The organism is Bacillus sp. LLTC93 (genome assembly GCF_002993125.1).
In the GTDB taxonomy this organism is placed as follows: Bacteria; Bacillota; Bacilli; order Bacillales; family Bacillaceae; genus Bacillus; species Bacillus zhangzhouensis.
Map to the genome: position 1 here is coordinate 1 of NZ_PVME01000008.1, position 57,671 is coordinate 57,671.

Consider the following 57,671-nt stretch of genomic DNA (forward strand, 5'->3'; position numbering starts at 1 on the left):
CTTAAAAAATTAGCAAACTGGACATGGAAAGAACCATGTCCAGCGTAAGACACCAGATAGATTTTATCGAAATAAGTGAAAACCCCACTTTTACTTGAAGTAAAGGTGGGGTTTGTCTACGGTCTGAGAACTGCCTAATGGCAGTTCTTTTTTTAGTTTCGCAATCTTGATACGATATTCTCTTGTGACAGTTCTTTCTTCATGCGTTTTGTGATAATGTAGCGCACAAACCATTTATTCAGTAGAACCAAGACAAGAAGAAGTCCAACTGCTGTACCGCCAATCCATAAAATGATCTCTCCTGGTAATTGACCGAGCAAGAAAGCACCCAAGACGGCAATGAATAGTAACGCTACAATATACACTTTTAGGTTCATCTTATCTATACTGCGGTAGAATTGCTTGATCATATCCTTTGGTGACATCCCATTTAAATACAGGGACAACAAATCACGGTTCAAAATGCTAATCAGTGTATGCATCTGACCTCGATAAATAAAAGCAATCACCACAAATAAAATGATCTGAAATACGACAAGCAACAAAAATGACAATTTTGAATTAGCGACTAATTTCTCTAGCCCTTGCGCTTGGTAGTATACAAAAACATCCTCTTCATCAAACATCCGATCAAACTGGTTCACAAACTCATAAATATCTTCGGTTTTATTTAAATTAACAATGAGTGTTCTAACGCCATCGTAGTTCTCACCAATCTTAATTTGACTACTCATTTTTTTGTACAGATCTGGTGATAGGTAACTGTAATCTTTTAAGAAATAGTTCCCTTCACCTTTATAGTACTCAATATTCGCTTCTAATGGTTCCACTTCACCATCATATGCTTTGATTTTTTTACCTTTGAACCTTTCTGGAAGCAAGATGGTGTTTTCTTTTAGATCACCCTCATAACTCACAGCCTCTTTTGTTGTCGGATTGAATGATAGAGCTGATAATATATCCGTTTCTCCATCTGCTTCAATAGATAACGAGACGTCATATTCGTAGACAATGTCTTTGACATTCGGCATACGCTTAATTTTATCTGTATCGTACTCGTACTCACCGGTTTTCGAATACCCATTAATTAAAACCATTGAAAGGCGCTCGTTAGTCAATACGTTTTTGTAAATATTATCAGCAGAAATCAGGATAGTAAATATAGAGAAAAAGATCAACATCAGCAAAACAAAATTCAAAACAGCCAATTTTCTCAGGGTCGATCGATGTTTCTTTTTTAAATAGTCAAAGACGAATAATGTTTTCATATGGATTGGTTCCTTTTATTCAAGTCTTCAAAACGAAGAACGACATCAGCTTGTTGCACAACGGTATCAGAGTGTGTAACGACTAAAATTGTCTTCGTTTTCTTCAAATCAGATAACATACCAAGCATCATCTGAATGTTATCTTTATCAAGGTTATTTGTTGGTTCGTCTAATAGAATCAGTGAATAATTAAACAGCATGATTTTCAAAAAAGCCGCGCGCTGCCTTTCTCCACCTGAAAGGTTACTAACTGTTACATCAAGTTTCTCGCTCATTTTGAGCTTCTTAGCCTGTTCTGCTAATCTTTCATTTGAGATTTCTTGTTCATTAATTAACGAGATGACATCCAAATTCTCTCTCACAGTTAAAGACTCAATCAAGTTCAAATCTTGAAAGAAATAGGCGATTTTTTTGCGGTATTCATCAATCTGTTCTTGATTTGTAAAATCAATGGACTGATTGAACAACGTCATTTTCCCAGTACTCGGTTTTTGAATCAATGCAATAATGTTAATAAATGTCGTCTTTCCACTACCACTTTCCCCATGAAGGGCATAAAGGCCAGAGCCTTGAATATGTAAAGACAAATCTTTTAATATGGTTTCATTCCCATATCGAAAGCCAAGGTTGTCGATCTTTAGAATCGACGTATCTCCTTTATTATCTAAGTTCACTAGCCATCTCAATCCCCTCTAACAAATTAAGTGTGTGATTACCATAAACACCTAATTCGAAATCGTAACTTCCTTTAGATGTGCAATAACCTAAGCCACAATGAGAGGCTTTAATTTTTTTCTTAATTTGATTTTTTGGCACATCAAGGTTATAGCGTAATAAAAGATCCGTATATAAATTGAGAATAATGTAATGATTATCTCCATGATATGAAATAACTTCATTAAACATATCTACCAATTTATTCTTATCTTCTTGATTTATGTCTACAATATCATATTTCATAAGTGTTGTTAATAAATCATCCGAATCGCTCCACTTCACAATACTCTTATCGGCTTTTTCCCCTTTAAGTTTAAAACAATAGTACATTTCACTACTGTTCTCTATGTTTTGACATGTGCCATCAGGAATCGATGTTTCGTCAAACGGCAAACCTAATTCACTCGTGATTTGCTTTGCGAAAAACTGATTTTGATAACTGCTTAATTGATGTTCGTCTTCAAGTAAACCTTCGTATCGATTAGTTAAAATCTGTCTATATTCTTCTGCTTGGTCAAGATCAGCACTAGAAAAAATGTTTGACATTAAATAAAGATTCCTTAAAGAATCTAATGAGTAAAATAATGAAGGAAAAGGCATATAATTTGAAGGAATGTTAAAAGTAAGCCCGCTCTCTTTTTGATGATTCATATCCTGTAATAACTGAATGATTTGAAAGTGGAACCAATATGTAATTTCATCTCTAAACAAAATGGTTTTTTGGTTATCTTCATTAAAATAAATCTTCGTTAAATGTTTCACATTTGGTTCTATCTCTAACATATTCGCCAATATAAGTGATGCGTAAAGAATAATAGGCTCGTCATAATCAAAAAGAGATAAACTTGTATATTGTTCCAAGTTAGATTGAATCTCTTTTTCTAAAAAGGTAGGTACCTTATGATGAAAATATGATGTCAATATCAGATAATAATGGTACTCTATTTTATCTTGCGGAGACGGCTTTTCCAATTTGGAGAAAGTTTCATTGACTAGTTTAACACCGTTAGAATCCTTTATTTTAATAAATACATCATATAATAAGAAAAGGTTTAAATAGGAATCCATACCGGTGATATCTTTCTTTGAAAATTGATTTTTATTCACACTGTGAGAAAGTGCCACCTTACAGAAAAATTGATTTTTTTCTTCCCTACATTCTACTTGTTTACGATCGTGACCACGATTTTTTTGGTAAAGTGCTAGCGTGTTTTGAATTAATTCGGATGGTTGCTCTTGTTGGCTGTTGACCTCAAAGACTTGACCTCCTGACTCACTCTTCATATAAGAGTGGATAGTACGTAAAAAATCTTTGTTATAAATCTTTCGTTGCATAGATATTTTTTCATTTTGACTACATCCCGTTACAATCAAGATCATTGAGACTATAAATATTAGTATTCTATACATGATGTATTCTCCTAATATTAATTGAAATAAGTGCGGAATAACTGAATCAATAGACTTTTAGATTTTAGCTGTAGCTGTGTAAGTTCTGCTGCTATTTTGATCTACTTCAGTTGTCGTATACATACCAAGATAAATAGCTAATCCACCTGCACAAACGTTACCTGAAGTAGTGTAAATTTTACCTTTCGTTGACTTACTATAAGACTTACTTGAAGCACTTCCTGTAGCTCCCGTTCCTGGAGCAGAAACACTTCCACCAACAGTGTAGAAACTGACATCGTGGTGAAGTTTCTTAAAGCCTGTACGTGTTGTTTGACTTTGAGCTTTAAATTTGCCGCAACCTTTAAGATCAGACCAATATGGTAAATCCGCTTTAGCCGTTACCTTAGAAATTGTTTTTACTGCTCTATAAGCTTGAGCATCTTGAACATAAAATAATGATGATGCAACTACAAAAATAATAGCTAGATATAAAAATTTGAATTTAGACATATTTTCCCCCGATTTCTCGATACAGTTATTCCGCAATCGGGATAATTATCCTATATTACCAAATTTATATCAACTACTATCGATCGACACATTACGACAATTCTCAAAAGTATTTAATATAATTGATATGTATTTGTTATATTGCAAAAAAACCACTCATGGCATTGAGTGGTTTTTTTGACCTTAATTTTTTATGCGTCTAAATGCTCACCATTCGTGGCAATCACTTGTTTATACCAATCGAAGCTTTTCTTTTTCTTTCTATCTAATGTACCGTTTCCTTCATTATCACGGTCGACATAAATGAAACCGTAGCGCTTTTTCATTTCAGCAGTTGATGCACTAATAAGGTCAATTGGACCCCAGCTTGTATAACCCATCAGATCTACTCCGTCTGCGATGGCTTCTCTCGCCTCTAGCAAATGGCTTCTGAGGTAATCAATTCGGTAATCGTCTTGAATGGACCCGTCTTCTTCTACTTGATCGACAGCTCCCAGTCCATTTTCTACGATAAACAATGGTTTTTGGTAGCGGTCATATAGCTGGTTTAGTGTTGTACGAAGTCCTTTTGGATCAATTTGCCAGCCCCAATCACTTGCTTCTAGATAAGGGTTTTTCACGCCTTCGAATAGGTTACCACCAGTAACTTGTCCAAGAACCTCTGGATCTGTACTTGTCACAAAGCTCATATAATAACTGAAGCCAATATAGTCCACTGTATGGTTTCTTAGGATGTCTTCATCACCATCTTGGATCTCAATATGAATTCCATTTTCGCGGAAGTATCGTTTCATGTAACCTGGGTAGTAGCCTCTTGCCTGTACATCTGAGAAGAACAATGTTTTACGGTCCTGATCAATCGCAGCAAACATATCTTCTGGTCTTGAGCTATACGGATATGTGGTCATCGCTGCAATCATACAGCCGATTTTCGCATCAGGAATGATTTCGTGTCCTGCTTTGACAGCTAAAGCACTTGCAACAAATTGGTGATGCGCTGCTTGATATTGAATGCTTTTCTCGTCATCACCCTCTTCAAATACAAGTCCGCCGCCAGTGAAAGGTGCATGTAACACGACGTTGATTTCATTAAAGGTCATCCAATATTTCACTTTGTCTTTATAGCGAGTAAACAACGTTTTCGCATATGTTTCATACAGATCGACAAGCTTACGGTTTCTCCAACCGCCGTAGTTTTTCACAAGTGCAAGCGGCATTTCATAATGAGAAATCGTGACAACTGGTTCAATTCCATGCTTATGGAGTTCATCAAATACTCTGTCATAAAAAGCAAGACCTGCTTCATTTGGTTCAGCATCATCGCCATTTGGGAAAATACGCGGCCAAGAAATGGATAGTCTGAAGCATTTGAATCCCATTTCTGCAAAGAGTGCAATATCTTCTTTATAGCGATGGTAGAAGTCAATCGCATCATGATATAAGTTCAAGTCTTTCATTGATTCATCGAATGGATGCATAATACCGTGCGGTGATACATCAGCTGTCGATAAGCCTTTTCCATCTTTATTATAAGCACCTTCAATTTGGTTGCCCGCAACAGCGCCGCCCCATAAGAAACCTTTAGGAAATGTTTTTTCTAACTTGTTCATGTTGAATGCCCTCCTCGTTTTCTTCTACACTGACTGTGAGCAGTGTCTCTTGTACTGAAATCGTGCCTTCTGTTTTCGCATCAACTTGTGCAAAATCGTTTGTGTTGGTCACAATAATTGGTGTGGTGACATCATAGCCTTCTTGCTGAATGCCCTCGATATCAAATTCAACGAGCACATCTCCTGCTTGAACAAGATCACCTGACTCTACATGACTTGTAAAATGCTTTCCGCCGAGCTTCACCGTATCAATTCCAACATGGATGAGGAGCTCAGTGCCTTGGTCACTCTTTAAGCCAATGGCATGTTTCGTTTGAAAAATGGTTTCAACCTTGCCATTGAATGGTGCTACTACACGTCCAACTGTTGGGACAATGGCTGTACCTTTACCCATGATTTCATTTGAGAATGTTGCATCATTTACTTGATTTAGCGGCTTTAGTTGTCCTTCAAGCGGGCTTTGTACCACTTCATTTTGAAGTGCTGCTGTGTCTTTCTTTTCTTCTGGTTTGTCTGCTTTTGTATCATCTTTCACTGGTACATCTTTGAATCCTAGGACAAGTGTCATGATGGTTGCTACAACAAAACCGATGACCAATCCAATGATGGAGTAGACAAATGTTGGACCAATGAATGTTGGGAGACCCGGGAGACCTGCTGATCCAGATATCACATATGATTTTACTTTAAAGATCGACATGAACACGCCGCCTGCTGCTGCACCAATGAGGGCTGCAAGGAACGGTTTTTTCAATCGCATGTTCACACCATACATAGCAGGTTCAGTAATACCCATTAATGCAGTGATACTTGTAGACATCGCCAATGATTTGAATGTTTTGTTTTTTGATCTTAAGAAGACACCGAATGCTGCGCCTGCTTGTGCCATATTCGCTACAAACATCATTGGAAGAATGAAGTCAAAACCGTTTAACGTAATATTGTTGATCATGATTGGAAGTAGTGCATAGTGCATACCCGTAATGATCAATGGTGACATGAAGCCGCCGATCAAGAATCCAGCCAAAATACCTGCATGTTTGAACAATAAATCAATTCCACCTGAAAGGCCATTTCCGATAATCCCACCAAGCGGTCCTACCGCGATGAGCATAATTGGTACAACGACGAGAAGTGTGACCGTTGGAACAAGGATGATCTTTAATGATTTCGGGCTGTATTTTTCTGCGAATCTTTCAACATATGAGCCGAGCCAGATAGTAAGTAAAATTGGAATGACCGATGAAGAGTACACAACGGCCACCACTGGTAAGCCTAGAAATTCTGTATTTCCTGCGCCTAGTAAAGCCGTTAACTGCGGGTGCAGTGCGGCGGCTGCAATGGCAGCGGCGATATACTGATTTGTGCCAATTTTTTTGGCGACGCTTACAGCAAGCAGAATCGGTAAGAAGTAAAAGGCTCCGTCGCCGATAGCTGTTAAAATTGCATATGTGCTGCTTTTATCCGATATCCACTGGAACGTCAGCATGAGTGCCAATATCCCTTTGATCATACCGGCTCCAGCGATGGCTGGAAGAATCGGTGTGAAGACACCAGAGATAAAATCGAAAAGCTTTGAAATCACATTTTGTTTTGAAGCCTCTTCTGTACCGCCTGACTTTACATCTGTTGACAGGCCTGAGTCAGCAATCATCGCTTGATAGACATTTGAAACATCATTGCCAATAATGACATGATATTGACCCCCGCTTTGATTCACACCCATGACCCCGTCTGTTGATTGCAGCTTCTCTTTATCCGCTTTGCCTTCATCGTATAAGTTGAAGCGAAGTCTTGTCATACAATGCGTGACTTGCTTAACATTCTTTTCACCGCCGACAAGCTCTAGAACTTCTTTTGCTGTTTGTTTGTGGTTCATTGTATTACCCTCCAATCGTTGATTACATCTTGATATAGAAAAAACCTAAACATCCATTAATGTCCGAAAAATAGCGATTCAGACATTAATCGATATTTAGGTTTTGCCTGCTTGACCAGTAACAATCCTTCATAGCGATTGATCATTATTTAATTTTATATGTCTTTAGATATAAAAAAACCTAAATCACGCCTTATCAAAGATAGGGACAATGATTTAGGTTTTGCCTGCTTGACCAGTAACAATCCTAAAAGATTGTGGGTTATTTAGTTTATAGTTATAAATTATCATGTTAATTTAGTGATGTCAACGCTTTCTTTTTAAATTTATTTTCTTTTTATCACTCTGTCGATATGCAAAGTTAAGTATAACATCTCATCTTCTATGAGACTTCGGTTGTATTCTTTTTGAACATAATCATTAATTTTTTCGGCGCATTGGAAAGCTGCTGTGTTTTTTTCTTTTACCACTTCATACAGAAATTCATTTTGATTTTCCATTTGTGTTTCGTTAAACAGACGCTGCCCAAAAAACTTTAAATGAGTGACAAAACGGAAATAGTTTAATGATTCCTCGTCTAAATCAATTTGAAAGTGATACTTGACGATATTTAAAATATCTTGAATGAGTTTGGTAATTTGAATCACGTTCGGCATTTCCTCATTGAGTTCTGCATTGACAATGTGCATCGCAATAAAACCGGCTTCATCCTCAGGAAGATGGATGTTAAGCTTGTCCTGTATGATCCGAACCGCTTCTACACCGCACATGAACTCATCTTTGTACAACCGTTTAATTTCCCAGAGCAAAGCATTTTTGATGTCCATTCCTTTTTGATGACGTTCGATGGCAAAGGTGATATGATCCGTCAACGTCACATAGATGCTGTCATTTAAATTTTTGTTCAGGGTCGTTCTCGCATGATCAATAATCGCCTCACACACTTGCATATACTCGATTGGAATATCATAAAGCAGGGTTTTAAATTTTTCTGATATATCTTTATTTTGAATGGAAAATACTTTTTCGATACGTTCTTCGTCAATCGGGTCTCCGCTTTTCTTTTGAAACGCGATCCCTCTGCCCATAATGACCAGCTCATGCTGCTCGTCATCATACGCACTGACCACATTATTATTGATTACTTTCGAAATGATCAATTGATACCCCCCAGTACATTCCGCTTTTTCGAGCATTTATTGTTGATTGATATGTCATTTTATTATTATTATCAAAAAAGAGGACTTTAAGATGATTTTACATTTTTTTTTGATACGGTCAACTAGAAAGAATGACATATTACCTCTCAAACATGACGAAATAGGGACAAAAAGTCTAAAAACATACACAAAAACACTCTATAAAGAGTGTTTAAAGAGTGTTTTTTACAAAATCAGGAGCAATCCCAATTATAGACGACATTCTCGAAATTTTTTCGTTTGAGGTCTTCTGGTTTGATAAAAAAGTTGGCGATCCCGCAATCTCCCCACAACATATCCACTTCATCATCTGAGTCGATTTGTAATAACAGAACGGTATGTTCCTGGTCTTCGTAGGTACGCGGGTCCTCTTGTGTAAAGCCTGGATACCCACCCAATTTGTGACCAAAACCACTCTCTGTCTCATAAAATTCATCTAGCAAGGCATCCGCTTCATCTCCATCAATACCTTCTACACCTTCGAATAGGTCCCAGCTTTGTTTGCCTGTGACTTTTTCAAATCGAAAATCTCCTACACTGATCGTTTCGCTTGATAATTCACCTGTTATCGCGCCTTCTTTCGTCACAGGAAAATAAAAATCATCTGGAATTTTCACAAAAGAAAAATCAGTTAATAACTCTTCTTCTGCTAAAAAAGGTTCTTCAATGAATTTAATCCGAAAATCTTTTTGCTCTGTTTTATGGTCAATATTCATCCCATAAAGATCATCATGAACAGAAATAAAAATTTGCAGAAGTCCTGTTTCTGGATAATCTTTCAGCTTCGGCAGCTGTCCAAAATTAACTTGTGCCAAAAGCTTCATAGGATGTCCTTCACCGTCAACTGGATATTCGTCGTTTTTTGGGAAGTAAGGGTCCCCTGCTATTTTGCTGTCGTATGGTCCTGTTTTTCCTTGTTTCATCTGTAATTGAATCATTGGTTTTTCAGTTTGATCTAACAATGTTCGGTAAGGTGCGAGTATTTCTTGCAGCTTCGCTGATTGTGTCACGATGGTCTTCCTCCTTATGAATAGGTCTAATGACCAAGCTAGTCTCTCTTTTTCTATCATACAGAAGTGTACCCTGCCTGTCAGCGATCAATCGGTCAATATCCTAACAAGTTCCTCACCTTAAAACGTTAAAAAAACCTCCTATTCAGCTGGAGGTTTTGATCAGAATTTTTTATTTCACTTGATAGTTAACTAAGTCGTCTGCCAATGCTTTCATCGTTTCATTAGTTTCGTGAAGTCCTTCAATAATTTTAGTAAAAGTGCCTACAAGCTCTGCTTGATGCTCAGAGGAAGCCACGATTTGTGCAATTTCTTCTTCCATTCCTTTAATAGATCCCTGTACATCTTTTAGCGCTGTTTCAATATCAGTCGTCGCTTGCTTCGCATGAGTGGATAGCTTCCTCACTTCTGTTGCGACCACTCCAAAGCCTGCACCCGCTTCACCTACTCTTGCAGCTTCTATTGATGCGTTGAGTCCGAGTAAGTTCGTTTGATCAGAGATACCTTTGATGAGATTGGACACTTGATTGATTTTAGAGGAATTTTCGACAGTGGTTTTCGTATTTTGCAGTATTTGTTCACTTGTCGCTTGTAGTTCCTCTGAATGTGCGGCAACTTGCTGTACCATCGCGACTAGTTTTTCAGATGCTTGGTTGCTCTCTGTCATGATGTGATCTAATCGATGTTGATTGGTTTGGTCATATGCAACACAAAAGGCAGCGACAACCTGACCATTCTCATCTGTAATCGGGACGGCTACGATATCCATTGGAATCCCGTACACCTCTTTCGGGATTTGAATAAATGATGGCTCTCTCCCATTTTTCAGCATCGCAAAGTTTTGAAATCCATTAGCCACTGTATCACCAGCTTTAAACCCTAAGTCAATGTTCCCATGTTGCTGATAATAAAGAACCTTCTCTTTCCCTAAAACAGAAAAGGTTAGTTGCTCTCTCATAGCTAGTCCAATGATTGGTAAAGCGTCTATTATGTTATCAATTCTCTGTGACATTCGCTCACGTTCATCCTCTCTTTTTCTCAGTACATCCTCTTTATCGGTTCTTTATATGATCTATTACAGCCTGCAATGTGTACTAATATCAATCAAATGACCTAAGACATATAAAACACCCACATTCTATCAAGAGAATGTGGGTGTTTTTAAAAAAAGAAAATGCACACGAAGACACTGATACCTATGAAAAAAAGGTACATGTAGTCAATCCAAGATGTGCTGATGACATGATAATACGTTCGCTCCCTCGTCCCTGTGAAGCCTCTTGCTTCCATCGCAATCGCTAGGCGTTCAGATTTTCGTACGCCCTGCGTGAAAAGGGGAAGTGCATAACGTATAAAGGCTTTCCAGCTGTTTTTTTGCTTGTAGCCCCTGATTTTATGCGCAGCCTTCATTTGCTTTAATTCACTCTGAAACAACGGGATAAATCGGAAGCCGGCAAGCATCCCATACGCCCATTTAGGTGACATTCGGCATTGATGTATTAAGCTCATCATAAAGGCTGTCAAATCTGTTGTAGAGGTAAAAAGAAGACCAAAGGTCACAAAGCCAAGCATTCTGAAAGATATGGTGAGGCCATTTCTTAAACTCTCCTCTGTGACATGAAACCACGCCCACTTCCAAACAGTATGATCCCCCTTGCCGAAGGCCGCCATCATCCAAAACACGAGAATAAAAAAGATCAGATAAGGGACCAATCTTGTGATAAGATACTTGATATTCCAACCGCCTAGGACAAGCCCGATACCAAGAGCAAACAGCCAGATGATGAAGGTTGTTTTGGGATCGGGAATCGCCATAAGACAACACATTGCAAGAAGATGAGCGAGTAATTTCATGACTGGATTCACAGTGGATAGAAAGGAGTGATTACTTTGCAATCGTCAGCACGTCCTTTCTTTCAGCCACATAGCGATAATGCAAAGGCACTCTCAGCTGATAGGAATCAACGAGTTTCTGATTTGAAAATAAATCATAAGGCGTGCCATCATACACATGCTCCCCTTGGTGAAAAAGCAGCACCTGATCTGCGCATTTATCGACGAGCTCCATATCATGTGTGACCATCATAATGGTAGTGCCTTGGCGTTGCCGCTCTTTCAAACGTCTGATTAATTCCTTCGCCGTTTTTTCGTCCTGTCCAAAAGTCGGTTCATCTAACAGTAATACATCCTGATCAAAAAGAAGCATTGTGGCGACACTTAATCTTCTTTTTTGCCCTAAACTTAAGGTGAAAGGATGCGCTTCCGCATGCTTCTCTAAGCCGAACTCTTCCAATAGCTGATACGTTTTTTCTTGTACCACTGATTCTGGCCAATTTCGCTGTCTTCCGCCAAATGCGATTTCATCAAACACCGTGTCTTGTATAAATTGTAGCTCTGGATTTTGAAAAACAAAGCCTGCTTTTTCATATAGTAATCGGTCAGACCACTTTTTGAGATGTTTTTCTTTTAAGAAAATATGGCCTTTTTTGATTGGCTCTAATCGGATCAAATGTTTAAGACATGTACTTTTTCCGCTTCCATTTTCCCCGATGATCGCCACCCAATCTCCTGTTTTTATATCCAACTGCAGGTCATTCATAATCCTTTTTTTTCCGTAGCTTAATTGAAGATCATCTGTGCGAATGATTGTCTCTCGATCGATTGATGACACCTTCTCACGCCGCTCTTTTCTTGCTTCAAAGGTTTGCATAAGTGTTTGACTCAGTGGGTGAAATGGATCTTGAATGATAGTGGACCATTTCTCGGGAAATATTTTTGGGCGCCAAATTCCTGCCTCTTTCATTTCTCCCTCATATGCTGTCATCACCTCTTTCGGAGATCCATCTGCTAAGATGCTGCCTTGATCATCTAATAAAATAACCCGATCCATCCATTCGATGACACCGTCTAGCACATGCTCCACAAAAATCATGGTTTGATGTTGATCAGCTGCAAGCTGCTGAAGCAGCTGAAATATCTCCATTCTGCCTGCTGGATCAAGCTGTGCAGTCGGTTCATCAAAGAACAGAACATCCGGCTCTAACGCTAGTAAGCAAGCAAGCGCCAATCGCTGCTTCATGCCGCCTGATAATGTGTGAATATCTGTATTCGGATCGACATCCAGTTGTACTTTTTGCATGAGATGCTGAATGATGTCATCCATCTCTTCACGAGGGACAGAACGGTTCTCTAAGCTAAATGCAATTTCTTCATTGACCCGGTGCATACAAAACTGGGAATCAGGGTCTTGAAACATAACACCTGTATGTCTTTGTAACATCACTTCTCCCTGCACGTCAGCTTCCATATGTTCTGGAATGATACCAGAAAGCACCGAAATGAGCGTGGATTTTCCGCTTCCGCTTGGTCCTAAAATAAGCACCTTTTCTCCCTTTTGAATAGAAAGAGATACTTGATGCAGAACAGGCTTAGGCTGTTCATAAAAACGGACAGTGAGGTTACTGCACGCGAGAAATGAATCCATGCTGTTCACCTTTGTTTCGTTTTTCTTTCATGATGGCATATTGATTCAGTACACCGGTCTTGGATAATGCATCCACTACAACTTTCGCTAAGCATCCCCCAAGTATCATACCGCTGATGATTTGAGTCACAAGTGTCATGAGTAAAACTTGAGGCGTATAATAACCAAATCCATTGGCAACCAGGCTATATGCCATCGCTCCTACAGCTGCAAAGGCACCAGACAGCATAAGTGTCCACATGCGATATCGTTTATAACCAAAAAGAGCGAAGGCGATTTCTGCCCCAAGTCCTTGGCATACACCAATCAGCAGAGCTGAAAGACCGAAGTGGCTGCCTGTCAGTAATTCCACGGCGGCTGCGGCTGTTTCTGCAATGAGGGCAGCTCCGGGCTTTTGGATGATATAAGCGACGATTGGACTGGCAATCACCCAAATCCCAAACATGATATTGCCTCCTGCTGGACCAACAAGTGCTGTAATCGGTAAATAAAGAGTGGACCACCCTAAATAGATCACACCGCACGCTACAGATAGGATCACAGCAAGGACGACTTCTTTCATCTTCCACGTCATGATGAATGCACCTCCAGCTTGACTGGCCACTCTTCCAAAGTGAACGCCATTTCCCAGAATTTGTACTCAAGCTGACAGCTTAAGAAGAAGTGCTGTTTCATTTTTTCTTTTTCTTTCTCACTTGCTCCTTCCGCCCACTGATCAAGCCTTTTGCAAAGCTCAACTGTAACTGAGTCAGTTAACCCGCCATAAAATGTGATCCACTCATAAAATGGATGCGCCGGGTCAGGCTGCACATCTGAAAGCATTCGTTTGCCTATTTCCCAATATGTCCAAGGGCAAGGTAGCAAAACAGCAATAATTTCTCCAAGCGTGCCTTCCTGTGCGACTTGCAGCATGTGATGAATATAGTGGTGAGCACTCGGAGCCAATGTAGCACCTTGTAGCTCATCATATGCTACACCTGCCACTCGGCAAAGGTTTTGATGAGGATGTGTCTCACTATCTAGTACAAACGCGATCTGCTGATGGAAAAAGGCAATATCCTCTCTATCTGTACATCTACTAATCGCTGCCGCATAAATTTTAATGAATGCATTTAAGTATTCTGCATCTTGTTTGACGTAATGGATGATCTGTTCCTTTTCAAGCTTTCCTGCTGCCAGCCCTCTGACAAACGGATGCTGATAAATGGCTTCAAATAATGGTTCTGCTTCTTTCCTTAATTGCGTTGAAAATGTCATAAAAAAAGCCTCCTCTTCTTCAGTTGAATAAATGAAAAAGCCACCCCAAATGGAGCGGCCTTCTTATCGATTCAATCATGAATAAGACAAGGTCCAGCTCCACTTCCCTCCGCTAGTACGAACTAGATCAGGTTCAAAGGGTCCAAGATTTCCTCTTGTCTCAGTCATACATGACTCCCCTAGTGGACTTTTGTCATTTAATTATCTTTACTGTACACATGTGGCGATTTGATGTCAACCGCCTTTCTTAATTCAATGTATTAATCGTTGGCAGCTTCTCGATTCCTGCAGCATAGTAGAAATTAAGAACACTGAAGAAATCAATCGGCTGTCCTGTTTTTAAATCAACGGCTAAAATATGATCGCCGTAATTTGTCAAATCATCAAGGTCTAAGCGTCTTGGTGTTGTCTTCCCAAGCGTATCAACAAAGCTACTATGGTAGTATTGTCCGCTTGCATACGATGATTGATGGTACATAAACAATGTCTCCACATCTAAGTAGACGAGAATGGCCTCAGATGAACTCGCATAAGGAGCAGAGTACGATACTGGTGCCGAAATACTTTTCACTTTCACACTTTCAACAGAATGGGTTCTCTGTTCATATTTTCCATCATATGAGAAATAAAACACACGCTCCCATTTATAATCGGCGGTCTTCGATTGTTTGTTATACACTTTTGTACCATTTGCGAAAACATCCCCATTGGCATACGCAGCGACAAAGTATTGCAAGGTTGATGACAAGGATTCAGCACCTGTGAAATTGGGTGGGTTTTTTGCATTCACCTGTAATGTATATGAGTCTCCGAAGTCTCCACCGCTTGTGATTCCAAACGCATAATCACCCGCTGGTAAATTGCTTACCCCAAGCAGACTGCCTGCCGGTTGAATAAGATCCGTTGGATAAGCTTGTCCTGCTTCAAAATCAACAACAAATAATTGAACGAAATAATCAGCATTTTGAGAGGTAATCCGGCTGATGAGTGCCTGAGGTGAAGACGTGCTTAAAAACCATAAATCAACTGGATCCTCCTCTGATAAGACAGCCGATTGATTGATTGCTAGTCCATCGATGGAACGGACAGCAGACGTTCGTAGCTTTCCATCTTTAGCTGCTTTTCGTTTGATACTGATTCCATTTTTCTTATCTACTTTAAATGATTTTTTCACTTGCTTCTGTTGAATAGCGGTTCCTTTATCCTGCTTCAAAAATGACTCTTGCACTTGCTGGATGGCTTTTTCCGACAATGGCGACACTTTTCCATCTGACTTTGGTGCGTCTTCTGCTTTTAATGCTGGTGAAAATAAACCTGCTGTCACTAGTAAAACAGACAGCAAAGCTACGGTGATTTTTACGTAAAATGCTCTCACAGGAACATCCCCTTTTCCCTAATTTGGGTTTTTTACCCTGTGATCATTTTACCATTTTTCCAATACTTGTTTTGGTCTTTTTCAGGAAATTTTTATAACAAAAAAACCAGCCGTATGAGTCACGACTGGATTTTTGACGATTTATGCAATGGTTTTGACAAATAAGCGTGCTGTTTCTGCACTTGATCCTGGGTTTTGTCCAGTAATGATTTGTCCATCTACAACAGCAAATGGCGCAAAGGCATCTCCTTTTTCAAACACTGCTCCTTGCTCACGAAGCTTTGTTTCCAATAAAAATGGAACCTTTGATGTCAGCTGAACGGCATCCTCTTCCTCGTTCGTGAACCCTGTTATTTTTTTGCCTTCGATAAATGATTTTCCATCTCGATCATTCACATCAACAAATGCTGAAACGCCGTGGCAAACAGCTCCGACAGCACCATTTTTTTCTGAAATTGCTAAGATCGCATCGGCTACCAGTTGATTGGATGCAAAGTCGATCATTGGGCCATGTCCTCCCGCAAAGAAGATCCCATCATAGTCAGCTGGATTCACATCTGTTAGCGCCTTTGTATCTTGAAGTAATTCATACACATCCTGATATTGCGCTGGAACACCTTCAGGAATTGAATTTTTATCTATTGGTACAGTTCCACCTTGAATGGAGACAATTTGTACATCTAGTTCATTTTCTTTAAAGATGTGAAAAGGCTCCGCCAATTCTTCTAGCCATAGGCCTGTTGGGTGTCCGTTCATTTCCGGGCTACTTGTCGATACTAATAAAACTTTCTTACTCAATTTGATCATCCTTTCGATTCTTCATGTGGTCATTTTATATTTTGCACAATTAAATATCAAGCAATTAGACTTCAATGCAACTCTTTATGGTATACCCGATTTTCTAAAAAATATGGCATCACTTCAAATCTAATCATTATGTCACATTCTATCGGTAGGGAATTTCATGTAAAATTGTCATTGAGTGATATAATATGAGGAAAGATTGACAGACCTCTCGTGCTGGAGGGGACTTTTTAAAGGAGTGGAAAAGAGATGAAAACCTATTCGATTGTGATGATCATCATCACGCTCTGTATCATATTGGCGGTCTTCTTGATGAACCTAACAGGGGTCATGTACGGAAAAATCATTTTGGCTGTTGCCGTTGCTCTTTGTTTGACATCCATTATTCGTTTGATGGGTCTTCGAAAAAGATAAAAGCTGCCCTTTTATCGGGGCAGCTTTATTTAAGATTACATAGCCAGCATAAGCGCAATTAATGCGAGCAAGGCTGGTATTCCTTGTTTGATGATAATGGATTTATTGGATGTCACACCGCCAAATACTGCTGCGATGATCACACAAAGAATGAAAAATAGCTGAATCATATAACCAACGGTATTTGATCCGAGAATGAGCCCCCAAACGAGACCTGCAGCTAGAAACCCGTTATAAAGCCCTTGATTGGCAAACATCACTTTCACATTTGGATCTTTTTGTAAGTGTTCAGGCAGTCGGAAAGATCTTTTAGCCATCTTTGATTCCATAAAAAACATTTCTAATAACATGATGACAATGTGTTCTAACGCGACAATTCCTACTAAAATCATTGCTAAAATATTCAATTTAGTTAATTCCTTTCTGATAGACGATCACGAATCTCTATTTTGTCCGTGTATAAATCAAAGTCTTGTATTAATTCTAGCGCTTCAGTAAACCGACTTTGTGGAATGTCTCTCATTTTCCTTACACCGAATTCCTTTTTAATAAAAGCCATGATGGTATTGATATGAAGCTTACCGTGGCCATCATACTCCAAATGGCTGCAAAAAGTCTGCATCGTCCCTCGAATCACCTTTAATTGCTTGTCAGTGACACAACTCATTGGTAACGCTCATCCTTTCCTGTTTTTTAACAGCTAAAAAGAACCGTGAATGAAAGAAAAACCTTCCAGTCTCTATTATATAATGGTTTCATTCGGATATCAAAATAAAAAAGAACAGACATTCGATCAAAAAACGATCATATGATAAAAATCCTTGTCTCAACACATCAAAAAGCCGGATTCAATGGTAGAATCCGGCTTTCTGTTTAGTTACTTTTAGAAATTAATACCTTTCCAACAGAACGATCCTTACTTTGTCCAACGACTTTAAAGGATAGACCATATGTCGGCACATCGCGTCCTGCGTCTGGGTTATTTGGATTCACATAATTCTTTTGATCACTAAATGTACGAGTCGGACGAATATAGCGATCTTCCAAGGTTAAGCCTGTTGTCGCTGTATAATCAATATTCAGCTTCGTACTTGGATTCAAAGAAAATGCTGCATCATGTACTTGGAATCCTGTGGCCGCAACAGAGCCGTCACTCCATTTTAATACTTGCTGATCCGCATCTACGACACCAAGGAAGCCGTTTCCTGGGTGCTTCCCTACCCAGTTATCACTATAAGATTGATCGACATACCACACGACCAAACCGTTATTATAGCTCATCAGACTTGCCCCACGTTTGATATGCTTTAAGCCTTTATCGACATCAGCATAAGAGCGCCACTCTAGTAAATAGTATTGCGCTGCATATTGTTTTCCGTTAGATTGAGAGAATCCATTGAAGGTAAAAGTGGACGTTCCCTCAGCATCATCAGACCATACCTTCGTTCCATCTGCTGTTACGTTTAGATCATCTACGAACAAGCCTGGTAGCGAATAGCCTGCATCGGTTGTGTATCGGAATTGCAGATCGATTTTCTTCCCTGCATAATCAGAAAGATCAAAGGTTGCATCTACCCAGCCGTCTGATTTTCCGTCGATGCCATTGCCTTCGTTAGCACCTGCTTCATTTCGATCATTCGTGATGTTACCAGCAATGGTTTTCCATTGATCGGTCCCAGTCTCACGAACTTCTACATACGCATAATCATAATCTTCTTCGATATCGTACCATGTTTTAAATGTAAGCTCTGCTTTGCTTCCTTTTGACAAATCAATACCTGTTGTCGTCATGGTTGCATTCAAATTGTCACCCGTCCCACTGAAGTACGCGTATTTTCCTTGAGCAGGCTTTGTGACCACAATCTCTTTATCTGGTAAATCGACTCGAACAGCATCATGGTTGGTTCCTTTTGTTGCTGCTTCATCAATTAATACTGTTTTGCTTTTCTTTAATGCTTTACCATCAATGGTTTGTCCTGAAAGCCAGTTGCCACCATGCAGGTTTTGAAGCATTTCTTTTGCATATGGACTAAAGCCTGTTGGTTCCGTACCAGGTACTTTACCTGCCCAGCTCCCACTTGACATGATAGACCAGTAAGAAACGGGCTCTCCTTTACCTGTGTATTGTGTATCGTACTCATCAGGAAGACCAAGATCATGCCCGAATTCATGTGTGAAAACGCCTGCTGCGCCATCTTCAGGCTCAATGGTGTAATCTAATGCGCCTAATTTTCCGTCTTGACCCGCTTCAGATTCAGTATTCGGAATTTCAAATACATCACCAAGTGACCAGCGGTGCGACCAAATGGCGTCAGAGCCTAGCTGTCCGCCGCCTGCTTCTTCACCTACGCCAGCGTGAACGACCATGAGATGGTCAATGATGCCGTCTGGCTCGTTATAAACGCCGTCTCCATCAATATCATAGCGGTCCCATTGATCATATTCACCGAGGTCAATATTCGGATCTTTTGCGGCTGCTTCAAGGGCTTCTTTCACCAATTCACGCGGTTTACCGTCACTGCCTGATTCGTCTGGTACGTTTCCACCGTAATAAGCTGCTTCATGCTTAGCTGTATACCATCCTGCAACTGTTCCACTGATTGTGTAACTACCGCCGGACTGCTTTTCATAATATTGTTTCATGGATACTTTGCGTTTACCATCTGGACCGATGTAGCCATTTTTTCCGAAAAGCATATCTTGATAGTGCTGTTGATCGTACTTGTCATAGTACATATCAGTCTCTTCTTTTTTAATACTATTATGCTTATAATCTTTAAAATCTACTAATAAAACCAACACTTTATCATTGCGAACGTCGCCTTTATACTTTTCCTTTGTGACTGGCTTTACTTGATTGCCTTCTTTTCCTTTATGCTGCTTCAACTTTTTCTTTTTGGCTAGTTTGTTATGTACTTCTTGTTTGTATTCTTTTAGGAATTCAGGCTCTTCTGTTAAGGTGCTGGCACTTTGTTTCATGGCAGCTTCTTCTTTTTTCTTTAAATAGTTCTTTAATGCTTTTTGGGTTTCTGCTTCATTGGCATTCTTTTTGATCTTTCCTTGTTTTTTCAAGGCTTTGATGAGACGGTCTTCATTCACAACACTTGCATCGAATGGAATACCTGAATAATGACCGCCGTCTGAGGACGTTGACTTTTCTGTGTTGTGGGCAGATAGAGGGGTGCTGAAAGCTGTCAATGTGCCTAAACCGAGGACAGCTGTTAGTGCTATGCTCGTCCATTTCCCTTTTTTCATATTGGTTCCTCCCTAATTTGGTAATAAATAATATCTAATTCTAGCATATTCCAATATACTTAAGTCGAAAAACATTTTATTTTCAGAAATTTTGTGGAAAATGCACAATACGGGAATGAAATGGCCGAAACCAGGTGTCGAAAATAAAAGAATCCAGGGCGATGAACGGGGGTCTGACACCCGTTTTTGATACAGGGATCAAAACACCTTAATGAAACAGCCCGTTGCCAAAACTCTTTCGGTGACTTTCTAATTTCAAACTGGAGTCGAAGGTTTCAATCGAGGCATTATCAGCGGGCATACCCTTATGGGACATGCTTATGATCATGCCTTTTTCCTTAATATCGTTTTGATCAGCATATGAAGTGAGATTGCTCCTTGAACACTATGAAGGATGCAGCCTCCTGACAATTGCCTGTATAGCTGATTCAAAGTATCTAGAACAGGAGAAACGTCTTGTTTATCAACAATCGTTTAAGTGACTAAACCTTTTATGGTGGGTAGATAAAGCATTTTTTGACCAAATAACAAATACGTAATATCAGTCACTCATTTTAATGGCTTTGTCGTAGAAGAATCCCGTTTCAATTGATTTTCTGCATGTAAAACGGATCGTTAAAAAGGCATATTAGGGTGAATTGTGTTGAAACTCTCATATTTATTTCTATTGACATCAACCAAAAGGTGTAACTATAATGGTTACATCTCATCTATGTGTAACCGGGTTCGTTACATCTTTTTTTAGGCTATCCAGCATGATTCAACTATTCACTTTGTTTCGGGGAGGTTAATGATTGAACAATATCCAATGAATTCGCTAAAGAAATATTTATTTATGTATTGGCTACACTCATACATAAGACCTGTGTTTTTAGTCATTAATAACATATAGGGTCTTCGTAAAAAATGAAAAAGGAGAATCATCTAATGTTTAAATTAAAATCAGTCATAGGATTTACTTTAGGTCTTTGTTTCGTGTTATTGCTAAGCGCATGTGCTAGCAATGAAGATACAAAAAATACAGCAACCGATAACAAAAACACAGCGGACAAACAAGCTGTAAATCTTAAAATCACACCGTTCAACCCTGGTGATAAAGGAGTTTTTGCTGTCACTTCTAGCTTGATTGAAGGACCGAAAGAAGTCATTCTTGTCGATGCCCAATTTGAAAAGGATAATGCAGAGAAGTTAGTAAAAATGATTCGCGATACAGGAAAGAAACTGACAACTGTTTATGTCAGTCATAAAGACCCAGATTATTACTTTGGTCTCTCTGCTATTCGTGAAGCATTCCCTGATGTGAAAATTGTGGCAACGCCTGAAACTGTGAAGGGGATTAAAAAAACGATTCAGGCCAAAAATGATTACTGGAATCCAATATTGAAGAAAAATGCACCAACAGCACAGATTATTCCAGATGTTTTAAAGGGAGATAAACTGACAGTTGATGGAAAAAACATCAACATCATTGGACTTGACGGACCAGATCCATCTCACACTTTTCTATGGGTTCCATCAAAAAAGACAGTTCTAGGTGGAGTACCTGTTTATGAGAATGAATATGTTTGGACAGCAGACAATCAATCTCAAAAAAGTCGTGATCAATGGCGTGAAATTCTAAATCATATTCTTGATCTGAAGCCAGAACGTGTGATTCCAGGTCATTATCTAGGTAAGAGTGCTGAAGATACATCAGCAGTTGTGTTTACCCGTGATTATATTGCAAAATTTGAAGCAGCAGCTAAGAAGGCAGACAATTCCGCTCAATTGATTGCTGAAATGAAGAAAGAGTATCCGAACTTTACGAACACTGGAGACTTAGAATTGAGTGCTAAAGTCATGAAAGGCGAACAACAGTGGCCGTGATATCATTAATATGATTGACCATTCAGTGTGTTCTCATTTTAGATGGGAGCACTCTGAATGATTAGATGAAATATTTTGCCTTGATTATTTCACCTCCTAAATTGATTTCATCTTCACTTCAATTGAATAACTAACTCTTGAACCCATAGAAAAACACCTTCAAATTGATTTCAGGTACTCTATACCTAATTTTCAACTTAAAGGTGTTTTTTATTTGTCTCACTTTATAGGGTCCAGTCCTGAACGCCTAGGGTGTTTATTGTTATTCTATGAAAGCTGCTCACCATGAAATGCAACTACATCAAGTGGAGCGGCTAAAAATTCTTTTGCCTTCGCTACGAAAGCTTGGAAATGTGCACTTGCATTATGGCTCTGAACCGCTGCTTCATCTTTCCACACTTCCACCATTAAAAAGGTATTTTCTTTTTCCGTATCCTTGAACAGTTTGTAGGATACGTTGCCTTCTTCAGCCTGTGAAGCTTTCATTAATCCGTTGATTTCTTCTAAAAATACGTTTTCTTTTTCTGGATGAATGGTCATCCCTGCATGAATAATAATCATGTGATCGTCTCCTTTTTAAAAGATATTATTTCCACTCTGCAATACGATCGATCGGTAAGCGGTAAGATGCATAGCCTTCGTCAACCGCTTTCCCAATGGATAGAAGCATCACTGGTACATAACGTTCTTTATCCCAGCCAAACGTTTCAGCGATGACGTCTTTGTCATATCCGCCAATTGGGTTTGTGTCATAACCGTGCGCACGTGCAGCAAGCATGAGCTGCATAGACACAATTCCACCGTCAATTAAGATCGTTTCACGATTCACTTGCTCTGGAAGAGCGTCAAAATGTGCAGTTAATGCAGCAACTTGTCTTTCTTTCACTTCTTGTGGCATGTAGCCATTCTCTACCGCTTTTGAATAAATTTCTTCTAAGTATTCATTGTTTTTCATATCTGCAAATACAGCAATAACAGCTGCTGATGTTGACACTTGTGTTTGGTTGAATTTTGCTAGTGGTGCCAGCTTTTCTTTTCCTTCTGGGCTGTCAATGACCATGAAGCGCCAAGGCTGTGCATTCACTGATGATGGTGCAGTTGTTGCCTCTTCTAAAATCTCTGTCATTTCTTCTTTGCTAATTTTCACAGCTGGATCATAGTTACGAATAGAGCGGCGCCCTTTCATAATTTCCATAAAATCGTTTGTTTTTAATGTTGTAGCCATGTGTAACACTCCTTTAGGTTGTTTGAATCTTTTCGATGTTTTGTTGTATACGGATGAGCACATCAGTGAGAAGCTTTCGTTCTTCATCACTTACGTTTTCAAGCATTTCTGAGATAAATCGTTCTTTTTCTTTTTTAGAAGCTTCGATTCTTGTTCTGCCTTCCTCTGTCAGACGGACAAGCGTGACTCGATTATCTTCCGGCTTTCTTCTGCGCGTGACCATTCCTTTTGCTTCTAGCTGTTTTAAGTGACGCGTCACAGCCGCACTATCAATATTTACTTTTTTCTGTAAATCTGATTGGCTGATTTCATCGGCTTGAAATAACAGTGATAGCAACTCCAGTCTTGATTGGCTGATGCCCGTGCATGCTTCGAACTTCACACCCATCATACGGTTCACGCACTGCAAACGATATAATATCTCTGCTTCTTCAGAGCAAAATGCAGTCAATGCCATCCCCTCATTTCTATTCAGATCAATTAGTTGATATATCAATCATTGACTCATCAACTAATATACACCCGTTGTTTGATGATTGCAAGAGGTTTGTTTCATAAAGTGAAATTTTTTATCTCAATAGAAAAAGACGAGCTGCACACGCCCGCCTTATGTTCATGTTGTCGATGTTGGCCCTGCATAGTAACTAATGATTCCAATGATCATCAATACAGCAAAAATGAAGAGAATCAGTTTGAGCATTCTCATGGATTATCCCCTCCCACCTTTCTAACTTACCATATATCGGGGATTCACCCCCTAAATTTTACATAAAAAAAGACAAAAGCGATCAATCACTTTTGTCCTTTATCTTTATTCTGTAATTACAGTGTGAATTAAAGTTGGTGCATCGGCATGATCTGCAATGCGGATGTTGTCATAAATTTTCTCCATGACATTCGAAACATCTTCACGATTCGCATGCAGTGTCACGAGTGAATCACCCTTTTCTACACGATCGCCCACTTTTTTGTTCAACATGATGCCGACAGATAGGTCGATATCGTCCTCTTTTGTTGCACGTCCTGCACCTAGGATCATCGCTGCAACACCGATTTCGTCTGCGACGATTTCAGCGACCACACCGGATTCTTTGGCAGGTACTTCGATTTGGTAAGGTGCTTGTGGAAGTTTTTCAGGCTGATCCACAATTGAGCTGTCTCCACCTTGGTTTTCTAAGAATTCCTTGAATTTCTCTAGTGCTTTGCCGTTTTTCATCACTTCAATCAGCTTTTCTCTTGCTTCATCAAGTGTGTTTGCTTTTTTCGCAAGAACGACCATTTGACTTCCTAGTGTGAGCACAAGCTCGTTTAAGTCTTCAGGACCTTCGCCTCGAAGTGTGTCGATGGCTTCTTTCACTTCTAAAGCATTTCCAATCGCTAATCCTAGCGGCTGAGACATGTCAGAGATGACAGCCATTGTTTGTCTTCCAACGTTGTTCCCGATGCGAACCATTGCTTTTGCAAGCTTCTCAGAGTCTTCAGGTGTTTTCATGAAAGCACCTGCACCTGTTTTCACGTCTAGTACGATTGCATCTGCACCAGCAGCGATTTTCTTACTCATAATTGAGCTTGCAATGAGTGGAATCGAGTTAACGGTTCCTGTCACATCACGAAGGGCATAAAGTTTTTTATCAGCCGGCGTGAGGTTGCCAGATTGCCCAATGACCGCTACTTTATGACGGTTCACCAGCTCAATGAACTCGTCTTTTGTAATTTCTACGTGGAAGCCTTTCACAGCTTCAAGCTTGTCCACTGTTCCACCTGTATGCCCAAGGCCGCGCCCTGACATTTTCGCAACAGGTACATCAAGTGCTGCAACAAGCGGAGCGAGTACAAGAGTTGTTGTATCGCCTACGCCGCCTGTTGAGTGCTTATCGACTTTAATGCCGTCAATGGCAGACAGGTCAATCGTATCCCCTGAGTTCGCCATAGCGAGGGTTAAGTCTGCACGTTCTTGATCCGTCATATCTTGGAAGAAAATTGCCATAGCCAAGGCACTTGCTTGGTAGTCAGGAATTGCTCCGTCCGTATATCCTTTGACAAAGAAAGAAATTTCCTCTGAAGATAATTCTTTTCCGTCGCGTTTTTTCGCAATGATATCTACCATTCTCATTGTTCTCACCATTCCTTTTTTAAAATTAGTAAATCAAACCGACAACGCCTGCTGTTAAGAAGCTGACGAGTGTTGCACCGAATAACAGCTTTAATCCAAAGCGTGCGACAACGTTTCCTTGTTTTTCGTTTAAGCCTTTAACTGCTCCAGCAATGATACCGATAGAGGAGAAGTTCGCAAATGACACAAGGAATACAGAGATGATGGCTTCTGTACGAGCAGTGAAATGTAGGCCGTCTCCAGATAGTGCTAGCATCGCCACAAATTCGTTGGACACCATTTTGGTTGCCATAATACTTCCTGCTTGTACCGCTTCGCTCCAAGGTACACCGACTAGGAACGCAAATGGAGCAAAAACATATCCAAGTACATCTTGGAAAGAAACGCCGATGACCGCTGTGAAGATTCCATTAATCATCGCAATTAGCGCAACGAATCCAATCAGCATCGCAGCGACAACAATTGCTACTTTGAAACCATCCATAATATATTCGCCAAGCATTTCAAAGAAGGATTGCTTTTCTTCTTCTACAATTTCAATCATGTCTTCGTCCTTAGCCACTTCATAAGGATTGATGATAGACGCAATTATAAATCCACCAAATAGGTTCAGCACGAGTGCTGTGACAACATACTCTGGTTTAATCATTTGCATGTATGCACCGACAATGGACATCGATACAGTTGACATCGCAGATGCACACAATGTATAAAGACGCTGCTGAGGTAATAATCCGAGCTGTTTCTTAATGGAAATAAAGACTTCTGATTGACCTAAAATCGCAGACGCTACTGCGTTGTAGGATTCTAGTTTCCCCATTCCATTTACTTTACTAAGCAAATACCCGATTCCGCGTACGATAAGCGGGAGAATACGCCAATGCTGCAAGATACCGATCAAGGCAGAAATAAAGACAATCGGCAGCAAGACGTTGATGAAGAAAGTTGACGCATTATCATTCATTAACCCGCCAAATACGAAGTTGATTCCTTCACCGGCATAGCCTAGAAGCATTTGGAATCCCTTTGCAAAACCCCCAACCAGGAAGTTTCCAACACCTGTATTAAGCAGAATATAACCTAAAATAAATTGCAGTACAATCATGACAATGACTGGACGGAACTTCACTCGTTTTTTCCCGTTACTAGCCAGCCATGCAATGGCGAGAATCACCAGCAAACCGATGATACCAATCACGTATTTCATGTTTTTCCTCCTCGAATGAATTCGTTTACATTAATGCGATTGTATAGAACAAACCCTATTGCGCAAACAAAACGCGGAAGGAATTCCCAAAAATGAGGTCCTTCCGCATATGACTTTTTCATCATTTAATCGTCATGAATGTTATCCTACCATAGGATCGTATGAATTAATAGTCTTTCGAAGGAGCTGATTGATCCCCTTTAATAATGGAAACGCCTGCACTTGCACCAATACGGGTAGCGCCTGCAGCTAGCAATGCCTCAACATCTTCTTTAGTTCTGACGCCGCCTGATGCTTTCACACCGATGTCAGGTCCTACTGTTTTACGCATCAATGCGATGTCCTCAGCGGTTGCACCGCCTGTACTAAATCCAGTTGATGTTTTCACAAAATCAGCGCCAGCTTTCACAGAAAGCTCACAAGCTTTCACTTTCTCTTCGTCTGTGAGTAAACACGCTTCAATGATGACTTTCACAAGTGCCTTACCTTTCGCCGCGTCTACCACTGCACGGATATCTTGTTCAACCACATCATATTCGCCGTCTTTCAGTGCCGCAATATTGATGACCGTATCCACTTCTGTTGCTCCGTTTTCAATCGCATCCTTTGTTTCGAATGCCTTGACCGCCGTTGTATTTGCGCCTAACGGGAAACCGATGACAGTACATACATCAACGCCTGTTCCTGCTAATTCTTTCGCTGCAAGTGACACCCAAGTTGGATTGACACAAACGGATGCAAATTGATGAGTCTTTGCTTCTTCAAGTAACTGCATGATTGCAGCTTTCGATGTATCTGGTTTTAGTGCTGTATGATCAATGAGCTTTGCTATCGTCATGCTTCACACTTCCTTTTAATTATGATACTTTCATCATATATGACGGATGAACAATTGTAAACACCCTTATGAAATTTTGTTCATCTATTTTGTGACATGTAAAAGAACTCTTGCTGTGTGCTGATCAATGATCAATACGTTCGCATATTTCCCTCTAAGTGCCCCGTGGATTGAAGCAACCTTGCGATGTCCGCCAGCGACAAGAATAGATCGTTCTTTTGTTCTTAAATCATAAAGCTCCACGCCGATTGTGCGATTGTTAATCGCTTCACTGCAAATGCGTCCTTCTTGATCATAAAAACGCGAACAGATATCTCCGACACTGGATTCCTTAAGCAGCGCCTTTTCTTCTTCACGGAAATAACCAAGCCTAAACAAAAGTGCCTCATCTCTTACCGTCCCCACAGTAAACACAGCGATGTTCGCCTGTTTGCCCATTTCAATGATCCGCTGAATATGTCTGTCCTGTTCGACCATCTCTTTAACGGCTGCACTATCAAACACAACAGGAAGCGGCAAATAGCGTGGTGCGGTTTGAAAGGCCTCCGCAAACAACTGGATGGTTTCCGCAGAATATGTATTCACATGTGAATGACTGATCCCACCCTTCAGCTGGACAACCTCTACACCTTTTACCTGTTTAGGTTGCATCTTTTGTGCAATTTGATACATCGTGGTTCCCCAGCTCACACCAACAATATCACCGTCTTTTACCGTGTCTTGCAAGTAATCTGCACCAAATTGGCTCAGGTAATCAGTGATGGTTGGATAGTCGTCCTTTGGTGAAAACACCACATGAGCTTCGAGCAAGTCATATTTTTCCTTGAGCAATGAAGACAGCTCATTTAAATCCTCAAACGGGTCCATCACCGTAATTTGGACGTACCCTTTTTCCTTCGCATATTGAAGTAGCCGAGACACAGTCGGCCTAGACAGGTCAAGCTGTTTGGCGATTTCCTGCTGGCTGTAATCAGATAAGTAATACAGCCTTGCCGCTTCAATACTTAGTTGCTGTTTCTCCCGATCCATTTGTACGCCTCCTTTTTTTCTTCTATCATAACAAATTGTTCACCTGATCATGCACAAATGTTCATTTGAAGAAAATAGTATAGTCGGCACGGAAGGTCTCATTCTTCTCTAAAGTTTGAATGCCGAATTTCTCTTTGTACTGCCCACTTGCCCCTTCCATATCTGCGATGCCATACCAAGGCTCAATACAAACAAAAGGAGCCATCGTTCCCTTTTCTTGATTATAAGGAGACCAAATGCCAACGAACGGAAAACCCGTGAGGTCGATCTCAATCCCGTGGCCTGACTGGGAAAACAACGACACTCGATTGATATGACTAAAGATCATCGCATCATGCTGAAAAAGCTCTGGTCGAAGCTGAATCGGCTCAAGCTGAACGTCTTTTTCCTTCTCCCTTACAAGTGAATTCCGCAGTTCATATTGGACAGGCTGATGTTCATCAGAAGCTTTAAGTGTCAGCGTATAATCCTTTGTCTGCTCTCCTTCGACTAGCGGGACCTTGAATGCTGGATGTCCACCAATGGAGAAATACATTGTGTCCTCTCCGTCATAATCAATTTCCCAGGAAATCGTCAGCCCATTTTCCGATAGTGCATAACGAATGCGGGCTGTAAATTCATAAGGATATTGCTCAACGTGGCGACCATTTGATTGATATTGAAAAGCCACCTTATCTTTCGCTTCTTCAGATAAATCAAAATCAACATCACGCAGAAATCCATGCTGCGTGAGCTCATAGATTTGAGCACCTATCTTGTATTGATCATCCTTTAATCGTCCAACAATCGGAAATAAGACGGGCGACACCCTGCCCCAATAAGCGGGATCACCAGACCACATATAGTGACGCCCGCTTTCCTTATGAAGCACCTCCCTGACCTCGGCACCCCTCTCAGTGATCTGAACCAATAGCTGATCATTTTCAATCGTTCTCATTCAACACATCCCCTTTCCTTCTTCTTTTATTATGACAGGGATTTTGGTTTTGAGTATTCCCAATCCATTCATTCTTTCTTCATATAAAAAAATTTTAAAAAAGACAGAAATTCGCCAACAAAATGTGATGCTGATTCGTCTAATCTTATATAAAATAAAAGAATCGTTGTTCTTTTGAAGTAACAATAAATAAGAAGCGTTCGACATTGATGGGGGATTCATTTTCATGAACAGCAAGGAAAACCGTTTACGTTATATATTAGGATTAGATGGGCTGCGAGCCGTTGCCGTATTGGCGGTCATTGCTTATCACTTACATATCGGACCCGCAAGCGGCGGGTTTCTTGGCGTTGATTTGTTTTTTGTGATTTCTGGTTACTTGATTACGACGATCTTGTTACATAAGCAAGATTTGGGGTATCAAGAGCTTTTACCATTTTGGATGGGACGGATCAGAAGACTTCTTCCAGCGGCTTACGTGATGATTTTTTTAACCGTCAGCTGGTGCGCGATTGCGGGTTCAAACGCATTATTGTCCATTCGTGGCGATGCCATATCGTCCTTTTTTTATGTAAGTAACTGGTGGTACATTTTCCATCAACTGTCTTATTTTGATAGTTTCAATGCCGTATCTCCACTGAAAAATTTGTGGTCTTTGGCGATAGAAGAGCAATTTTATATTATATGGCCGGTGCTGTTGATTGCTGGACTGAAATGGATGAAAAATAGAGCCCACCTCCCCATGATCACCTTTGGCCTTGCACTCGTCTCCGCCTTATGGATGGCGATTCTCTATTCACCGGATACCGATCCAAGCAGGGTTTATTACGGAACAGACACTCGTGCATTTGCGCTCCTGATTGGATGCAGTCTTGCATTTGTATGGCCGATGCAAAGACTGTCCAGCAAAAAATTACTTCCTGTCGGCAGACGTATTTTACATATCGCTGGATTTGGTTCGTTTGCGATTTTCCTCCTATGTGTTTATGCAGTGGACGAATTTGACAGCTTTCTCTACCAGGGCGGAATGCTTTTATTCTGTCTTAATGCAGCAATCTTAATTGCATGCGTATGCCACCCTGCAAGTCTCGTAGGGAAATGGCTGTCCTTTAAACCCCTTGTCTGGCTTGGGAAGCGGTCTTATGGTATTTACCTGTGGCATTATCCTATCATCGTGCTGACCACACCGGTCATTGAAATTGGACAGCCTTCCATGGGGCCTGTCACTTTACAGCTCATGGCGATTCTACTGATTGCAGAGGCTTCCTATCGTTGGATCGAACAGCCAATTCGGCAGCTTGGATTCAGGCAATATTTTGCCTCTTGGTCTATTTGGAAAAAGGGAGTCAAACAATGGTCTATGTCCAATAAAGTGTTTCTTGGGATCGCCGCAGCACTCTTGATTTTGTTTACGATTGGCATGTCTAGCTCGTCTCATACTTCTCCACATGCCAAGGAAGTGACACAAATTAAGACGGCACCAAAAAAAGCAGGAGACCCTCCTGAATCAAAAGCGAAGAACAAGAAAGAAAAACACGAAAAAAAAGCAGCAGACCATAAACAATTTCACCAAGTTCTTGCCATTGGTGATTCCGTCATGTTAGATATTGCTCCCAATCTCGAAAAGGTATATGAACAAATTACCATTGATGCGAAGGTTGGCAGACAAATGAACGAAGCCATTAGTATCGCCCCTCAATATGCTTCATTTAATCAGGTTGATGCCGCCGTTATTATTGAGCTTGGCACAAATGGTTATTTTACTGAGGGTACTTTGACATCACTCATTCAACATTTTTCAAAAGCACACATTTTCCTTGTGAACACGAGAGTTCCAAGGTCTTGGGAAAATGATGTGAATGCAGTGATCCAGCGAGTGGCCGATCAACATCGCAATGTCACCTTGGTCGATTGGCATTCAGCCGCTACAGGACAGCCAGCCTATTTCCAGCCAGATGGTGTCCATCTTTCAACAAAAGGATCTGACACATTGACACAGCTCATTACAGCAAGCATCAAGAAAAAAGGAGATGTGTTGTCATCATCATAAAAAGACTAGCATGACGCTAGTCTTCCAGATTGTTGACAAAGGGCTAAAATGATCTTTATTTTAGCCCTTTGTCTTCTTTTCAGCGTGATTGAAAACCTTTGAAGTCTAGGAAGGACGAGCACTGGAGCGGAGCGAATTTGACATTCGTGAGCACCGGCGCGCAGGACTGACACCGAATGCGAGGGTTTGTCTACACGCTGAAAGACTAGCATAACGCTAGTCTTCTTTTATGCCGTCAAAAGGCTGGCTCTAATCGCTAACGCCCGCTCTTCCTTCGTTTTTTGATCGACCAAAGCGAAATCACCGTTCGCATACGTTAGTGAAAATAATTCTTCAATATGAAAAACACCTGCTTGAAATCGTCTGTTCAATAAATGCAAGGCCGTGGCACAGGCGACTTGAGCTGTTGCCTGAGACTCATCGTGTCCTTTAATTCCAAGCGTTGAATGATGAATCTTTTTCCCATCCGTCCCTTTCGCCTCCACTTTGACCGCATATTGATCTGTCCCCATTTGAGAGGATTGAATCAATGCGATGGCTCGTTCCTTGATCTTCGGTAAGGTGAGAAATGACGTCATTCCAAGACTCCTCGTGAAAGCCAATGCGCGCGTTGCCACGCGGGAATCGAAACAAAGCCTTGTCGTTACAGAAGGTACGTGAAGCGTTGAAGGCAATGTCTGCTGATCAGAGAAGGGGAATCGATAGGCATACCGCTTTCCAAGTTTTCCACCAAAGTCTACCTGTTTCCCTCCAGTAAAACTTTTGACTCTTTTCCGCTGACGATGCTCGGTGAGCTCATAGTCAGTATGAACATGATCAAGGGTCCATTCAATGGCGGCTTTTCCATGCTGATCGCCCATCCCAAGCATAATGCTAATATCCATTTGGTCCACTGAAGCGAGCGTAGATGCCGCTTTCGCTGCTAATAAATTCGTAAGACCAGGCGCAAGCCCTACACTGAGCAAAGCAGTTGCACCCATGTGCTGCTGATCTAGCTTTGCCACCTGCTCCATATATGCACCCTTTGCCGAAATATCGAGATAATCGATCCCTGACCGCAAACACGCTTCAGCAAATGACGTGTCGTCCTGATCAAGACACATGATCACCAGCTTCGTTTCATCCATCCAGTCCGAATTTAACGGCTTTTTGACATCTATTTGATAAGGACGAACCCGCCCTTTTGTCTTGCGTGAAAATTGTTCAGCCTTCTCATAGCTCCGGCCTGCCGCAAAAACTTGCCCAGGGTACACTTCACTCAACTGAAGACATATTTGCTGTCCGACATGTCCATAGCCGCCAATCACCATCACCTGTGATCTCATCTCTCATCCGCCTCTCTACGACCTTGCTTGCAAACAAGTCCTTTGATCATTCCTGCCTGAAAATAAGGTCTGATGTCTTCAAATCCCGCTTTGATTAAATGTCCCCTCATCTCTTTCTCAGACACAGGGTGCGTCGTGTCTCCCAGCCTTTCTTTAAAGGAAGTAAACACTTCTTTTTCCAGGCCTTGACGCTGCATAAATAAGGAAAGCATATGAAGCTCCTTCTCAAATGCGTGAGACTTCATATCTCCTTGAATAAATGCCACCACAAGCGGCGCCTCTGGTTGAAGCCGGCGGGCAATCTCCTGTAAAAAGGGCAGCCGATCTTTTACAAAATGAATCACAAGCATGCTCACCGCTGCATCATACACAGTTTCAGCCGACACCTTGTCTAATGCGGTCTCATGCCAAGTGACGCGTTCCTCCATATGAAGCTGTGCAACCCGTCGTTTGGCCATATCAAGCATGGATGGAGATGGGTCAACCCCTGTGATTTGCCAATCTTCTTTTCTTTGGAGCATGTTAATGATCTCTTCTCCCCCACCCGCTCCGACAGTCAGAATGCGAGAGGCCGCTCCCTTTAATTCGGTTTCTAATACATCGACTGTCAGCTCATGCAAGAGATGATAGCCAGGTACTTTATGTGCAATCGTTGCTGCGTATGATTCAGCAACGTGATCGTGCCAATGCTGGTTTACTTTCATGTGCTTCTCCTCCAGTTCCTTTCCGCTTTACATGGTTTCCTGTACACTGATGGTATGACATCTTTATTGTAAAAAGAGACATCAGAAAAAACGATCCCTAAAAGTGGGGATTTTTGAGGAGGAGATCAAGTGACCAATCCAGTCGCTCATTTTCAGCAGCTAAGACAATATATTCGGGACGAGCTTGCCACCGTCCTTGATTTTGATGCCGCCTGTATCACGACCATTGATCCAGCCACCCTCCTCTCGACAGGTTCCTTCACAGATGAACCGATTGAAGAAATTCATGACCAGCTGTTTCAAAATGAATTTTTAAAAAAGGATGTGCACCAGCATGAATCTCTAGCCAAAGGTCCTGTGCATGCTGCGAGCCTGGTCCAGAGCGGAGAATATCTCAACAGCGAGCGCTATCAGCACATCTTGTCTCCTAAAGGATGGGCAGATGAATTGCGGGCAGCCCTTGTGATTCAAGGGGAATGCTGGGGAATCGCCAGCCTCTATCGTCAAAAGGGAAAGGAACCTTTTCATGAACAAGACATACAAGCGGTCATCCACCAAACACCGACACTTGCAGCCAAGCTGAGAGATGAGCTTTTCAAAAAAAGAGACACTGAAGCTGATGACTCGGCGAATCAGCAAGGATTCATCATTCTTTCTTATGATCACACCCTTCTTTATGGAAATGAGACAGGGCTTCATTGGCTTCATACGTTCCAAGCCTTTGAGCAAATCCATGACCGTGCCATCATGCCCCGCCCGTTCAGAGCATTAAGCGCTAAACTTTTATACGGAGGCAGCACTCAAACAGCGGCAATCATGACGAGAATGCCTACGGGACTTTTTCTCTCTCTTCAGGCATTTCAATTAGAGCAGGCAGCCGGGCAGGCAGAAGCCGTCATGATTCATATCAAACGAGCCCAAACGAGTGATATACTTCCTTATGCAGCGAAAACGTATCGGCTGACAGAAAGAGAGATGAACGTCCTTGACTGCTTATTAAAGGGCCAGTCTACAAAGGAAATCGCTAGTACGTTATTTATTTCAACCCATACCGTACATGATCATGTGAAGGCGATGCTGCAAAAGACGAATTTGAGCAGCAGACGTATGCTTGTTTACTTTTTCTCAAACATATAAAAAAAGCGGCTACCTCACTGGTAGACCGCTCTTTTCTTTATTTTCCTAAGACTAGCTCATGCAGGACATGTGCTACTCCGGCTTCATTATTGGATTTTGTCACAACATCCGCTACTGCTTTAACATCATCAATAGCATTTCCCATGGCAACGCCACAGCCTGCAAACTCCAGCATTGATACGTCGTTTCCATTGTCACCAATGGCCATGACTTCTTCACGAGAAATCCCCAGCTCCTTAGCCAAAAGCTTCACGGCATTTCCTTTGCTCACATCAGGATGCAGGATTTCAAGGAAGAAATCCGTGCTTTTCACCATCATGTACTTGTCCTTCACTTCAGACGGGATGGCTTGGATCGTCTTTTCTAAGCGTTCTGGCTGATCGATATACATCATCTTTGGAAGTCTCATTGACTGATCTGCCTCTTCAACAGGTAAATATTTAAGTGGTAATTTTGTTAAGTAGGATTCAAGCACTGTGTACTCGCTAATATCACGATTTGGTGTGTACAAATGAGCTGAATCGAAATAATGCATCGGCGTGTCGAGCTGACGGCTCAGTTCATATAAAGAAGTCAAATCATCATAGGATAAAGTCAGTTCTGACACCACTTCATTTGTATGGCTGTTTTGAACAAGAGCCCCATTGTAGGCAATCACATAATCTCCCTCTTGATCCAGCTGAAGCTCTGCTAAATAGCGGTTCACCCCGCCAATTGGTCGGCCTGTACATAAAACAATTTTAATTCCTTCTGCCTTTGCCTGTTGAATGGCTTCGAAAACCTCATCTGGCACCATATGTTGATCATTTAATAACGTACCATCCATATCAATTGCGACTAATTTATACATTCACTGCTCCCCTTTTCTCAGCAAAAACGTGCTGTCACTATTTTGAGCAATCATCTACATGATCACATATTATCCCATTACTATTTACCTATTTTAGCCTATCGTTTTTTTCTCACTCTGTCTACTTGTTCTCACCTGTAACAAAAATCACGTTATCCTACTCTATTATATCGTATTCTATTTGTCCTGCTTTAAATAGAGCTTACTTCCCTTTTTAAATGAATGAAATGAAACAAATGTTCACCACTGAATATTTTGAAACTAGCAAGTCTAATTGTATGATGGATAGCAAAGAAAGGAGGTGCAGGGAATGATTACGTTTACGAGAGGTAAATTGTCAAAAATGTCTGGTGTACATATTGAAACCATTCGTTTTTACGAAAATGAGGGTGTGCTCCCCGAGCCTAAGAGAGCGCACAACGGCTATCGTTTATATGATAAAAAATATGTACTCATGCTATCCTTTATCACCGAAGCAAGAAAGCTAGATTTCTCACTCAAAGAAATTCGTGAAATTATCACGTCACTATTTGAAAAACAGTCAAAAACAGAAGCAGAACAGCTGCTCGAACAAAAAGTCGAAGATATACAACACTCCATTCACGAGTTAAAAAAGAGGAAGGCTGCCATTCAGTTGTTAATGAAACAAACATTAGCCAACATCAGCTAATTGCAAGAGCTGCCCCGGTTGTTTGTCGCACGTTCGATTAAAACATCAGGTATACTAGAGACAGCTTCACTTGACATCAAACGAGTTTGGAAGGGGTTTTGAGTAGAATGAACATTGCAACCATCGGAACAGGTGTGATTGTGGAAAGCTTCCTGCAGGCAATTGAACAACTGGAAGGTGCCTCTTGCCACGCTGTCTATTCAAGAAAGGAAGCAACGGCAAAGAAACTCGCAGATCAATTTGATGTGCAAACCACTTATACAGATTTAACCGCCATGCTAGAAGATCCAGACATAGAGGCTGTTTATATCGCATCACCGAATCGTTTACATAGCGAGCATGCCACGGCTGCATTAAAGAACGGAAAACATGTGATTTGCGAAAAGCCTTTCACCTCTAATGTGAAAGAACTGGAAGCCTTAATCGCTCTCGCAAAGGAAAAGCAACTCCTTCTATTTGAAGCCATTACGACCGTTCATATGCCAAACTATCATTTAATCAAAAAGCACCTTCATCAATTAGGCAGAATCAAACTGGTCCAATGCAACTATAGTCAATATTCAAGTAAATATAATCAGCTGCTAGCCGGTGAAACGCCGAATGTCTTTAACCCAGAATTCTCTGGAGGAGCCTTGATGGATATTAATATCTATAATGTCCATTTCATCATGAATCTCTTTGGATCACCAGAGCAGGTTCGCTACCAGGCCAACCGTCATCCAAACGGCATTGACACATCTGGTGTTTTGACGTTCACTTACAATGATTTCATTGCGACAAGTGTCGGCAGTAAGGATACAAGCAGCATGAACTTCGCATTGATTCAAGGAGAAAAAGGCTTCATGCATGTGAAAAATGGGGCCAATGGCTGTGAGGAAGTGCTGCTGCATGTTGATAACAGGATCATCTCACTCAATGCACAAACGAATCCTAATCGCCTGTTTTATGAAGCAGAAGCTTTCCAGCACATCATTGAAACAGAAAATCATGAACAGTGCTATGGGTGGCTTGAAGAAAGTCTCTCTGTCATGAAAGTCCTTGAAGCCGCAAGAAAAGATGCAGGTATTGTTTTCCCGGCAGATCCATTTTAATCAAAAAACCGCCTTCACGAGAGGGCGGTTTTTACGATTAAATACTCTTTGAATACGCCACAAGACGCTGAGACATGTGATTCACTTCATCGACTGCAGCATTCACTTGCTCTGTTAAAGCAGCCTGTGTTTGTGTAAGAGCTGTCATATTCGAGATATTTTCAAGAATTTCATCAATTTGTGTTTTCATTTCCGCTAAACTTGATTCGATATTTTCCGTTGCATTGGCACTATGCAGCGCCAGCTTTCGTACTTCATCTGCAACGACAGAGAATCCACGTCCCTGTTCACCTGCTCTGGCCGCTTCAATCGCAGCATTTAGACCAAGCAGGTTCGTTTGGTTCGCCACTTCTTTGATTAAGTCAGAAATATTTTTCGTCTCATCTGCACTATTTTTTGCTAAGTGTGCGGCAGACGTTGACTGCTCTTGAGCTACAGCAAGTTCCTGCGCTTGGTTTGTCACAGAGCTAATACCCGATACCATCTCACTAATAGAACTTGAAAGCTGTTCTACCTGAGAAGCCATTTCATCGGCTGTTTTCTCTTTATTTTTTTCTAACGTGATATCACGAATGGTCCCTGCAACACGAAGAGGTACACCCTTCTCATCACGAACAGTTTCACCACTCGCATGATACCAGCGGTACTCGCCATTTTTACTCTGCAATCTATAATCAATGTCAAATGGCGTGCGCCCAGAGTGGTCATTTAAATGATCCGCAAAGGCTTGCAGAGCCATTTCTTGATCCTCAGGATGCAAACGATCGCTCCAACTGCTCAAAACGTTCGGGAAATCTTTTTCATCTGTGAAACCAAGCGTTTTTCTAAACTGTGGAGACCACCAGAATTCGTTGTATGGATTGACTGGATCGCCAGCCTCTACGACCATATCCCAAGGAGCTTCCACAAGCGCACGGTTGATCAGGTCATACCTTGTCACGAATGCTTGCAGCTCTTCTTCTTTCAATTTTTGATCATGAATATCAAAAAGAGCCCCCGCCACACGAAGAGGTACACCATTTCGATCTCGAATGGTCGTTCCTGTTGCTTTGAACCAGCGATAATCTCCGTTTTTCAACTTTAAACGATATTCGATATCATATGGTGTACGCCCGGAATGATCCAATAAATGCATAGAGAACGCATTCAAGGTGTATTCTTGTTCATCTGGATGAATTCGAGATGCCCAGCTGTCTAAGACATTTGGAAAATCGTGCTCATTTTGAAAGCCGATCATTTTCCGGAAATCATCTGTCCATGTGAATTCATTTTTCGGATTCACTGGATCTCCTGCTACGACCGTCATATCCCATAAGCCAACGTGAATAGCTTTTGTCACTAAATTCATACGCATATGAATATGTTCATTCGCTTCCTGCATCTTTTGTAAAGCTTCATTTATTTGAGCCACTGCTTCTATCGTTTGACTAGAAGAGAACGCAGCAGTATCTAGCCTTGCTGAAAAATCTCCCTTCTCGATTTGTTCTATTAATTGACTGCTTTCACTTAGAAGAATACCCGACGATGGATCATTCGCTTTCCTCATAAACATCTTCAATAACCCCTTTCAGCTCTTTCATACAATTTTCAAATATTTTACATTTATAAACAATTCTTTATTAGGTCTTTAGTAATACAAATGATATATCGACAAAAACAGAAAATTGTTTATGTCATAAATAAGGCAAATGTTCTTTTTTCACGAGGTTTAATATTTTGATTTTGGGTTAAATAAGGAATTTATGGAATTAAGAAGATAATTTGATAAAATCAACCGCCTGTTTTATCTGAAAAATCTCTTTTTTTATATTGACACTGGCGTCTCGAAAAAAGAAAATGGAACATAAGCATTTTTAAAAAAGGAGAACGACATGAGCGCGAATCAGGAACAACAAGAATTAAAAAAGCTTTTATCGCCGCGTCACATTCGCATGATTGCGTTGGGCGGGGTCATTGGTACAGGAATCTTTAAAGGAAGTGCCGATACAATCGGTTTAGCAGGTCCTGGAGTCATCTTTTCCTATGTATTTGCCGGATTGCTACTTCTCATTGTCATGGCAGCCTTGGCTGAAATGGCCATTGTTTATCCGGGGAATAACCTTCGCGACCTTATACAGATTGCGCTTGGTCAACGTTTTTCTTTTGTAGTCGGCTGGGTTTACTGTTTTATGTGGCTCACTGTGTGTGTCATCGAGATCATTGCAGCAGGCAGTCTACTTCAATATTGGATGCCGAACGTGCCGCTATGGTCACTATGTTTACTTTGCTCGCTTTTAGTCATCGGAATTAACTTAAACAATGTAAAATACTTTGGTGAAATTGAGTTTTGGTTCGCTGGAATGAAGATTTTCGTTATTATTGTCTTTATTATTCTCGGTGCAGCATTATTATTTGGGATCATTCCAAACGAACAAAGCACACCTGCTCTCACCAATTATCAAAACTTCATCCCGAACGGATGGGGCGCTATCTTTGCATCATTATTAGTGGTTATTTTCTCTTATGGGGGTTCTGAATTGATCGGGCTGACCATTACAGAAACAAAGGATGCGGAGAAGGTCTTACCTGGTGTTGTCAAAAGTATGATGTGGCGTATTATTTTATTTTACACATTGCCAATTTTGATTATCTGCGGTCTCATTCCTTGGAATCAAATCGATCCAAATAACAGTCCTTTTGTCCAAGTCTTCTCTGCTGCAGGTATGCAAGGCGCCTCTCACTTTATTAATTTCGTATTGATTACAGCCGTTCTATCTGCGGCCAATTCTGGAATTTATGGAACGACGAGAATGATTCATTCTCTATCTAAATCAGACGGCGGTCCGAAAAAGCTGGCACGGGTCAATAAAAGAGGTGTACCTATCTTAAGTTTATGGGTGACCGTTCTGTTTCTTTTAGTCGGAACATTCTTTGCTTACTTATACCCAGACCAAATTTTTAGTTATATGCTAGCTATTCCTGGTTTTGCGGTTTCTCTTATTTGGATCAGTATCTGTCTGGCACATTTGAAATTGCGTCCAACATATCCACAAGAGCCGTATTTCAAGGTTTGGCTGTTTCCGTATTTGACGTTATTTGCAGGTCTTGTACTAAGTGTGAGTTTTGTTTTGTTCCTATTCAGACAAGAAAACTTGCCTAGCTCGATTATTAGCATCGGTTTCTTAGTTGCTGCTATTATTGCTTCGTTTTTAATGAAAAAGAAGGCTTAAACGCCAACCCCGCCTCATTGGCGGGGTTTTTCATTAGCTGCTGTGACTTCAAAATCAACCGACGCTTTTGGGATGCCGTTGATGATGATTGTTAATGTATGGGTTCCCTCATAATGCTTTCTCGTCGTCATATTTTGAAAAGACTGAGACCTGACGAATTCTCTACGTATCGCAGAGCCTGCTTCAAATTCTGTGATTTTAAATACCTTTTGATTGCGGGTACCACGAGCTTTAACGTAATCAATCGCATACTCTACGCGCAGCTTGAGTGGCTTATCCACTTGAAGAGTAAAATGAAAGGTCATTTTTTCTCCAATACGAATGGAATTTTGCGCTACCTTTAAATCTGTTACTTGAATGGACGGATCGTCTCCATAGCCAAACATAGCCATAATATCTGGATCGCCTTTTTTTAGTAATGTACGGGATGCATGTTTGACAATCCAGTTTGTATGTTCATTGGTCCCATACCAGCTTCTGACCGTTTGCTTCATCAGATCCGGCTGAATCGCAGAAATATCATTTAAATGATTCGCTACACTTTTTTGCACATACCTGGCCGAATCCGACTTTAAGTTTTCCAAAATCGTCAGCGTGACCGAGGGATCCTTTTTAAGCGCAGGAACAGATAACCCCCAAGGCAAACGTGGTCTGCATCCTTCACTAGCCAGTCGGCGAATATGCTCATTTTGATTCTGTGACCACACCAGCATCTGCGCCAGCATGTTGTCTTGATTTTGAATGAGAAAAGGCCGAACAGCAAATTCAGAAGTGGAAAACGGTGTAAAGAATTCGAGCGCCTTCATTGAGATATCCCAATGTTCAAGACCGTAAGTCTCGACGTAGTCTGGAAATACAAGCGCACTAAGTCCTGAAAAATGCGGTGCTACCTGACGCAGCACTTCAATTGCCTGCTCGTAATCCTCAGGCAGACAGGCATGCATCGATTCAGTGACTCTTCTCATCCGTCCTTTCAACTCAAGCTGTGGCCAATCCTCTTGAAGCACGAGCCGCTGGAATTCAGCAGCATCAAATACAGTCGACTCTTGTGCTAGTTTCTCCCCTAATTCCTGAATAAATAATTCATGATAAACATGTTTTAATGGTTCGATCGTATCCGCCTCCCACATCTCACTATCATTATTTTACCCCAATTCGTAAAAAGTGGTATCGTAACAAGCTAAAAACAGCCCAATTCCGAAGAACTAGGCTGTTGCGTTCGCTATATAAACATATTAATGATCATAATAAATGCAATGGCACTAACGGAAATGATCGTCTCCATAGCAGTCCATGTCAAGAACGTCTCTTTAATGGTCATGCCAAAATACTCTTTGATCAGCCAAAAACCAGAATCATTGACATGAGATAAAATCAACGAACCCGCTCCTGTTGCTAACACAAGAAGCTCTCTGCTCACATCCGGCATGGATGCAGCAATCGGGGCTACAATACCAGCTGCTGTCATCATAGATACAGTAGCTGATCCTGTTGCCACACGAATGACCGCAGCAATCAGCCAGCTAAGCAAAATCGGTGAGATGGGCGAGTGTTTCGCTAAATCAGCAATATAATCACCAACACCCGAATCGATGAGCACATTATTGAAGGCCCCGCCCGCTCCAATGACAAGCAGAATGGAAGCAATCGGTCCTAAGCATTCATTACTAAAGGAAAGCACCCGGTCACGGCTCATCCCTTGCATAAAGCCGAGGCTGAAGAAAGAATACACCGTTGCAATCAGCAGGGCTGTAATTGGATCTCCGATATATTTGAACACCTGAAACCAAATACTTTCCTCTGGCAAAATAACATCCGCCAGTGTGGCAAGCAGCATTAAAATTACTGGCACCAAAATGGTAAACATCGTATTCGCAAAACCAGGAAGCTTTCGATCTTCATTTCGTTCAGTGAATTGCTTTCTCAGCATCTCTGGAACTGGTTTATGTATCCGTTTGCCAATCCACTTTCCATATAGCGGTCCAGCAATGATAGCTGTTGGCAAACCGACAATAATGGAAAAGAAGATAGTTTTCCCCACATTGGCATGATAGATGCCCACAGCTGCCATTGCAGCTGGATGAGGCGGCACAAGACCATGCACAACAGACAATCCAGCGATTAACGAAATCCCAATCGTCACGAGCGATATGCCCGTTTCAATCGCAATGGTAAAGAGTAAAGGAATGAGAAGAACGAATCCGACCTGGAAAAACACAGGTATTCCCACGATAAAGGCAACGAACATCATTGCCCAATGCACATTCTTCGTCCCGAAACGGCCGATTAAAGTTTGAGCAATCCGCTCAGCTCCCCCTGATTCAGCCATCATTTTCCCAAGCATGGTTCCAAGCGCAAGAACAATCGCCAGCAATGATAAAGTATTTCCTAATCCCGTTTTAATCGATTGAATGATTTCCTGCAAATCCATCCCTGTGGCAAAGCCGACAAGCATAGAGGTAATAATTAAACTCACAAACGGATTCAACTTCGCGACTGTAATGAGAATGAGCAAAAGGACAATCGCCGCAATCACGATGAATAAAAGCATGTTCTCCCACCTTTTCCCTGATGTTTAACGATTTTGTTTTAATTGCAGCGCACTAATGACATCAAATTCATCCTTTAGTTTGTCATAGAGGCGCTCATATAAATAAAATAGCTCTATGTATGTCTCATTGTTCTTCATATTTGGTTCATGACGGGCAGAGATCCGAATCCACTCTTGAACCTCTTCCATCTCTTCCATATGACCTAAACTATGAAGTGCGAGGACAGCCGCCCCAAGTGCCGAGGCCTCATAACTTTCTGGAACAAGTACTTCTCTACCCATCGTATCCGCTAAAATTTGCCGCCATAGCGGAGATCTTGCAAAACCACCCGAAGCCCGGACATCCTTTGCTGAACCAGTTAAATCTCTTAATGCAACACCGATCGAGAAAACACTCATAATGACGCCTTCTAACACGGCTCTAATAAAATGCTCCCGCTTATGCTGAAGGCCAATACCAAAAAAAGTGCCTCTCGCATTTGGATTCCAATAAGGTGCACGTTCACCTGTTAAAAATGGTAGAAACAGCAGTCCCTCTGAGCCAGCTGGCACCTTTTCCGCAATATCAATCATGAGATCGTAAGGATCTACACCAAGGCGCTTTGCAACCTCCACCTCTGAAGAACCAAATTCATCCTTCAGCCATCTCAGCATGATTCCGCCATTATTGGTAGGTCCCCCGACCACCCAATGCTTGTCCGTCAGCGCATAGCAAAATGTTCTTGATTGCTCATCTGTTACCGGCTTGTCTACGACGGTACGGACTGCACCGCTTGTCCCAATCGTGACAGCCACTTCCCCTTTACCAATGGCACCAACACCTAGATTCGCTAGAACACCATCATTCGCACCAACGACAAATGGTGTATCTTCCGCGATCCCCATTCGCAGCGCAATCTCTGGCTGAAGCCCTCTCAGCTGATACGTCGTTGGGACAAGTTCAGACAGTTGATTTTCCTCAATTCCAGCAATGCGTAGTGCCTCCTCGTCCCATTGAAGCGTTTCCAAACGGAACAGCCCTGTTGCTGAAGCGATTGAATAATCGACCACATACTGACCGAAGAAATGATAGAGAATATATTCTTTTATGGAAATAAATTTTGCTGCCTGCTTGAAGACATCAGGTGTCATTTCCTTTATCCATCGTATTTTTGAAAGCGGTGACATTGGATGAATCGGCGTACCGGTTCTTTTATAAATTTGAAAGCCATCCATGTCCGTAGTAATTCGTTTCGCTTGTTCTGCACTTCTGTTATCTGCCCAAATGATACTGTTCGTTAAAGCCTTGCCATCCTCATCCATCACAATTAAGGAATGCATCGCCGTACTAATCCCAACACCTATGAGATTCTTTATATCAAATGCTACTTTCGTCAATGCGCCTCTTACACTCGCAATGACGGCTTCTAATATATGTTCAGGATTCTGCTCAACCCATGCTGGCTGGGGCTGAATGAGATCATAAGGAACTGAATGTTTTGCTATCACTTTTCCCTGTGGTCCAAACAGAACCGCCTTTGTACTCGTTGTACCAATATCCAAACCAATTACCGCCTGGTTTCCCTTCATCTGCATCACGCCCAATCATTGATTTGAAATAATTTTTGTGGTTTTGATCTACCTGATTAAATCCCATTATAGGAATATTTTTTTCGACATTCAATGACAGAAAAGAAAATTATTTTCACTCAAAACCTCACAATCGTTACCACAACAGTACTTTTCGCTAATAGAAAAATTTATTTTTGAAACCATTAAACTCTTTTTTGAGAAATAGTTTCTCTCATTTGCTTTAAGTTTGTTAATGTTTCCTGCTGTCTTAAATGCGCAAGTGCGAAATATAGGACATCAATAACAGTGAGCTGAGCCAGCCTTGCAGACATCGCTTCTGTTCGAAAAGCCGTCTCTTGCGTCGATGTATACAAGGTGACATCTGCTAGTTGACTCAATGGTGAGCGCTGATAGCTCGTAATACCAATGGTTTTTGCTCCTTTTTCTTTTGCAGTTTTCATCGCATCGAGTAAATCTTTGTTTCTACCAGAATGAGATATACCGACAACTGTACTGTGTTGATCAAGAAGCCCTGCAGACATCGCTTGAAAGTGAGAATCTGTATGAACAATACAATTGATGCCTGTCCTCATAAATTTGTGAAAAGCATCTGTTGCAATGAGGCCAGACCCACCGCTCCCATAAAACTCTAGGCGCTCAGCTTCATCGATTATTTGTATGGCTTTTTCTACATCGTCTGGATTCAACAATTGAAAGCTATCCTTTAATGCAGATATATTCGCCTGAAATACCTTTTGCATAAAAACGGCGGTATCATCATCAAGACTCATCTCTTCATCGACATAATCAGGCTTTGTTTGGTCTATTTCCTGGGCAATAGTAATCTTCAAATCTTGATAGCCCTCAAATCCAAGCCTTTTACAGAGACGAAAAATCGTTGCCTCTGAGCTCGCTGTCTTTTTGGCAAGCTCGACAATAGACAAATGGATGATGTCGCGGGGCTCACTCGTAATATGTTCTGCAATTGCTTTTAGCTTTGGCGGCAATCCTCTGCTTGCTGCTCGTATCTTTTCAATACTACTTAAACTGACAGAAGCCAATTGACTTCACTCCTTTCTCATTCATGTGAGCGCATACATTTCCTCATGTTCCCATCTTATAAAAAAGAAGCCTGTTTGCACAGACTACTTTTTTAAGAATTCATGACTTGGATTAATAATTCAAAGAAAGCCTCAACATCTACATCCATACACACTTGAACATTGCGTTCTTTCTCCCATTGATGCTGAAAATCACATATCATCTGACCATCGCAAAGCTCACTTTTCGTCTCCACTTCTACATAAAAAGCCAGTGTACTCACCAGCTGCTTGTCAATCGCAAGACTCACAGCAAGCGGATCATGCATCGCACACGCCCACACACCATTCCGTTCAAAATAGCGCTGGCGATAAATGCTTGTACTCTCTCTGATGTAACTTGCCAAAAGTTCATTCTGAATGGCATCGATTCTCTCATCCGTTAACAAGACCTGCCTTGTGACATCTAATCCAACTTGAGTCAATGAAGGGAACCCAGCCTCCAGCACCAATTTCGCCGCTTCTGGGTCTGCATATGTATTGAATTCCGCAACTGGTGTGACGTTCCCCTGTCCCTGCACGACACCACCCATAAAAATGACTTCTTTGACGTGATGAATCAGTTCAGGGCATTTTTTCAACGCAAGGGCTAAATTCGTTAAAGGTCCTGTCAACACAAGCGTAACCTGCTTCGAATACTTCAGCACTTGTTCAATGATAAAATCAGGCGCAAAACCTTCATCTGCGGTCTTCTTAGGCCGGGCGTCCTTTAAAGCGCCGCCAATTCCATCCTCCCCATGCACCCGATGTTCATAATGAGGGGCTCTCAAAAGAGGCGTCGCTGCACCTTTGATGACAGGGATTTCCTCTGCCTCAACCAGCTCAAGCACTTTACACGTATTTAACGTCGCCGCTTCAACAGACACATTCCCGCACACCGTTGTTATCCCCAACATATCAAACCGCTTACTTTTCACTGCAAGCAAAATACCAATCGCATCATCAATTCCAGTGTCTACATCCAAGATCAATTTCTTTGTATTTGCCATGTTTGAAAGCTCTCCCTTGTTTGTAAGTGTTGTTAGGGGAATGATAGCATATTATTTTTGAATTTGATTTAGGGGATCAATCAGCTTTGTCGACTTGTTATTTCTCTTTTTCTCCAATGTCTTTGAGATATTGTTCTCGTTCTTTTTTGGAGAGATTTTTTAAAAAATTCTCTTTTAATTCCGGTTCATCTTTATATTTTTCCCAGTCCCTAAAACGAATTGATAACTCGTATGAATAACTCATTGAACTGATTTCTTTTGTTCTATACTTTAATGAAGCGGAGAACTCGTACTTTTCTGGCTCACCATTTATATATCCTCTAATTACGATGTAGCCCATTGGATCAATAGTTCCCCTCTTCTTAAACGTTATGGTCTTAATAAAGTGATGGATGTCTTCTTTGCGTAAACATTCTTCTATTTTAGGCTTCATTTTGTCTGCGAGCTCTTCTGCTTTTTCTTGATCGCTCTTTTCTTTTACCACATCATTTGATTTACTTTGCTTATTGTGCTGAGTGATTAACGAAGTCACTGAGACAATGATGATAACGACCAAAACAGATACAAGTTTTAAAGTATTTTTCATACAACGCAAAACTCCTTACAATCAAGACTTCTCAATTATTGATAATAAAAAAATAAAACAGGTGGATAGACACCTGCTTCACTCCTTTTCTCCAATATCTTCAAGGTACTGTTCACGTTCTTTTTCAGAGAGTCGTTTAAGATAATTTTCCTTTAATTCTGGTTCATCTTTAAATTTATCCCAATCTTTAAAACGATATGACAACTCAGGATCATAACTCATTGAACCTATTTTTTTAGCTCTATATTGTAAAGAAGCTGAAAATCCGAACTTCTCCGGTTCATTATTTATATAGCCATCGATTATAATATCCCCCATAGGATTGATGGTCACTTCTTTTTCAAACGTTATGGTTTTGATAAAGTGATGAATATCTCTTTTGTGTAAGTGCTCTTCAACCTTAGGTTTCATCTTCTTTGCAAAATCTTCTGCTTTTTCCTGATCACTTTTCTCTTCCACTACTTCATCTGACAGACTCTTATTAATGTACTCTACAATAAAAACAGTTACTGAGATGATGACGGCCACAATTATAATAGAAAATTTCATTGTATTTCTCATAAAAAGCAAAACTCCTTAATGGATTTTTAATCCATCGACTAATGAAATTTACAAAATAAAAACAGGTAGGCATGTACCTGTTTTACTCTTTTTCTCCAATGTCCTTTAGATACTGTTCACGTTCCTTTTTAGAGAGACTATTCAAAAAATCTTCTTTCACTTGCGGATCAAAATCATCCCAGTTCTCGAAACGGTCTGATAAATCAGATGAAATGCTCATAGAACCCACCTCTTTAGATCTATATTCTAATGATGCAGAGAACTCAAATCTTTCTGGTTCACCATTCACGTATCCTCTAATTCTTATATATCCCATTGGATTAATGGTTACTCCCTTTTTAAAAGATATGGTTTCGATAAAATTATGAATATCCATTTTACGTAAACGCTTTTCTATATTCGGCTTCATTTCCTCTGCGAACTCTTCTGCCTTCTGTTGTTCATTTTTCTCTTTTTCTTCCAAGATAACCTTTCCTCCAGATTCATTTGTTTGAGATTGCTTACCATTTAAAAGAATCAGTGTAACTGAAATGATAGTAATAATTATCAAGACAATTATAATCGAAATTTTATTTCTCATATGAAATATCTTCCACCTCTTAAAAGTTATAATATTCTTCTTTAGAGATTACTTAAATACTACACTTATTATAGATATTTATATCTTTCTATAATATAATATATATGATAAATATTACAGGAGTGTAAAAATTGACCACAAAAAGCTCAATTAATCAACTTAGCGATAAAGATTATAATGATATATCGTCAGAGTCTTATGATATTGCCAATTATGCCCACCAGAAAGATATACGCTTAAAAAGCGGTAAAACCATGTATGTCGTCGACCATATAGAAACCAAAAAAGGCCTTAATGCACTAACCCTTGTCTCGAGAGAAGATTATCGTAACTCAAACAAAGGAAAAGACCTCACCAAAATCAAAAACGCCGTCATCGCCTACCGTGGGTCAGAACCGATTGGCGCAGGCCAATATAAAGATACCATTAAAAAACATGGAAAAAAAGAGTCAGATGATCTTCTTTCTACCATTTTGACAAAGCTTCCTCCTTTTAGTCAGTCTCAGACATCAAAGGAAGTGACGACTAAGGTGACAACAGGTACAAATACCTATACAAATGAAATTGTACAGGATTGGATGATTTCAGATACAAAGTATTTGATTAAAAATATCCCTTTTGAACACGGTGCAGAGAATCAAATGGTTCAAGCAGATCGTTATGCAAAAGAGATACATAAGAAAATGCCGAATGCCAAAATGTATGTGACAGGTCATTCACTTGGCGGATCGAATGCTTCTTATGTTCTTGTGAAAAATGACTTTATTAAAGGCGGCGTGACGTTTGAGAATCCAAATATTTATCCAAATCTATCAGATGGTTTACAAGCCAGAGCACTAAAAGGCGATTACCGCAGTAGATTAACAGAATATATCAATCTAAACGACGGGCTTTCTCTCTTAAATCGACATACGACAGAAATCGGTCAAGTGAAAGTGATGTACGATGCCGCTCTCCCTGAAGGCGTCGATTACTCCGAGGACTCCTCAAAAGCCGTCCAATTCATAAAAGACCTCCTCAATCGGGCAATGAGTGTGAATCCTTCACTAGATGCGAATTTATTTCTTGAAGCCCTCGCTGGCAGCCATGGCTTAGATCGGTATGCATTTTCGCCTGATGGCTCTGTTCGAACCATTGATGATATGTTAAGAAAAAATCCTTCTCTCACCACAGCCATGTTGAATCAGCTGAGTCAGTCGAATGTTCATCCACATAGTGTGGTGGCTATTTTAATCAAGTCACATGTTCTGATGAACACTGGGCGTAAATTCTCGACATATGCCGATCACCATATGCAGCAAATCATTCGCAAAATCGAGAAACTCGATGACAAAGTAGATCAATCTGTGGAACGGGTACGCTCTAGATACAAACAGATTGTTGGCTTTGGTTCCTATGACCAGCTGACGGCTTCAGATGTGGATGCCGTGATTCGCCACTTAAAAACAGAGGGTCTTGAGAATGAGTTCTATTCAGTCAAAAAATATGATACAGCGATTGATGGCGCTATGAATTTGAAAAGGTGGATCGACTCACTATCAGATGATATGAACCAGCTGGGGAAACAATACCACGATGCAGATACAGCCCTTGCAAAGAATATGGGCATTTCTTAAGGAGAACGAAGAATGGAATTTTCAAAGAAACAACCAACAGATGCAGATCGTTTTTTGCAAAGAATGACAGATACTCACACGTCAAGCTCCATCTTCTCTCAAGCAAACTTTCACACAGAAGACATGACACCAGCAGAGCTGGCTGCTTTGAAGGCAAAGATCAAAGAAGAACAGAAAACAGCGCTGATGAGAGCCATTCGGCACCAGCTTCAACATGAATTTGCAGAAGACCGTCAAGAAGCGGAAGACATTTTGGAGCAACTCGATACGCTTCTTGTTAAAGTCTATAAACATAAAAAGCAAATCCAAACGCATATGTCGGGTCAAGCCATTGATGCCTTAACAGAGAAAATTGAGCAAAGACTCACGTTTCATGAACTGAAAGAAGATGTTCAATCCGTGATCAACTCGATCGGCATTTAAATGAACCTTCAGTCCGATGAATCTTTTCCCCGCCTCACTCGTATATACTAAAAGAGTGATTGATTTGAAAGGAGATTTGTTTGTGGGATATATTTTGTTATTTTCGGTTGTGATCGGTCTTGTCTTGACCCTTTTGCTCACACCACTCAGGTTGATTTTTAGAAAGAAAGGGACGGAACAACAGGTGCCGCTCATGTGGATTGCGGGTCTTGCACTGCTATTCATCATCGGTATTTTTGGCTTTTATTACATCACCAATTTAGATCGTAACCCTTCATCATTATGGCTGATTGGACTTGTTGTGACAGCAGCAGGCGCCTTTTTGTCAGTCGGATTGGAGCGGAAGATTAAAGGTGTGTTGTTCCTTATTCTTTTGCTGCTTGGTGTTTATATGGCGACAGCTTTTCTATTCAATGCGAATGAGAAATTCGATGTCTCCAAAATGGAGCAAAAAGTGGAAATCAAAGCGTTCGATGAAACAGAAACACCTGCGAGTGTACCGCCGCAATTTGCTCGCAATAAAATGAAGAAATCGTTCGGACAGGTTCCAAACACAAGCTACTACGAGCTTGGCAGCTTGCAAATTCAGAAGGTCAATGGTGAGTACGTGTACATCGCACCAGTGGAATTCTCGGATTTCTTTAAATGGATTCGTTCAGGCAGTACGCCGGGTTACTTTACATTAAGTGCGACCGACTCATCTGCTAATCCAAAGTTCGTGAAAACAGAGATGGTCTATACGCCATCCTCCTATTTCAACAAAGAAATTGAGCGGCATATCCGTCTCCAGTATCCAGATTTGATTTTCTACGGAGACACACAGCTGGAAATCAATGATGATGGGAAGCCTTATTACATTCGAACATTTGGTGATTTCATCTCTGCCCGAAACGGCTTTAAAGCGTCAGGCGTCGTCGTTGTTGATGCCAAAACTGGCGCAACGAAGAAATACTCTTTAGATCAAGTACCTGCCTTTATCGATGGTGCTGTTTCACCAGAGGCGGTTAGTCTGCAAAACAGTTATTTCGGAAACTATATTCACGGTTTCTGGAACAGTATGTTTGGAAAATCAGATGTGAAGCTGCCTTCAGACGAGGGAACAGAAGCCAATGTGAGTCCAGTGTTTGATTCAAAAGGAGAGATGTATTACTTCACAGATTTCACCAGTCCGAAAGAGGGCGTTGATTCCATGCTAGGGTATGCACTGACAAATGCCCGGACAGGAAAGGCCACGTATTACACCGGCAATCTTGAAGAGTCCTACATGGATTCTCAAGGAGCATTGCAAATTATTGAGAAACGATTTATCGAGAAGAAATGGAAAGGGCGCATGCCGATTCTTTATAATTTCTATGGAGAAGCCAGCTGGCTCACACCTGTTCTCGATTCAAACGGGTTCCTGCAAAACTACTTTATTGTCTCTGCGGCCAACCCTGAAATCGCTGCGTACGCTTCTACACCAAATGAAGCACTGAGAGCCTATAAAACAGCTCTTCAAAAGGGCGGCGGCACAGTCAACAGCTCATCTAAGCAAGAAAAGAAAGATGCCACAGGCAAGGTCAAACGTGTGTATAAAGAAAATACAGGTGATTACACAACCGTCACCTTCCTATTAGACGATGGGAAAAACTACACCATGTCATCTGAAAAAGAACCTCTTGTCATTTATTTGAAAGAAGGGGATCAAATCACGATTAAATACACAGATACAGGTGAAATTTTCCTTCCAGTCGATGAAATTCAAATAAAAGGATTATAAAAAAAGACGTTTCTCCTACTGTGGAGAAGCGTCTTTTCTCTCTTTCCTTAACAATTCAACAAGTAATTCCTTATTTTTATTCCCACCCGTCATCGGTGACTCAACATAGGAGAATTTTCGTTTGAAATCCATTCCTCTCACAGAAATGACAGCCAATTCACCGCCAATGCTACCTCGCTGGAGGACATATTTTGATAAAATGGAAAGTCCCATTCCGTGGATCACAGCCTCTTTAATGGCTTGGTTGCTGCTAAATGTCACAAAGGTCCGCGCTTTCAGTCCATTTGATTTCAGGACGTGCTGTAAGTATTCCCCTGTACCTGATCCCTCTTCTCTCGTGATCCATGTTTCGTTTTGCAATTGATCAATCGTGACATCCTTTTTCTTTGCAAACGGGTGGTCTAATGGGGCCACGATGTAGAGTTCATCCTCTAGAAAGGTTTCCACAGAGAGTTCTTTGTCATTGGTCTGTCCTTCGATTAGGCCGATATCGACATGGAACAAACGGACATGTCTTGCGATTGCTTCTGTATTATCAATGGCCACCTCAATATCAACATGTGGATAGAGCTGATGAAACTCCGCCAATATTTGCGGCAGCACGTACTCACCAATCGTGAAGCTCGCTCCAATCGTCAGCTTTCCTCTTGCCAGATGATGATGCTCATAAATATCCTGCTTCGCCTGTTCATATAAACGAATGATTTGTTTTGAACGATGGTACAACATATCCCCAGTGGGTGTAACAGTTAATTGCTTTGGCGAACGATTGAGCAGAACGGTCTGGAATTCCTGCTCCAAGTTCTTAATATGAAGACTGACACTCGGCTGAGAAATCCGCAGCTTCTGGGCTGCTTTTGTAAAGTTTTTCTCTTCCACGACTGTCACAAATGTCTTCAGTGCATCATAATACATCTGTCCCTCTCCTATCAGAAATCTTAATCCAACACCTTCATGACATATATTTTACTAATTCCTTGCCAGCTCGTAAAGAACCACCTAAACGAAAACAATTTAATAAAAATATTTACTAATTTTTTTAAAGACTCTATACTGAAAGGAGATATTTTCGATAGGAGGTGCTGATTTGGCAGCAAAAATAAAGGACATTGCTGAAAAAGCTGGATTATCAATTGCGACGGTGTCTCGCGTACTGAACCAGGATCCCAACTTATCAGTCACGGATCAAACACGTGAAAAAGTATACGCAGCCGCGGAAGCTTTGTCCTATCAAAAAAAGACATTCAAACATTCCTTAAAAAAAATCGCCTTTCTCTATTGGATGACCGAAAAGGAAGAGCTTGAAGATATTTATTTTAAATCCATTCGTTTGGGCATTGAGAAACTCAGCAATACCCGGAGTTTAAATGTTACCGCTTACAATCCAATTGATGGTCTTCACTCCATTGATCCTTCTACAGAAGGGATCATTGCCATCGGTCGATTTAAAAAGTCAGAGCTTGACCAATTATATGCAATCACCCATCACATCGTCTTTATTGATACGTCGCCTGATGAAGACCGCTTTGATTCTGTAAAGCCTAACTTGAAACGAATTGTTGAAAAGATCATTGATTCCTTCATTGAAAAAAAGCACCATTCGATTGGATTCATTGGCGGGACAGACCTTGACCTTAATACGAATGTGCATATACCAGATATTCGTGAAACGACTTTCCGCGAGTACATGACGGCACACAATGTGTTGGATGAGCGAATGGTCTATATCGGTCGCCATTTCTCGGTAGATGAAGGCTATTCGCTGATGTTGAAAGCGATCGACGAGCTTGGTGATGATCTGCCCACCGCCTTTTGTGTCGCAAGTGATCCCCTTGCCATTGGCTGTTTACAAGCATTAAATGAGCGTGGACTTTCCCTGCCGAATCGCGTCAGCGTCTTTAGTATCAACGATATTCACGTCTCTCAATATGTCTCACCACCGCTCACAACCTATCACATCCATACATCTTTACTTTGTGAGACAGCGGTCGATTTACTTTTAGAAAGACTTGTTGATGGCAGAACATTACCCAAAACCGTGCTGATTGCCTCAGAACCTGTCTTTCGGAAAAGCACCATATAAAACAGCTGGAAGCCCCGCCCAATGTGGAGGGCTTCTTTTCTCTCCTAAACTAGTAAAAAATTTTACTTAATAAATTTAATAAAATATGTTTACTTTTTTTACTCAAGTTGATATTCTCACATTAAGAAAGCGTTTTCTTATCATCTGTGAAAAAAGAACGAGAGGGGATTACGAATGAAAAAGGGAAAATGGGCGACATTATCGGCAGTCGTTGGTACTGCTGTGCTGCTGCTTTCAGCATGCGGACCAGGGGATGACAATTCAAGCGGCACAGAGCCCGCATCTACAGGTACAAAGACCTTGCTAGTGTGGGAGGATGTCAAAAAGTCTGATGGGATTCAAGACGCTGTCAAAGAATTCGAAAAGCAAAACGGTGTGAAAATCAAAGTGGTCGAAAAAGCGTATGCCGATCAACTAGAAGCTCTCCGTCTTGATGGGGCGGCAGGGACAGGTCCAGATGTGATCACCGTACCTCACAATCAGATTGGATCAGCTGTAACCGAAGGGTTATTACAGGAAATCAAACCCGATCAAAAAATAATTGATTCCTTCACAGACGAAGCCATTCAATCACAAACGGTGAATGGCAAGCTGTATGGTCTGCCAAAATCCGTTGAAACAACAGTACTGTTCTATAACAAAGACCTAGTGAAGAAGGTACCAACTACACTCGATGGCTGGTATGAGCTTTCGAAAAAGCTGACAAAGGACGGGAATTACGGTTTTGTCGCGAAATGGGATGAAATTTACTACGCACAAAGTGTGTTAGGCGGATCAGGGGGCTATATTTTCAAACAGAAAAGCGATGGCTCTTATGATGTCAATGATATCGGTCTGAATAACGATGGCGCCATCGAAGGCGGAGAATACATTCAGAAATTCTTTAGCGAAGGACTTTTCCCGAAAGGCATCATTGGTGAACAAGGCATCAACGTCCTCAACTCCTTATTCACAGAGAAAAAGGCAGCGGCTCTTATTTCTGGTCCGTGGTCATTTGGTCCATATAAAGAAGCTGGTATTGACTATGGCGTGACTGAACTGCCAACACTCCCTAACGGAAAACATATGAGCTCATTCTTAGGCGTGAAGAGCTACAACGTCTCCTCTTATTCTAAAAATAAAGAACTTGCTGAGAAATTTGTTGAGTTTATCACGAACGAAAAAAATTCGAAGAAGCGCTTTGAAGTGACAGAGGAAATTCCACCAGTGAAAAAGCTGATGAAAGATCCAATCATTACTGAAAATGCAAATGCGAATGCTGTTTCAAAACAAACGAAATATGCCACGCTGACACCGAACAATCCAGAAATGGAAGAGGTGTGGAAGCCAATTGACAGCGCATTAGGGCTGATTGCAACCGGCCGTACAGATGTGAAAAAAGCATTTGATGATGCGGTCAAACAAATTGATTCTCAAATTAAAGCGAATCACTCCAAATAACATCGAACGCGGGTAGCTTTGCGTGTATGAAGCTGCCCGTGTCTGATCTAATTTCATACGAAGTAGGTGTTAGACATGACGGGTAACCTTGAACTAGACCGCACACACACAATTGAATCAAAGACACACCGGAGACGGGCGCTAATGTTCTCCTTCATACCCGGGATGGGGCAAATATACAACAAACAGTATGGCAAAGGGGCACTCTTTTTCCTGTTCGGCGTCTCTTTTCTGATTGTATTTTATGATTTATTCAATATTGGCTTCTGGGGACTGTTCACACTTGGTACGATGCTGCCTCGTGACAACTCTGTTTTTCTTTTAGCAAAGGGGATTATTGCCCTTTTAACAGCTGGGTTTGGTATCGGCTTTTACATACTCATGATGCGTGATGCATTTATGAACGGAAGGAAACGTGATCAAGGGGTTCCGCTTCATTCCATCCGTACCCAATATCATCAGCTCATCGACCAAGGCTTTCCTTACTTAATGAGCACTCCTGCTTTCTTTTTACTTCTATTTTCTGTTGTCTTTCCAATTATGTTTAGCTTTGCGCTTGCCTTTACGAACTACGACTTATACCACTCACCTCCTGCCAACCTCATCGATTGGGTAGGGGTCAAAAACTTTCAAAATATCTTTTCGATCGATATTTGGAGAGACACATTCATTGATGTACTTGGCTGGACCGTCGTATGGACATTGGCTGCTTCGACCCTTCAATGTGCCGTCGGCATTTTTCTAGCCGTTCTGCTCAATCAGAAGGATTTAAAAGGGAAACGGTTTTTTAGAACGATTTTGATTCTGCCTTGGGCTGTTCCGGGCTTTGTGACCATTTTGGTGTTTGCCGGACTGTTCAACGACACGTTTGGTGCCATCAACAATACGCTTTTTGCATCGATTGGGATTGATCCAAAGCCGTGGCTGACAGATCCATTTTGGAGCAAAATTGCCCTCATTGCGATGCAGACTTGGCTTGGATTTCCTTTTGTTTTCATTATGACAACCGGTGTTTTGCAGGCCATTCCTGAAGACTTATACGAGGCTGCGACCATTGATGGAGCAAACTTTTTTCAAAAATTCCGTTCCATCACATTACCGCTTGTCCTTTACTCAATTGCACCTATATTAATCACGCAATATACCTTTAACTTTAACAACTTTAATATCATCTACTTATTTAATGGCGGAGGACCACCTGTTGCAGGCTCAACAGCTGGGGGTACGGACATATTGGTTTCTTGGATTTACAAACTAACGATGCAGTCCTCTCAATATGCACTCGCTGCCGCCGTCACGATCTTACTTTCGATCTTTGTCATTGCCATTGCACTCTGGCAGTTTAAGAGAACGAATTCATTCAAAGAGGAGGATATGATGTGATATGGGATCAAAACAAAAAAAACTCATTCGTCTAAGTATCACTTATTTTATCCTTTTCATTGCCTCCGCTTGTATTATGTATCCACTTCTTTGGACGATCGGTGCTTCCTTTAATCCTGGGAACAGCCTCATGAGCACAAGCATGTTTCCGAAGAATCCAACGTTCAGCCACTTCACCGAGCTGTTCTTTGGTCAAGGGGCACTTTATGCAAAATGGTATTGGAACTCAATGAAGATCAGCATCGCCACAATGATCTTGACGCTGATTCTTGTCAGCTTTACAGGCTATGCCTTTTCAAGGTTCCGATTCAAAGGACGGAAAAATGGGCTCATGCTCTTTTTACTGCTGCAAATGATTCCTCAATTTTCAGCGCTGATTGCCATTTTTGTTTTGGCTCAAATGCTTGGACTGATTAACAGCCACCTTGCGCTGATTTTAATTTATGCAGGTGGACAAATTCCGATGAATACGTATTTAATGAAAGGCTATCTTGATGCGATTCCGAAGGATCTCGATGAATCAGCCAGAATGGATGGCGCAGGGCATTTCCGGATTTTCATCCAAATTATTATGCCGCTCGCCAAGCCGATTTTAGCTGTTGTCGCTATCAACTCATTCACTGG

At 41.0% G+C, this 57,671-nt stretch carries 53 protein-coding genes and 1 riboswitch (1 of these 54 running past the window's edge); of the genes, 14 read left to right on the forward strand and 39 right to left on the reverse strand.

Annotation, left to right across the window (positions count from 1 at the left end; translation table 11 throughout):
• Positions 1 to 152: 152 nt before the first annotated feature.
• From C6W18_RS17300 to C6W18_RS17370, 15 genes are all read right to left on the reverse strand, one after another.
• Positions 153 to 1,268, reverse strand: coding sequence for a hypothetical protein (locus C6W18_RS17300; RefSeq protein WP_105928367.1), 1,116 nt, complete (start codon positions 1,266 to 1,268; stop codon positions 153 to 155).
• Entirely contained in the window at positions 1,265 to 1,942 is a 678-nt protein-coding gene (locus C6W18_RS17305; RefSeq protein ID WP_223251734.1) for an ATP-binding cassette domain-containing protein, read from the reverse strand. Before C6W18_RS17305 ends, C6W18_RS17300 begins: the two co-directional genes overlap by 4 nt.
• Positions 1,929 to 3,395: a hypothetical protein gene (locus tag C6W18_RS17310; RefSeq protein ID WP_105928369.1), complete on the reverse strand. Its 1,467-nt coding sequence runs from the start codon at positions 3,393 to 3,395 to the stop codon at positions 1,929 to 1,931. Before C6W18_RS17310 ends, C6W18_RS17305 begins: the two co-directional genes overlap by 14 nt.
• A 57-nt stretch (positions 3,396 to 3,452) precedes the next feature.
• On the reverse strand, positions 3,453 to 3,887 hold the full coding sequence (locus tag C6W18_RS17315) for a hypothetical protein (RefSeq protein ID WP_034324807.1): 435 nt from the start codon (positions 3,885 to 3,887) through the stop codon (positions 3,453 to 3,455).
• 191 nt (positions 3,888 to 4,078) lie between these two features.
• Positions 4,079 to 5,497 carry an aryl-phospho-beta-d-glucosidase gene (gene bglH, locus C6W18_RS17320; RefSeq protein WP_105928370.1) on the reverse strand — a complete coding sequence of 473 codons (1,419 nt, stop codon included), beginning with the start codon at positions 5,495 to 5,497 and terminating at the stop codon, positions 4,079 to 4,081.
• Positions 5,469 to 7,376, reverse strand: a complete 1,908-nt coding sequence (locus tag C6W18_RS17325; RefSeq protein WP_003214828.1) for a beta-glucoside-specific PTS transporter subunit IIABC — start codon at positions 7,374 to 7,376, stop codon at positions 5,469 to 5,471. Before C6W18_RS17325 ends, bglH begins: the two co-directional genes overlap by 29 nt.
• Positions 7,377 to 7,702: 326 nt before the next feature.
• Positions 7,703 to 8,536: a BglG family transcription antiterminator LicT gene (gene licT, locus C6W18_RS17330; RefSeq protein WP_105928371.1), complete on the reverse strand. Its 834-nt coding sequence runs from the start codon at positions 8,534 to 8,536 to the stop codon at positions 7,703 to 7,705.
• A 233-nt stretch (positions 8,537 to 8,769) separates the two neighbouring features.
• On the reverse strand, positions 8,770 to 9,585 hold the full coding sequence (locus C6W18_RS17335; protein WP_105928372.1) for a YwqG family protein: 816 nt from the start codon (positions 9,583 to 9,585) through the stop codon (positions 8,770 to 8,772).
• A 172-nt stretch (positions 9,586 to 9,757) separates the two neighbouring features.
• Entirely contained in the window at positions 9,758 to 10,597 is an 840-nt protein-coding gene (locus tag C6W18_RS17340; protein WP_034324795.1) for a methyl-accepting chemotaxis protein, read from the reverse strand.
• A 149-nt stretch (positions 10,598 to 10,746) separates the two neighbouring features.
• On the reverse strand, positions 10,747 to 11,481 hold the full coding sequence (locus C6W18_RS17345; protein ID WP_105928373.1) for an energy-coupling factor transporter transmembrane component T family protein: 735 nt from the start codon (positions 11,479 to 11,481) through the stop codon (positions 10,747 to 10,749).
• The gene (locus C6W18_RS17350; RefSeq protein WP_105928374.1) at positions 11,471 to 13,069 is read right to left on the reverse strand and encodes an ABC transporter ATP-binding protein; all 1,599 of its coding nucleotides are present in this window, start codon (positions 13,067 to 13,069) and stop codon (positions 11,471 to 11,473) included. Before C6W18_RS17350 ends, C6W18_RS17345 begins: the two co-directional genes overlap by 11 nt.
• Entirely contained in the window at positions 13,044 to 13,643 is a 600-nt protein-coding gene (locus tag C6W18_RS17355) for an ECF transporter S component (protein ID WP_034324788.1), read from the reverse strand. Before C6W18_RS17355 ends, C6W18_RS17350 begins: the two co-directional genes overlap by 26 nt.
• Entirely contained in the window at positions 13,640 to 14,326 is a 687-nt protein-coding gene (gene tenA / locus C6W18_RS17360) for a thiaminase II (protein ID WP_105928375.1), read from the reverse strand. Before tenA ends, C6W18_RS17355 begins: the two co-directional genes overlap by 4 nt.
• A gap of 87 nt (positions 14,327 to 14,413) precedes the next feature.
• Positions 14,414 to 14,517: riboswitch (TPP riboswitch) on the reverse strand.
• Positions 14,518 to 14,573: 56 nt separating this feature from the next.
• Positions 14,574 to 15,701: a hypothetical protein gene (locus C6W18_RS17365; protein WP_105928376.1), complete on the reverse strand. Its 1,128-nt coding sequence runs from the start codon at positions 15,699 to 15,701 to the stop codon at positions 14,574 to 14,576.
• Between the two features lie 141 nt (positions 15,702 to 15,842).
• Positions 15,843 to 16,499: a type 1 glutamine amidotransferase domain-containing protein gene (locus C6W18_RS17370; protein WP_105928377.1), complete on the reverse strand. Its 657-nt coding sequence runs from the start codon at positions 16,497 to 16,499 to the stop codon at positions 15,843 to 15,845.
• A 255-nt stretch (positions 16,500 to 16,754) separates the two neighbouring features.
• Here C6W18_RS17370 and C6W18_RS20125 point away from each other — a divergent pair, with 255 nt between their 5' ends.
• A complete protein-coding gene (locus tag C6W18_RS20125) occupies positions 16,755 to 16,919 on the forward strand; it encodes a hypothetical protein (protein WP_003214630.1) in 165 nt (54 codons plus the stop codon).
• A gap of 35 nt (positions 16,920 to 16,954) precedes the next feature.
• Here the strand turns inward: C6W18_RS20125 and C6W18_RS17375 are convergent, their stop codons facing one another.
• From C6W18_RS17375 to C6W18_RS17385, 3 genes are all read right to left on the reverse strand, one after another.
• Complete coding sequence (locus C6W18_RS17375) at positions 16,955 to 17,326, reverse strand: DUF1304 domain-containing protein (RefSeq protein ID WP_034324778.1); 372 nt, start codon at positions 17,324 to 17,326, stop codon at positions 16,955 to 16,957.
• A 5-nt stretch (positions 17,327 to 17,331) separates the two neighbouring features.
• Positions 17,332 to 17,586 (reverse strand): ORF6C domain-containing protein, encoded by a 255-nt coding sequence (locus C6W18_RS17380; protein WP_105928378.1) that lies wholly within the window; start codon positions 17,584 to 17,586, stop codon positions 17,332 to 17,334.
• A 206-nt stretch (positions 17,587 to 17,792) separates the two neighbouring features.
• Positions 17,793 to 20,174, reverse strand: a complete 2,382-nt coding sequence (locus C6W18_RS17385; protein ID WP_105928379.1) for an immune inhibitor A domain-containing protein — start codon at positions 20,172 to 20,174, stop codon at positions 17,793 to 17,795.
• Positions 20,175 to 21,101: 927 nt separating this feature from the next.
• Here C6W18_RS17385 and C6W18_RS17390 point away from each other — a divergent pair.
• A complete protein-coding gene (locus C6W18_RS17390; protein ID WP_105928380.1) occupies positions 21,102 to 22,040 on the forward strand; it encodes an MBL fold metallo-hydrolase in 939 nt (312 codons plus the stop codon).
• Between the two features lie 267 nt (positions 22,041 to 22,307).
• On the opposite strand, the gene C6W18_RS17395 is transcribed toward C6W18_RS17390, so the two are convergent.
• The 8 genes from C6W18_RS17395 to C6W18_RS17430 all read right to left on the reverse strand — a co-directional run bounded on the left by C6W18_RS17395 (position 22,308) and on the right by C6W18_RS17430 (position 29,389).
• Positions 22,308 to 22,601 (reverse strand): putative quinol monooxygenase, encoded by a 294-nt coding sequence (locus C6W18_RS17395; RefSeq protein WP_105928381.1) that lies wholly within the window; start codon positions 22,599 to 22,601, stop codon positions 22,308 to 22,310.
• Between the two features lie 25 nt (positions 22,602 to 22,626).
• Positions 22,627 to 23,265, reverse strand: coding sequence for a nitroreductase family protein (locus tag C6W18_RS17400; RefSeq protein WP_105928382.1), 639 nt, complete (start codon positions 23,263 to 23,265; stop codon positions 22,627 to 22,629).
• 13 nt (positions 23,266 to 23,278) lie between these two features.
• On the reverse strand, positions 23,279 to 23,722 hold the full coding sequence (locus tag C6W18_RS17405) for a MarR family winged helix-turn-helix transcriptional regulator (RefSeq protein WP_078061755.1): 444 nt from the start codon (positions 23,720 to 23,722) through the stop codon (positions 23,279 to 23,281).
• Positions 23,723 to 24,076: 354 nt separating this feature from the next.
• A complete protein-coding gene (locus C6W18_RS17410; protein ID WP_105928383.1) occupies positions 24,077 to 25,378 on the reverse strand; it encodes a pyrimidine-nucleoside phosphorylase in 1,302 nt (433 codons plus the stop codon).
• Between the two features lie 25 nt (positions 25,379 to 25,403).
• Positions 25,404 to 26,585 carry a NupC/NupG family nucleoside CNT transporter gene (locus C6W18_RS17415; protein WP_034324762.1) on the reverse strand — a complete coding sequence of 394 codons (1,182 nt, stop codon included), beginning with the start codon at positions 26,583 to 26,585 and terminating at the stop codon, positions 25,404 to 25,406.
• Positions 26,586 to 26,751: 166 nt separating this feature from the next.
• The gene (gene deoC / locus C6W18_RS17420) at positions 26,752 to 27,423 is read right to left on the reverse strand and encodes a deoxyribose-phosphate aldolase (protein ID WP_105928384.1); all 672 of its coding nucleotides are present in this window, start codon (positions 27,421 to 27,423) and stop codon (positions 26,752 to 26,754) included.
• 84 nt (positions 27,424 to 27,507) lie between these two features.
• The gene (gene deoR / locus C6W18_RS17425) at positions 27,508 to 28,452 is read right to left on the reverse strand and encodes a DNA-binding transcriptional repressor DeoR (RefSeq protein ID WP_105928385.1); all 945 of its coding nucleotides are present in this window, start codon (positions 28,450 to 28,452) and stop codon (positions 27,508 to 27,510) included.
• A gap of 61 nt (positions 28,453 to 28,513) precedes the next feature.
• Positions 28,514 to 29,389: an aldose 1-epimerase family protein gene (locus C6W18_RS17430; protein WP_105928386.1), complete on the reverse strand. Its 876-nt coding sequence runs from the start codon at positions 29,387 to 29,389 to the stop codon at positions 28,514 to 28,516.
• A gap of 226 nt (positions 29,390 to 29,615) precedes the next feature.
• Here C6W18_RS17430 and C6W18_RS17435 point away from each other — a divergent pair, with 226 nt between their 5' ends.
• Complete coding sequence (locus tag C6W18_RS17435; RefSeq protein WP_105928387.1) at positions 29,616 to 31,439, forward strand: acyltransferase family protein; 1,824 nt, start codon at positions 29,616 to 29,618, stop codon at positions 31,437 to 31,439.
• 227 nt (positions 31,440 to 31,666) lie between these two features.
• On the opposite strand, the gene C6W18_RS17445 is transcribed toward C6W18_RS17435, so the two are convergent.
• Positions 31,667 to 32,764, reverse strand: a complete 1,098-nt coding sequence (locus tag C6W18_RS17445; RefSeq protein WP_105928389.1) for a saccharopine dehydrogenase family protein — start codon at positions 32,762 to 32,764, stop codon at positions 31,667 to 31,669.
• Positions 32,761 to 33,468, reverse strand: a complete 708-nt coding sequence (locus tag C6W18_RS17450; protein ID WP_105928390.1) for a class I SAM-dependent methyltransferase — start codon at positions 33,466 to 33,468, stop codon at positions 32,761 to 32,763. The genes C6W18_RS17445 and C6W18_RS17450 overlap by 4 nt, the downstream gene beginning before the upstream one ends.
• Before the next feature lie 129 nt (positions 33,469 to 33,597).
• Here C6W18_RS17450 and C6W18_RS17455 point away from each other — a divergent pair, with 129 nt between their 5' ends.
• Positions 33,598 to 34,605 carry a helix-turn-helix transcriptional regulator gene (locus C6W18_RS17455; protein ID WP_105928391.1) on the forward strand — a complete coding sequence of 336 codons (1,008 nt, stop codon included), beginning with the start codon at positions 33,598 to 33,600 and terminating at the stop codon, positions 34,603 to 34,605.
• Between the two features lie 37 nt (positions 34,606 to 34,642).
• Here C6W18_RS17455 and yidA read toward each other — a convergent pair whose 3' ends face one another.
• A complete protein-coding gene (gene yidA / locus C6W18_RS17460) occupies positions 34,643 to 35,455 on the reverse strand; it encodes a sugar-phosphatase (protein ID WP_105928392.1) in 813 nt (270 codons plus the stop codon).
• Positions 35,456 to 35,765: 310 nt separating this feature from the next.
• Here yidA and C6W18_RS17465 point away from each other — a divergent pair, with 310 nt between their 5' ends.
• Both C6W18_RS17465 and C6W18_RS17470 read left to right on the forward strand, forming a co-directional pair.
• Entirely contained in the window at positions 35,766 to 36,125 is a 360-nt protein-coding gene (locus C6W18_RS17465; protein ID WP_105928393.1) for a MerR family transcriptional regulator, read from the forward strand.
• Between the two features lie 107 nt (positions 36,126 to 36,232).
• Entirely contained in the window at positions 36,233 to 37,216 is a 984-nt protein-coding gene (locus C6W18_RS17470; RefSeq protein ID WP_105928394.1) for a Gfo/Idh/MocA family protein, read from the forward strand.
• A 37-nt stretch (positions 37,217 to 37,253) separates the two neighbouring features.
• Here the strand turns inward: C6W18_RS17470 and C6W18_RS17475 are convergent, their stop codons facing one another.
• Positions 37,254 to 38,768 (reverse strand): methyl-accepting chemotaxis protein, encoded by a 1,515-nt coding sequence (locus tag C6W18_RS17475; protein WP_105928395.1) that lies wholly within the window; start codon positions 38,766 to 38,768, stop codon positions 37,254 to 37,256.
• Positions 38,769 to 39,087: 319 nt separating this feature from the next.
• Here C6W18_RS17475 and C6W18_RS17480 point away from each other — a divergent pair, with 319 nt between their 5' ends.
• Complete coding sequence (locus C6W18_RS17480; protein WP_105928396.1) at positions 39,088 to 40,425, forward strand: amino acid permease; 1,338 nt, start codon at positions 39,088 to 39,090, stop codon at positions 40,423 to 40,425.
• A 14-nt stretch (positions 40,426 to 40,439) separates the two neighbouring features.
• On the opposite strand, the gene C6W18_RS17485 is transcribed toward C6W18_RS17480, so the two are convergent.
• From C6W18_RS17485 to C6W18_RS17520, 8 genes are all read right to left on the reverse strand, one after another.
• A complete protein-coding gene (locus C6W18_RS17485) occupies positions 40,440 to 41,555 on the reverse strand; it encodes a DNA alkylation repair protein (RefSeq protein WP_105928397.1) in 1,116 nt (371 codons plus the stop codon).
• A gap of 92 nt (positions 41,556 to 41,647) precedes the next feature.
• Positions 41,648 to 42,976 (reverse strand): GntP family permease, encoded by a 1,329-nt coding sequence (locus C6W18_RS17490; protein WP_034323397.1) that lies wholly within the window; start codon positions 42,974 to 42,976, stop codon positions 41,648 to 41,650.
• Positions 42,977 to 43,000: 24 nt separating this feature from the next.
• Complete coding sequence (gene gntK, locus C6W18_RS17495) at positions 43,001 to 44,545, reverse strand: gluconokinase (RefSeq protein ID WP_105928438.1); 1,545 nt, start codon at positions 44,543 to 44,545, stop codon at positions 43,001 to 43,003.
• Between the two features lie 185 nt (positions 44,546 to 44,730).
• Positions 44,731 to 45,588, reverse strand: a complete 858-nt coding sequence (locus tag C6W18_RS17500; protein WP_105928398.1) for a MurR/RpiR family transcriptional regulator — start codon at positions 45,586 to 45,588, stop codon at positions 44,731 to 44,733.
• A 92-nt stretch (positions 45,589 to 45,680) separates the two neighbouring features.
• Entirely contained in the window at positions 45,681 to 46,616 is a 936-nt protein-coding gene (locus tag C6W18_RS17505; protein ID WP_105928399.1) for a nucleoside hydrolase, read from the reverse strand.
• A 97-nt stretch (positions 46,617 to 46,713) separates the two neighbouring features.
• Positions 46,714 to 47,202: a DUF1433 domain-containing protein gene (locus C6W18_RS17510; RefSeq protein WP_105928400.1), complete on the reverse strand. Its 489-nt coding sequence runs from the start codon at positions 47,200 to 47,202 to the stop codon at positions 46,714 to 46,716.
• A 78-nt stretch (positions 47,203 to 47,280) separates the two neighbouring features.
• Complete coding sequence (locus C6W18_RS17515; protein WP_105928401.1) at positions 47,281 to 47,763, reverse strand: DUF1433 domain-containing protein; 483 nt, start codon at positions 47,761 to 47,763, stop codon at positions 47,281 to 47,283.
• 82 nt (positions 47,764 to 47,845) lie between these two features.
• Complete coding sequence (locus tag C6W18_RS17520; protein ID WP_105928402.1) at positions 47,846 to 48,343, reverse strand: DUF1433 domain-containing protein; 498 nt, start codon at positions 48,341 to 48,343, stop codon at positions 47,846 to 47,848.
• Between the two features lie 131 nt (positions 48,344 to 48,474).
• On the opposite strand from C6W18_RS17520, the gene C6W18_RS17525 reads away from it, so the two are divergent.
• From C6W18_RS17525 to C6W18_RS17535, 3 genes are all read left to right on the forward strand, one after another.
• Complete coding sequence (locus C6W18_RS17525; protein ID WP_105928403.1) at positions 48,475 to 49,959, forward strand: lipase family protein; 1,485 nt, start codon at positions 48,475 to 48,477, stop codon at positions 49,957 to 49,959.
• 12 nt (positions 49,960 to 49,971) lie between these two features.
• Entirely contained in the window at positions 49,972 to 50,382 is a 411-nt protein-coding gene (locus C6W18_RS17530; RefSeq protein WP_105928404.1) for a hypothetical protein, read from the forward strand.
• Positions 50,383 to 50,464: 82 nt separating this feature from the next.
• The gene (locus C6W18_RS17535) at positions 50,465 to 52,141 is read left to right on the forward strand and encodes a hypothetical protein (protein ID WP_105928405.1); all 1,677 of its coding nucleotides are present in this window, start codon (positions 50,465 to 50,467) and stop codon (positions 52,139 to 52,141) included.
• A gap of 15 nt (positions 52,142 to 52,156) precedes the next feature.
• On the opposite strand, the gene C6W18_RS17540 is transcribed toward C6W18_RS17535, so the two are convergent.
• Entirely contained in the window at positions 52,157 to 53,056 is a 900-nt protein-coding gene (locus tag C6W18_RS17540) for a LysR family transcriptional regulator (RefSeq protein WP_105928406.1), read from the reverse strand.
• Positions 53,057 to 53,228: 172 nt separating this feature from the next.
• Here C6W18_RS17540 and C6W18_RS17545 point away from each other — a divergent pair, with 172 nt between their 5' ends.
• The 4 genes from C6W18_RS17545 to C6W18_RS17560 all read left to right on the forward strand — a co-directional run.
• Complete coding sequence (locus tag C6W18_RS17545; protein ID WP_105928407.1) at positions 53,229 to 54,224, forward strand: LacI family DNA-binding transcriptional regulator; 996 nt, start codon at positions 53,229 to 53,231, stop codon at positions 54,222 to 54,224.
• 174 nt (positions 54,225 to 54,398) lie between these two features.
• A complete protein-coding gene (gene ganS / locus C6W18_RS17550; protein WP_105928408.1) occupies positions 54,399 to 55,664 on the forward strand; it encodes a galactooligosaccharide ABC transporter substrate-binding protein GanS in 1,266 nt (421 codons plus the stop codon).
• A 75-nt stretch (positions 55,665 to 55,739) separates the two neighbouring features.
• A complete protein-coding gene (locus tag C6W18_RS17555) occupies positions 55,740 to 57,047 on the forward strand; it encodes a carbohydrate ABC transporter permease (RefSeq protein ID WP_189318116.1) in 1,308 nt (435 codons plus the stop codon).
• 1 nt (position 57,048) lies between these two features.
• Positions 57,049 to 57,671: the 5' portion of a sugar ABC transporter permease gene (locus C6W18_RS17560; protein ID WP_105928410.1), read on the forward strand. It continues 220 nt past the right edge of the window; 623 of the gene's 843 nt are visible here — the first part of the coding sequence; it begins with the start codon at positions 57,049 to 57,051; the stop codon falls past the right edge of the window.

Bases quoted from the DNA above. Each gene is read 5' to 3' on its own strand.
- C6W18_RS17490 (WP_034323397.1), bottom strand. From the start codon at position 42,976: ATGCTTTTATTCATCGTGATTGCGGCGATTGTCCTTTTGCTCATTCTC.
- C6W18_RS17510 (WP_105928400.1), bottom strand. From the start codon at position 47,202: ATGAAAAATACTTTAAAACTTGTATCTGTTTTGGTCGTTATCATCATT.
- C6W18_RS17520 (WP_105928402.1), bottom strand. From the start codon at position 48,343: ATGAGAAATAAAATTTCGATTATAATTGTCTTGATAATTATTACTATC.
- yidA (WP_105928392.1), bottom strand. From the start codon at position 35,455: ATGTATAAATTAGTCGCAATTGATATGGATGGTACGTTATTAAATGAT.
- C6W18_RS17515 (WP_105928401.1), bottom strand. From the start codon at position 47,763: ATGAGAAATACAATGAAATTTTCTATTATAATTGTGGCCGTCATCATC.
- C6W18_RS17350 (WP_105928374.1), bottom strand. From the start codon at position 13,069: ATGGATTCATTTCTCGCGTGCAGTAACCTCACTGTCCGTTTTTATGAA.
- C6W18_RS17300 (WP_105928367.1), bottom strand. From the start codon at position 1,268: ATGAAAACATTATTCGTCTTTGACTATTTAAAAAAGAAACATCGATCG.
- C6W18_RS17310 (WP_105928369.1), bottom strand. From the start codon at position 3,395: ATGTATAGAATACTAATATTTATAGTCTCAATGATCTTGATTGTAACG.
- C6W18_RS17475 (WP_105928395.1), bottom strand. From the start codon at position 38,768: ATGTTTATGAGGAAAGCGAATGATCCATCGTCGGGTATTCTTCTAAGT.
- C6W18_RS17325 (WP_003214828.1), bottom strand. From the start codon at position 7,376: ATGAACCACAAACAAACAGCAAAAGAAGTTCTAGAGCTTGTCGGCGGT.
- C6W18_RS17485 (WP_105928397.1), bottom strand. From the start codon at position 41,555: ATGTGGGAGGCGGATACGATCGAACCATTAAAACATGTTTATCATGAA.
- C6W18_RS17415 (WP_034324762.1), bottom strand. From the start codon at position 26,585: ATGAAATACGTGATTGGTATCATCGGTTTGCTGGTGATTCTCGCCATT.
- C6W18_RS17480 (WP_105928396.1), top strand. From the start codon at position 39,088: ATGAGCGCGAATCAGGAACAACAAGAATTAAAAAAGCTTTTATCGCCG.
- tenA (WP_105928375.1), bottom strand. From the start codon at position 14,326: ATGACATTTTCAACGCAATTAAGGAAAGAAGCAGAACCATTATTTGAA.
- deoC (WP_105928384.1), bottom strand. From the start codon at position 27,423: ATGACGATAGCAAAGCTCATTGATCATACAGCACTAAAACCAGATACA.
- C6W18_RS17505 (WP_105928399.1), bottom strand. From the start codon at position 46,616: ATGGCAAATACAAAGAAATTGATCTTGGATGTAGACACTGGAATTGAT.
- C6W18_RS17355 (WP_034324788.1), bottom strand. From the start codon at position 13,643: ATGACGTGGAAGATGAAAGAAGTCGTCCTTGCTGTGATCCTATCTGTA.
- C6W18_RS17435 (WP_105928387.1), top strand. From the start codon at position 29,616: ATGAACAGCAAGGAAAACCGTTTACGTTATATATTAGGATTAGATGGG.
- deoR (WP_105928385.1), bottom strand. From the start codon at position 28,452: ATGGATCGGGAGAAACAGCAACTAAGTATTGAAGCGGCAAGGCTGTAT.
- C6W18_RS17315 (WP_034324807.1), bottom strand. From the start codon at position 3,887: ATGTCTAAATTCAAATTTTTATATCTAGCTATTATTTTTGTAGTTGCA.
- C6W18_RS17410 (WP_105928383.1), bottom strand. From the start codon at position 25,378: ATGAGAATGGTAGATATCATTGCGAAAAAACGCGACGGAAAAGAATTA.
- gntK (WP_105928438.1), bottom strand. From the start codon at position 44,545: ATGAAGGGAAACCAGGCGGTAATTGGTTTGGATATTGGTACAACGAGT.
- C6W18_RS17465 (WP_105928393.1), top strand. From the start codon at position 35,766: ATGATTACGTTTACGAGAGGTAAATTGTCAAAAATGTCTGGTGTACAT.
- C6W18_RS17555 (WP_189318116.1), top strand. From the start codon at position 55,740: ATGACGGGTAACCTTGAACTAGACCGCACACACACAATTGAATCAAAG.
- C6W18_RS17530 (WP_105928404.1), top strand. From the start codon at position 49,972: ATGGAATTTTCAAAGAAACAACCAACAGATGCAGATCGTTTTTTGCAA.
- C6W18_RS17470 (WP_105928394.1), top strand. From the start codon at position 36,233: ATGAACATTGCAACCATCGGAACAGGTGTGATTGTGGAAAGCTTCCTG.
- C6W18_RS17540 (WP_105928406.1), bottom strand. From the start codon at position 53,056: ATGTATTATGATGCACTGAAGACATTTGTGACAGTCGTGGAAGAGAAA.
- bglH (WP_105928370.1), bottom strand. From the start codon at position 5,497: ATGAACAAGTTAGAAAAAACATTTCCTAAAGGTTTCTTATGGGGCGGC.
- ganS (WP_105928408.1), top strand. From the start codon at position 54,399: ATGAAAAAGGGAAAATGGGCGACATTATCGGCAGTCGTTGGTACTGCT.
- C6W18_RS17385 (WP_105928379.1), bottom strand. From the start codon at position 20,174: ATGAAAAAAGGGAAATGGACGAGCATAGCACTAACAGCTGTCCTCGGT.
- C6W18_RS17390 (WP_105928380.1), top strand. From the start codon at position 21,102: ATGTTTAAATTAAAATCAGTCATAGGATTTACTTTAGGTCTTTGTTTC.
- C6W18_RS20125 (WP_003214630.1), top strand. From the start codon at position 16,755: ATGAAAACCTATTCGATTGTGATGATCATCATCACGCTCTGTATCATA.
- C6W18_RS17405 (WP_078061755.1), bottom strand. From the start codon at position 23,722: ATGGCATTGACTGCATTTTGCTCTGAAGAAGCAGAGATATTATATCGT.
- C6W18_RS17395 (WP_105928381.1), bottom strand. From the start codon at position 22,601: ATGATTATTATTCATGCAGGGATGACCATTCATCCAGAAAAAGAAAAC.
- C6W18_RS17430 (WP_105928386.1), bottom strand. From the start codon at position 29,389: ATGAGAACGATTGAAAATGATCAGCTATTGGTTCAGATCACTGAGAGG.
- C6W18_RS17450 (WP_105928390.1), bottom strand. From the start codon at position 33,468: ATGAAAGTAAACCAGCATTGGCACGATCACGTTGCTGAATCATACGCA.
- C6W18_RS17380 (WP_105928378.1), bottom strand. From the start codon at position 17,586: ATGAGTTGTGTCACTGACAAGCAATTAAAGGTGATTCGAGGGACGATG.
- C6W18_RS17400 (WP_105928382.1), bottom strand. From the start codon at position 23,265: ATGGCTACAACATTAAAAACAAACGATTTTATGGAAATTATGAAAGGG.
- C6W18_RS17445 (WP_105928389.1), bottom strand. From the start codon at position 32,764: ATGAGATCACAGGTGATGGTGATTGGCGGCTATGGACATGTCGGACAG.
- C6W18_RS17340 (WP_034324795.1), bottom strand. From the start codon at position 10,597: ATGTCACAGAGAATTGATAACATAATAGACGCTTTACCAATCATTGGA.